General features: G+C 33.4%; 61 protein-coding genes and 1 other annotated feature (2 of these 62 cut by a window edge). Of the genes, 18 read left to right on the top strand and 43 right to left on the bottom strand.

Going from position 1 to position 57,671, the window contains the following annotated elements; genetic code table 11:
* The 5 genes from B7R67_RS01425 to B7R67_RS01445 form a co-directional block, all read right to left on the bottom strand.
* On the bottom strand, positions 1–1,223 hold the 5' portion of the coding sequence (locus B7R67_RS01425) for an amidohydrolase family protein (RefSeq protein ID WP_088066852.1). It extends 19 nt beyond the left edge of the window; only the first 1,223 of its 1,242 coding nucleotides appear in the window; it begins with the start codon at positions 1,221–1,223; the stop codon falls past the left edge of the window.
* Between the two features lie 24 nt (positions 1,224–1,247).
* Positions 1,248–2,495, bottom strand: coding sequence for an amidohydrolase family protein (locus B7R67_RS01430; protein WP_088066854.1), 1,248 nt, complete (start codon positions 2,493–2,495; stop codon positions 1,248–1,250).
* A 215-nt stretch (positions 2,496–2,710) separates the two neighbouring features.
* On the bottom strand, positions 2,711–4,276 hold the full coding sequence (locus B7R67_RS01435) for a glutathione ABC transporter substrate-binding protein (protein WP_088066856.1): 1,566 nt from the start codon (positions 4,274–4,276) through the stop codon (positions 2,711–2,713).
* Between the two features lie 137 nt (positions 4,277–4,413).
* On the bottom strand, positions 4,414–5,886 hold the full coding sequence (locus B7R67_RS01440) for a chlorohydrolase family protein (protein ID WP_088066858.1): 1,473 nt from the start codon (positions 5,884–5,886) through the stop codon (positions 4,414–4,416).
* A 70-nt stretch (positions 5,887–5,956) separates the two neighbouring features.
* Positions 5,957–7,513: a glutathione ABC transporter substrate-binding protein gene (locus B7R67_RS01445; RefSeq protein ID WP_088066860.1), complete on the bottom strand. Its 1,557-nt coding sequence runs from the start codon at positions 7,511–7,513 to the stop codon at positions 5,957–5,959.
* Positions 7,514–7,727: 214 nt separating this feature from the next.
* Between B7R67_RS01445 and nikC the strand changes: the two genes are divergently transcribed.
* The 8 genes from nikC to B7R67_RS01485 all read left to right on the top strand — a co-directional run bounded on the left by nikC (position 7,728) and on the right by B7R67_RS01485 (position 15,754).
* Positions 7,728–8,630 carry a nickel transporter permease gene (nikC, locus tag B7R67_RS01450; protein WP_088066872.1) on the top strand — a complete coding sequence of 301 codons (903 nt, stop codon included), beginning with the start codon at positions 7,728–7,730 and terminating at the stop codon, positions 8,628–8,630.
* Positions 8,631–8,642: 12 nt separating this feature from the next.
* Positions 8,643–9,563 carry a nickel ABC transporter permease gene (nikB, locus tag B7R67_RS01455; RefSeq protein ID WP_088066874.1) on the top strand — a complete coding sequence of 307 codons (921 nt, stop codon included), beginning with the start codon at positions 8,643–8,645 and terminating at the stop codon, positions 9,561–9,563.
* Positions 9,564–9,575: 12 nt separating this feature from the next.
* Positions 9,576–10,589 carry an ABC transporter ATP-binding protein gene (locus tag B7R67_RS01460; protein WP_088066876.1) on the top strand — a complete coding sequence of 338 codons (1,014 nt, stop codon included), beginning with the start codon at positions 9,576–9,578 and terminating at the stop codon, positions 10,587–10,589.
* Positions 10,589–11,575, top strand: a complete 987-nt coding sequence (locus B7R67_RS01465; protein WP_088066878.1) for an ABC transporter ATP-binding protein — start codon at positions 10,589–10,591, stop codon at positions 11,573–11,575. The genes B7R67_RS01460 and B7R67_RS01465 overlap by 1 nt, the downstream gene beginning before the upstream one ends.
* Before the next feature lie 341 nt (positions 11,576–11,916).
* Positions 11,917–12,684 carry a sensor histidine kinase gene (locus B7R67_RS01470; RefSeq protein ID WP_088066880.1) on the top strand — a complete coding sequence of 256 codons (768 nt, stop codon included), beginning with the start codon at positions 11,917–11,919 and terminating at the stop codon, positions 12,682–12,684.
* On the top strand, positions 12,681–13,379 hold the full coding sequence (locus B7R67_RS01475) for a response regulator transcription factor (RefSeq protein ID WP_088066882.1): 699 nt from the start codon (positions 12,681–12,683) through the stop codon (positions 13,377–13,379). Before B7R67_RS01470 ends, B7R67_RS01475 begins: the two co-directional genes overlap by 4 nt.
* 3 nt (positions 13,380–13,382) lie before the next feature.
* The gene (locus tag B7R67_RS01480) at positions 13,383–14,720 is read left to right on the top strand and encodes an SLC5/6 family protein (RefSeq protein WP_088066884.1); all 1,338 of its coding nucleotides are present in this window, start codon (positions 13,383–13,385) and stop codon (positions 14,718–14,720) included.
* A gap of 362 nt (positions 14,721–15,082) precedes the next feature.
* Positions 15,083–15,754: a Rossmann-fold NAD(P)-binding domain-containing protein gene (locus B7R67_RS01485; protein ID WP_088066885.1), complete on the top strand. Its 672-nt coding sequence runs from the start codon at positions 15,083–15,085 to the stop codon at positions 15,752–15,754.
* Between the two features lie 84 nt (positions 15,755–15,838).
* On the opposite strand, the gene B7R67_RS01490 is transcribed toward B7R67_RS01485, so the two are convergent.
* The 14 genes from B7R67_RS01490 to gpr form a co-directional block, all read right to left on the bottom strand.
* The gene (locus B7R67_RS01490; protein WP_088066887.1) at positions 15,839–16,033 is read right to left on the bottom strand and encodes a hypothetical protein; all 195 of its coding nucleotides are present in this window, start codon (positions 16,031–16,033) and stop codon (positions 15,839–15,841) included.
* Positions 16,034–16,185: 152 nt separating this feature from the next.
* Complete coding sequence (mtaB, locus tag B7R67_RS01495; RefSeq protein ID WP_088066889.1) at positions 16,186–17,520, bottom strand: tRNA (N(6)-L-threonylcarbamoyladenosine(37)-C(2))-methylthiotransferase MtaB; 1,335 nt, start codon at positions 17,518–17,520, stop codon at positions 16,186–16,188.
* A 4-nt stretch (positions 17,521–17,524) separates the two neighbouring features.
* Complete coding sequence (locus B7R67_RS01500) at positions 17,525–18,277, bottom strand: 16S rRNA (uracil(1498)-N(3))-methyltransferase (protein ID WP_088066891.1); 753 nt, start codon at positions 18,275–18,277, stop codon at positions 17,525–17,527.
* 1 nt (position 18,278) lies between these two features.
* Positions 18,279–19,229, bottom strand: a complete 951-nt coding sequence (prmA, locus tag B7R67_RS01505) for a 50S ribosomal protein L11 methyltransferase (protein ID WP_088066893.1) — start codon at positions 19,227–19,229, stop codon at positions 18,279–18,281.
* A gap of 147 nt (positions 19,230–19,376) precedes the next feature.
* Positions 19,377–20,507 carry a molecular chaperone DnaJ gene (gene dnaJ, locus B7R67_RS01510; protein ID WP_088066894.1) on the bottom strand — a complete coding sequence of 377 codons (1,131 nt, stop codon included), beginning with the start codon at positions 20,505–20,507 and terminating at the stop codon, positions 19,377–19,379.
* A gap of 186 nt (positions 20,508–20,693) precedes the next feature.
* Entirely contained in the window at positions 20,694–22,517 is a 1,824-nt protein-coding gene (gene dnaK, locus B7R67_RS01515) for a molecular chaperone DnaK (RefSeq protein WP_088066896.1), read from the bottom strand.
* Positions 22,518–22,576: 59 nt separating this feature from the next.
* The gene (gene grpE, locus B7R67_RS01520; RefSeq protein WP_088066898.1) at positions 22,577–23,152 is read right to left on the bottom strand and encodes a nucleotide exchange factor GrpE; all 576 of its coding nucleotides are present in this window, start codon (positions 23,150–23,152) and stop codon (positions 22,577–22,579) included.
* Between the two features lie 57 nt (positions 23,153–23,209).
* Positions 23,210–24,238 carry a heat-inducible transcriptional repressor HrcA gene (gene hrcA / locus B7R67_RS01525; RefSeq protein WP_088066900.1) on the bottom strand — a complete coding sequence of 343 codons (1,029 nt, stop codon included), beginning with the start codon at positions 24,236–24,238 and terminating at the stop codon, positions 23,210–23,212.
* 260 nt (positions 24,239–24,498) lie between these two features.
* Positions 24,499–25,635, bottom strand: coding sequence for a radical SAM family heme chaperone HemW (hemW, locus tag B7R67_RS01530; RefSeq protein WP_088066902.1), 1,137 nt, complete (start codon positions 25,633–25,635; stop codon positions 24,499–24,501).
* A 458-nt stretch (positions 25,636–26,093) separates the two neighbouring features.
* Positions 26,094–26,504 (bottom strand): hypothetical protein, encoded by a 411-nt coding sequence (locus B7R67_RS01535; RefSeq protein ID WP_088066903.1) that lies wholly within the window; start codon positions 26,502–26,504, stop codon positions 26,094–26,096.
* Positions 26,505–26,518: 14 nt separating this feature from the next.
* Entirely contained in the window at positions 26,519–27,034 is a 516-nt protein-coding gene (locus B7R67_RS01540) for a matrixin family metalloprotease (RefSeq protein ID WP_088066905.1), read from the bottom strand.
* A gap of 397 nt (positions 27,035–27,431) precedes the next feature.
* On the bottom strand, positions 27,432–29,252 hold the full coding sequence (gene lepA / locus B7R67_RS01545) for a translation elongation factor 4 (protein ID WP_088066907.1): 1,821 nt from the start codon (positions 29,250–29,252) through the stop codon (positions 27,432–27,434).
* 109 nt (positions 29,253–29,361) lie between these two features.
* Positions 29,362–29,712 (bottom strand): hypothetical protein, encoded by a 351-nt coding sequence (locus tag B7R67_RS01550; RefSeq protein WP_088066909.1) that lies wholly within the window; start codon positions 29,710–29,712, stop codon positions 29,362–29,364.
* Between the two features lie 25 nt (positions 29,713–29,737).
* The gene (gpr, locus tag B7R67_RS01555) at positions 29,738–30,838 is read right to left on the bottom strand and encodes a GPR endopeptidase (RefSeq protein WP_088066912.1); all 1,101 of its coding nucleotides are present in this window, start codon (positions 30,836–30,838) and stop codon (positions 29,738–29,740) included.
* A gap of 219 nt (positions 30,839–31,057) precedes the next feature.
* Between gpr and rpsT the strand changes: the two genes are divergently transcribed.
* Positions 31,058–31,324 (top strand): 30S ribosomal protein S20, encoded by a 267-nt coding sequence (rpsT, locus tag B7R67_RS01560; RefSeq protein WP_056472820.1) that lies wholly within the window; start codon positions 31,058–31,060, stop codon positions 31,322–31,324.
* A 165-nt stretch (positions 31,325–31,489) separates the two neighbouring features.
* Here the strand turns inward: rpsT and holA are convergent, their stop codons facing one another.
* Positions 31,490–32,494 carry a DNA polymerase III subunit delta gene (gene holA / locus B7R67_RS01565; RefSeq protein ID WP_158094998.1) on the bottom strand — a complete coding sequence of 335 codons (1,005 nt, stop codon included), beginning with the start codon at positions 32,492–32,494 and terminating at the stop codon, positions 31,490–31,492.
* A gap of 211 nt (positions 32,495–32,705) precedes the next feature.
* Between holA and B7R67_RS01570 the strand changes: the two genes are divergently transcribed.
* On the top strand, positions 32,706–32,840 hold the full coding sequence (locus tag B7R67_RS01570) for a YqzM family protein (protein ID WP_088066916.1): 135 nt from the start codon (positions 32,706–32,708) through the stop codon (positions 32,838–32,840).
* 61 nt (positions 32,841–32,901) lie between these two features.
* Here B7R67_RS01570 and B7R67_RS01575 read toward each other — a convergent pair whose 3' ends face one another.
* Together B7R67_RS01575 and B7R67_RS01580 are read right to left on the bottom strand one after the other, a co-directional pair.
* Entirely contained in the window at positions 32,902–35,223 is a 2,322-nt protein-coding gene (locus B7R67_RS01575) for a DNA internalization-related competence protein ComEC/Rec2 (protein ID WP_088066917.1), read from the bottom strand.
* A gap of 6 nt (positions 35,224–35,229) precedes the next feature.
* On the bottom strand, positions 35,230–35,832 hold the full coding sequence (locus tag B7R67_RS01580; protein WP_088066919.1) for a helix-hairpin-helix domain-containing protein: 603 nt from the start codon (positions 35,830–35,832) through the stop codon (positions 35,230–35,232).
* 89 nt (positions 35,833–35,921) lie between these two features.
* Here B7R67_RS01580 and comER point away from each other — a divergent pair, with 89 nt between their 5' ends.
* A complete protein-coding gene (gene comER, locus B7R67_RS01585; RefSeq protein ID WP_088066921.1) occupies positions 35,922–36,737 on the top strand; it encodes a late competence protein ComER in 816 nt (271 codons plus the stop codon).
* Between the two features lie 118 nt (positions 36,738–36,855).
* Here comER and B7R67_RS01590 read toward each other — a convergent pair whose 3' ends face one another.
* The 7 genes from B7R67_RS01590 to B7R67_RS01620 are packed head-to-tail and all read right to left on the bottom strand — an operon-like array spanning position 36,856 to position 41,347.
* Positions 36,856–37,599, bottom strand: coding sequence for a class I SAM-dependent DNA methyltransferase (locus B7R67_RS01590; RefSeq protein ID WP_088066923.1), 744 nt, complete (start codon positions 37,597–37,599; stop codon positions 36,856–36,858).
* Positions 37,596–37,952 carry a ribosome silencing factor gene (gene rsfS, locus B7R67_RS01595; protein ID WP_088066925.1) on the bottom strand — a complete coding sequence of 119 codons (357 nt, stop codon included), beginning with the start codon at positions 37,950–37,952 and terminating at the stop codon, positions 37,596–37,598. Before rsfS ends, B7R67_RS01590 begins: the two co-directional genes overlap by 4 nt.
* A gap of 4 nt (positions 37,953–37,956) precedes the next feature.
* Positions 37,957–38,532, bottom strand: coding sequence for a bis(5'-nucleosyl)-tetraphosphatase (symmetrical) YqeK (gene yqeK / locus B7R67_RS01600; protein WP_088066926.1), 576 nt, complete (start codon positions 38,530–38,532; stop codon positions 37,957–37,959).
* A 37-nt stretch (positions 38,533–38,569) separates the two neighbouring features.
* The gene (gene yhbY, locus B7R67_RS01605) at positions 38,570–38,860 is read right to left on the bottom strand and encodes a ribosome assembly RNA-binding protein YhbY (RefSeq protein WP_088066928.1); all 291 of its coding nucleotides are present in this window, start codon (positions 38,858–38,860) and stop codon (positions 38,570–38,572) included.
* On the bottom strand, positions 38,854–39,690 hold the full coding sequence (aroE, locus tag B7R67_RS01610) for a shikimate dehydrogenase (protein WP_088066930.1): 837 nt from the start codon (positions 39,688–39,690) through the stop codon (positions 38,854–38,856). Before aroE ends, yhbY begins: the two co-directional genes overlap by 7 nt.
* A gap of 29 nt (positions 39,691–39,719) precedes the next feature.
* Entirely contained in the window at positions 39,720–40,829 is a 1,110-nt protein-coding gene (yqeH, locus tag B7R67_RS01615) for a ribosome biogenesis GTPase YqeH (RefSeq protein ID WP_088066932.1), read from the bottom strand.
* Positions 40,826–41,347, bottom strand: a complete 522-nt coding sequence (locus B7R67_RS01620) for a YqeG family HAD IIIA-type phosphatase (RefSeq protein WP_088066934.1) — start codon at positions 41,345–41,347, stop codon at positions 40,826–40,828. Before B7R67_RS01620 ends, yqeH begins: the two co-directional genes overlap by 4 nt.
* Before the next feature lie 257 nt (positions 41,348–41,604).
* Between B7R67_RS01620 and sda the strand changes: the two genes are divergently transcribed.
* Positions 41,605–41,745: a sporulation histidine kinase inhibitor Sda gene (gene sda, locus B7R67_RS01625; RefSeq protein WP_088066936.1), complete on the top strand. Its 141-nt coding sequence runs from the start codon at positions 41,605–41,607 to the stop codon at positions 41,743–41,745.
* A 139-nt stretch (positions 41,746–41,884) separates the two neighbouring features.
* On the opposite strand, the gene B7R67_RS01630 is transcribed toward sda, so the two are convergent.
* Complete coding sequence (locus B7R67_RS01630; RefSeq protein ID WP_088066938.1) at positions 41,885–42,664, bottom strand: phosphatidylserine decarboxylase; 780 nt, start codon at positions 42,662–42,664, stop codon at positions 41,885–41,887.
* 223 nt (positions 42,665–42,887) lie between these two features.
* On the opposite strand from B7R67_RS01630, the gene B7R67_RS01635 reads away from it, so the two are divergent.
* From B7R67_RS01635 to crcB (B7R67_RS01650), 4 genes are all read left to right on the top strand, one after another.
* Entirely contained in the window at positions 42,888–43,508 is a 621-nt protein-coding gene (locus B7R67_RS01635) for a GTP pyrophosphokinase (protein WP_088066940.1), read from the top strand.
* 296 nt (positions 43,509–43,804) lie between these two features.
* Positions 43,805–44,566, top strand: coding sequence for a CPBP family intramembrane glutamic endopeptidase (locus B7R67_RS01640; protein ID WP_088066942.1), 762 nt, complete (start codon positions 43,805–43,807; stop codon positions 44,564–44,566).
* Between the two features lie 103 nt (positions 44,567–44,669).
* The gene (gene crcB, locus B7R67_RS01645; RefSeq protein ID WP_088066944.1) at positions 44,670–45,059 is read left to right on the top strand and encodes a fluoride efflux transporter CrcB; all 390 of its coding nucleotides are present in this window, start codon (positions 44,670–44,672) and stop codon (positions 45,057–45,059) included.
* Complete coding sequence (crcB, locus tag B7R67_RS01650) at positions 45,056–45,412, top strand: fluoride efflux transporter CrcB (RefSeq protein WP_088066946.1); 357 nt, start codon at positions 45,056–45,058, stop codon at positions 45,410–45,412. The genes crcB (B7R67_RS01645) and crcB (B7R67_RS01650) overlap by 4 nt, the downstream gene beginning before the upstream one ends.
* A gap of 75 nt (positions 45,413–45,487) precedes the next feature.
* On the opposite strand, the gene B7R67_RS01655 is transcribed toward crcB (B7R67_RS01650), so the two are convergent.
* Positions 45,488–45,940, bottom strand: coding sequence for an SRPBCC family protein (locus B7R67_RS01655; protein ID WP_088066948.1), 453 nt, complete (start codon positions 45,938–45,940; stop codon positions 45,488–45,490).
* Between the two features lie 192 nt (positions 45,941–46,132).
* Between B7R67_RS01655 and B7R67_RS01660 the strand changes: the two genes are divergently transcribed.
* The gene (locus tag B7R67_RS01660) at positions 46,133–46,663 is read left to right on the top strand and encodes a GNAT family N-acetyltransferase (RefSeq protein WP_088066949.1); all 531 of its coding nucleotides are present in this window, start codon (positions 46,133–46,135) and stop codon (positions 46,661–46,663) included.
* A gap of 94 nt (positions 46,664–46,757) precedes the next feature.
* Here B7R67_RS01660 and B7R67_RS01665 read toward each other — a convergent pair whose 3' ends face one another.
* The 3 genes from B7R67_RS01665 to B7R67_RS01675 all read right to left on the bottom strand — a co-directional run bounded on the left by B7R67_RS01665 (position 46,758) and on the right by B7R67_RS01675 (position 50,702).
* A complete protein-coding gene (locus B7R67_RS01665) occupies positions 46,758–47,990 on the bottom strand; it encodes an aminopeptidase (RefSeq protein ID WP_088066951.1) in 1,233 nt (410 codons plus the stop codon).
* A 506-nt stretch (positions 47,991–48,496) separates the two neighbouring features.
* Positions 48,497–49,597, bottom strand: a complete 1,101-nt coding sequence (locus B7R67_RS01670) for a prephenate dehydrogenase (RefSeq protein WP_088066953.1) — start codon at positions 49,595–49,597, stop codon at positions 48,497–48,499.
* 25 nt (positions 49,598–49,622) lie between these two features.
* Positions 49,623–50,702, bottom strand: coding sequence for a bifunctional 3-deoxy-7-phosphoheptulonate synthase/chorismate mutase (locus tag B7R67_RS01675; RefSeq protein WP_088066955.1), 1,080 nt, complete (start codon positions 50,700–50,702; stop codon positions 49,623–49,625).
* 177 nt (positions 50,703–50,879) lie between these two features.
* Positions 50,880–51,102 (bottom strand) — a binding site (T-box leader).
* Between the two features lie 260 nt (positions 51,103–51,362).
* Between B7R67_RS01675 and sigK the strand changes: the two genes are divergently transcribed.
* Complete coding sequence (gene sigK, locus B7R67_RS01680) at positions 51,363–52,082, top strand: RNA polymerase sporulation sigma factor SigK (RefSeq protein WP_088066957.1); 720 nt, start codon at positions 51,363–51,365, stop codon at positions 52,080–52,082.
* A 73-nt stretch (positions 52,083–52,155) separates the two neighbouring features.
* On the opposite strand, the gene B7R67_RS01685 is transcribed toward sigK, so the two are convergent.
* The 9 genes from B7R67_RS01685 to B7R67_RS01725 all read right to left on the bottom strand — a co-directional run.
* On the bottom strand, positions 52,156–52,389 hold the full coding sequence (locus tag B7R67_RS01685; protein ID WP_158094999.1) for a YrhC family protein: 234 nt from the start codon (positions 52,387–52,389) through the stop codon (positions 52,156–52,158).
* Between the two features lie 151 nt (positions 52,390–52,540).
* Entirely contained in the window at positions 52,541–53,194 is a 654-nt protein-coding gene (locus tag B7R67_RS01690; protein WP_088066961.1) for a TetR/AcrR family transcriptional regulator, read from the bottom strand.
* A 3-nt stretch (positions 53,195–53,197) separates the two neighbouring features.
* Positions 53,198–54,214 carry an ABC transporter permease gene (locus tag B7R67_RS01695; protein ID WP_088066963.1) on the bottom strand — a complete coding sequence of 339 codons (1,017 nt, stop codon included), beginning with the start codon at positions 54,212–54,214 and terminating at the stop codon, positions 53,198–53,200.
* Positions 54,211–54,930, bottom strand: coding sequence for an ABC transporter ATP-binding protein (locus B7R67_RS01700; RefSeq protein WP_088066965.1), 720 nt, complete (start codon positions 54,928–54,930; stop codon positions 54,211–54,213). Before B7R67_RS01700 ends, B7R67_RS01695 begins: the two co-directional genes overlap by 4 nt.
* Positions 54,931–55,184: 254 nt before the next feature.
* A complete protein-coding gene (locus B7R67_RS01705) occupies positions 55,185–55,577 on the bottom strand; it encodes an SRPBCC family protein (RefSeq protein WP_088066967.1) in 393 nt (130 codons plus the stop codon).
* A gap of 3 nt (positions 55,578–55,580) precedes the next feature.
* A complete protein-coding gene (locus B7R67_RS01710; protein WP_088066969.1) occupies positions 55,581–55,904 on the bottom strand; it encodes an ArsR/SmtB family transcription factor in 324 nt (107 codons plus the stop codon).
* A gap of 251 nt (positions 55,905–56,155) precedes the next feature.
* A complete protein-coding gene (mtnN, locus tag B7R67_RS01715) occupies positions 56,156–56,848 on the bottom strand; it encodes a 5'-methylthioadenosine/S-adenosylhomocysteine nucleosidase (protein ID WP_088066970.1) in 693 nt (230 codons plus the stop codon).
* 134 nt (positions 56,849–56,982) lie between these two features.
* The gene (locus tag B7R67_RS01720; protein WP_088066972.1) at positions 56,983–57,588 is read right to left on the bottom strand and encodes a YrrS family protein; all 606 of its coding nucleotides are present in this window, start codon (positions 57,586–57,588) and stop codon (positions 56,983–56,985) included.
* Between the two features lie 67 nt (positions 57,589–57,655).
* Positions 57,656–57,671, bottom strand: partial view of a peptidoglycan D,D-transpeptidase FtsI family protein gene (locus tag B7R67_RS01725; RefSeq protein WP_088066974.1) — the end only. The gene runs 1,745 nt beyond the window's last position; only the last 16 of its 1,761 coding nucleotides appear in the window; its start codon lies off the right edge, out of view — the gene reads right to left on this strand; it ends in the stop codon at positions 57,656–57,658.

Genomic DNA, 57,671 nt, shown 5'->3' on the forward strand with positions numbered 1-57,671 from the left:
TAATTCAGTCCACCGTATACGATCTTTCCTTTCGCAAGTACGGCAGCACGATTTGAGCGTCTCGCAACAGCTTCAGCAGAACATGATGCATCGACTAAAACCATATTTGCCTCATCACCAATATTTGGCCATAATCGATTACCTTTTTCATCAAGAGTTTTTATTCCACCTGTAATAAATTGCAATGTTTGAGATAAGCTGTACTCATCTTTCCAGTTATACTTTTCAGCTAATCGACCAGCTTTTTCTAACATATCTCCTGTTCCGTGTGGTGACCATGAGTCATAAAAACCATCGCAGCCCAAGGCAACATTTACACCTTTTGAATGAAGTAGATCAACTGGAGGCATTATTCTATTAATCGGAACAGTTGACATGACTGAAACACCTAATTTTGCTAGTTTGTTAGCCATGTCTTCCGATTCATTTCGAGATACATCACCAAGCGCAAACGCATGACTAATTGCTACTCGATTATTCCAATGGGCTTGTTCAATAAATGAAACTAGTTTTTGAATTGTATAAAATCCTAGATGACCTGGATCATGTATATGAATATCGATATCTGCATCAAATTGAACAGCTAGATCGACCATTTCAAATAAGGAATGCTCAATATTTTGGTCAATGCCACCAGGATCAAGTCCTCCGACAATCGTTGCTCCTTCTCTCATCGCTGCTTTCATTAAAGGCAAACTATTTGTTCGAAGTAGTCCATGTTGAGGAAAGGCAACAATTTCGTTTGTCATTTTATGTTTATACGTTTCAAGAGCTTTTTGAATTTCTTCTAAATTCTTTAAGCCGATATATGGATCAATATTTACATGTGTTCTTACATGAGTTGCTCCACCTTTTAACAATAGATGAAGCATTTGTTCAGCTCGATGTTGACCTGTTTTCGCAAGTTCAGTTAGTTCGAGTGCTTCCAAATTTAATCTCTCAACTAAATTTGCTGCAGGAGTACATGCTTTCCACGGAATGCCTAGGTAAGTCTTATCTAAGTGATTATGCATTTCTTTAAAAGCGGGAAGTGCTAATAAATTTCTCGCATCCTGAATCGGAAGATTTGTTTGCAACGGTAGATCAACCAATTGTATTTTTTCAATTTTCCCATCGCTAATTAGTAGATTGTATCGAATCGTTTCAGTGCTTTCAATTCTTCCATTTTCAAATACAAATCCGCTATCTAATTTTACATTTGTTAGCCAAAATGATTGATTCATATTATCACTCTCTTTTATTGAAGATTAGACTGTAGTAGATTCAAAATTAGATATTGAACCACTTACAACATTCCCTTTGAAGATAACAGCAGCTCGTTTTGCACGTCTCGCAACTGCTTCTGCTGTACAAGTTGCTTCTACAAGAACAATATTCGCTTCATCACCAACATTTGGCCACACTCTTTCACCTTCATTATTTAAAGGAGTTAAGCCACCCGTAATAAATCCAAGACTACTCGCTAATGATTTTTCTTCAATAAATCTAAATCGTTCTGCAAGTCGTCCAACTTTTTCAAGATTATCTCCAATTCCAAATGGAGACCAATGATCCGTAATGCTATCATTTCCTAATTCAACTTTTACACCTTTTTCTTGTAGTAAAGGGATTGGAATTGTTCTAAAAATAGGTACCGTAGAAGTAATTGATATTCCTAATTCAGCAAATCTCTCAGCAATTGAAGTAGCTTCTGGAACAGACAAGTCTGCTAAACCGCTCGCATGACTAACCGTGACTCTTCCTTGCCATCCAGCTTTTTCAGTTAATGTTGCTAATCTTTGCATCGTAAAAAGACCAAGATGATCTGGATCATGTAAATGAACGTCAACATCTGAATTTGACTCAACAGCTAGATCCATAATCGTTTCAAGAGATCTTTCAATATTTTCATCAATCGAAGCAGGATCAACTCCACCAACAAGATTAGCCCCATATTTCATCGCTTCTCTTACTAATTCAATCGAATTACTTCTTAATAGTCCATGCTGCGGAAAAGCAACGATTTCATGTGTTAATTTATCTTTATATCCTTCTAAGGCTTGTAATGTTGCTTCTAAATTCTTTAGTCCAATTACTGGATCAATATTACAATGCGTACGTATATGAGTTGCACCGTGGCTTAGCAATAAATCAAGCATTTTTTCTGCTCTTTCTTTAGCAGTTGGTAATAGTTTTGGCAATAAAATTTGCTCTTCTTCAATGCGTGTTTTCACACCATTTGTTGCTGGCATACAAGCTTTCCATGGCCCACCGTAATAAGTTTTATCTATATGAATATGCATTTCTCTAAATGAAGGGACCATTAGAAGACCTTGCACATCATATTGAGGTAATTGATCAGTAATTAAATTGCTAATTAATTGAATTGATGTAATTTTTCCGGCTTCAATTTTTACATTGTATTTCCCAGTTGCTGTTCCGTTAATTACATCGTTGTCGTTATAAGTAAAACCATTTTCTAGACTTACATTCGTTAACCAATATGATTTTGACATTATTCTCACCCTTCCATTCCACTTTAAATTATCTCTATTTCATTATAAATCTGTTTAAAAAGATAAGATTTTAGTATATTTACATATTTTTAAACTATTTTTACTACTTGATCTAAGAGCAGGAAAAAGGAAAGGCAGGATCAAGGAGAAAGAAAAAGCTCTTAAAGACTTTAGAAATTCCTTAAGCCCTGCCCTTCCTGCTCTTCCTGCCTTTGTTATTTTATTGTAATATCATTAATTTCTAAATAACCTGAGGGACTGATGGAGAAACCTTTTACATCTTTGGAAATAGCAGCGACATTTTCGATTACTCTTACAGGGATATAAGGGGCGTCATTCATTTCGATTTCTTGTGCTTTTGCATAAATATCTTTACGGGTTGTTTCGTCTTTTTCTTTTCGTCCAGCATTAATTAGGTCATCTACTTTTGGATTGCTATAGAAGAATGTATTTCCTGCAGCTCCTCTTGAATCGGAATGGAATAAATTATATTGATTGTAGTCTGCGTCTCCGGTTGCATTTCTCCAGCTAATAATAAACATTTGGGATTGACCTTTATTTACTTTTTCAACAAACGATCCGTATTCCATCACTTGTACTTTTAAATTAATGCCGATGCCTTTTAATTGTGATTGAATAACTTCTGCTAAGTTTACTCTTTCTTTACTATCCATTGTAAGAATTGTCGCTTCAAAACCATTTGGATAACCTGCTTCTGTTAATAGCTTCTTTGCTTCTTTTAAATTGTACTCGTAGGCTTTTAATTGATCATCGTATCCAAACACTTTTGATCCCATTGCTGAATTTGCTTTTTTACCGACATTATTGAAGACTCCTTTAATAATTGAATCCATTTCAACTGCATGAGCAATTGCCTTTCTTACACGTACATCATTGAACGGCTTTTTTGTTACATTGAATCCTAAATATTCTGTTCCATATCCTTCACTTCGGTATACTTCCATCGCTGAAGATGATTCAACTTGGTTCATTACAGCGATCGGAAGTGGTTCTGCAATTTGAGCTTCTCCTGTTTCAATCATTGAGATTCTAGTGGAATCTTCTGGAACTACTTTAAACACAACCTTGTCTACTTTTGGCTTTTTGCCCCAGTAATTTTCATTTTTAACTAATACAATTTCCTGTCCTGGTGACCATGATTTAAACTTAAATGGACCTGTTCCATTTGGTTCTTGAATAATATTCTTCCCGTATTTATCAATTGTTTTAGGACTTATGATTCCACCTTCATGATTTGCTAAAATTGAAAGTAGTGGAGAAAATGGCTCACTTAAAATGAATTGGACAGTGTATTCATCGACAACCTTGACTTCTTTAACCATTTTGAGTACAACTGCTCGTGGGGATGCAACTTTTGGATCTAATAAACGATCAAATGTCTTTTTTACTGCTTCTGCATTAAATGGACTGCCATCATGAAACTTTACACCATGCCTTAGTTTAAATTCCCATGTTGTATCATTTATTTGATTCCATGATTCAGCTAACATTGGTTGTATTTCATTATTTTCATCACGCTGGACAAGCCCTTCATAAACTTTATGATGAGTTACGCTCGCTGCATTAATCGTAGACATAAATTGCTGGTCTAGATTTTCAGCATCTGATAATCGGGCGATCACTAATGTACTCCCTGCTTTCGATTGATTTGTTTGACCATTTGCATTTGTTCCTACATTTTGATTAGACGAGCAACCCGTAATTGTAACAGCAGTTAACAGTAAAAGAAAAAATTTTCCAACCCCACGTTTTAATTTCAAAGAAATGACCTCCTACTATTGGTTTGTCTTACAAATATTTATCTAATTATATAAAATATTCTGAATATTATTTTTGAAAATCTTTACTAGTTTTTTCAGTTTCTTTACTTGTTGATCAATCGAACTAAAATTATGGATTAATCAAGGGAATCAACTAGTTTAAAAGAAGGTGGGAATAACTCATTTTCAGAAAGCTGCTCGTAATCTCTTATCAAATATCCTTTTTTCATCTTATTAAAATACATTTGACCTTTTTGTTTCATTTCTTCTAGATCAAGATTAGGTATGACTTGATCTTTCATTACAATTCTCCCATTAATAATCGATAATTTTATATCCCTGCCAGAGCCACTAACAAACATTGTACGGATTGGATCATCTATGACTCCCATATGATATCCACTCAAGTCAATCGCAATTATATCCGCCTTTGCTCCAACAGAAATACGGCCAAGATCCTCACGATTAAGAAATGCCGCTGCACCAAGAGTAATAGAATGAAAGAAATCAGCATATGTAGATCCTTCAACTTCTTTTTCCGCAATCCGTGAAAGCATACTACCAGTTCGAACATTTTGAAATAGATCTGGTGGAAAAGTATCAGTACCTAATGCAATATTGATACCCTCTTTCTTATATTTTGCATACGTCTCAAGCATCGATCCATGCCTTCCTATAATAAGTGGACAATGAATAACTGTTGTATTTGTTTCTTTCATAAGTGACAAATCATTGTCTAAATCATAGTTTGCTTCACTATACCCTGATATAAAATGAGCATGAGGAATTCCTGTTTTTGAGCCTAAAAATCCAAGATTATAAAGATATCTAATTGGTGTAACACCATGCTCTTTTAGCATCGTGTGAAATTCGAAACTTCCTTGTGCTGCATGGAGTTTTATTGGCACGTCTAATTTTTCGCTGTAAAATTTTGTTTTTGTTAAAATGTCAGGAGTTTGAGTTTCAATTCGTTCTGGAGCAAGCATTCCTTTTACTAAACCGTCAAAAGCACCATCTAATGTCTCAATAAACTTTACTGCTCTTTCTAAGCCTTTTTCCCCCGCTTGTTCATCCCAATGTATTTTAATCTTTCCATCAGGCTCGACGACTCTTATTCCACATTGATAGCTTGGTCCAAGATAAATTCTTAATCCTAGACTTGCAGCATGATTAGCTGCAGCTTCTAACTCCTCGTAAGTTTCTGCCCATTTTTTATAAAAAACAGATGTAATTGGCATTGCAGTCGTAATGCCATTTAAAATAAGCTGAGAATAAGCGTACAAAGACTTAAATGCTTCTTCTTCTTTTGTCATTAATTCATGATGGCCATTTTTAACATGCTGCTCAGACCAGAGTAGATTTTTTTGTCTGTTTGAATTCGCTTCTAAATGTAAAATGTCGTGATCGATATCACCTAAAGCATTTAAATCTATAAAACCTGGACTTAGAATCGCATTACCTACATCAATGACTTCATCAACTTCATCTAAATAATTCTTTCCAACAAATATAATTGTATCTTTTTCATACACAATTTCCGCATTTTCCAAAATGACATGTTCTTTTCCATCAAATCCAATGACATATCTTCCTTTGAGCTTTGTTTTCACTTTTTCTCCTCCTTTTCACTAAAAACTGAAACAGCATAAATCGAATTATGCTGTTTCTTTTTGGTATTACTTATTTAACTGTTACATTATCTAGCATTAAATAACTTGCTGGGTTTAACCATAATCCTTTAACTGATGAACCATACACTGCTAAATGCTCATAGTTTCGAATTGGAACATATGGGACTTCTTCATTTTCAATTTTTTGTGCTTGAGAATATAATTCTTTTCTCTTTTCACTATCTGCTTCTTTGCGTGCTGTTTCGATTAATTTATCAACTTCAGGGTTACTATAGAATGAGCTATTTCCAGCAGCACCTTGGGATTTACTATCAAACAAGTTAAATTGGTTGTAGTCTCCATCACCAGTAGCATTTCCCCAACCACCAATTGAAACTTGGTGTTGACCTTTCGCAATTGTATCAATATAAGCTCCGTATTCTAACACCTGAATTTTCACATTAATACCAATGCCTTTTAATTGAGATTGTATAACTTCAGCCATATTAATTCTTTCTTTACGATCACTAGTTGTTAACGTAAATTCAAATCCATTTTTAATTCCCGCTTCTTTTAAAAGCTTTTTAGATTCATTAATATCGTAATCAAATCCTTTAATCGTTGGATCATATCCAAACACTTTTGGACTCATTGTCGAATTTGCTCTTGTTCCAACATTGTTATAAACACCTTTTATGATTGAATCTACCTCAATTGCATGGGCAATCGCTTTACGGACACGCACATCATCAAAAGGTTTTTTCTTTACATTAAAGCTTAAATATTCTACAGCTAGTCCATCTGTACGGTATAAATCCATCGTATCTGAAGCTTCAATTCGATCAATTTCAGTAACTGGCACTTGATCCGTTACTTGTGCTTCACCAGTTTCAATCATTGCAAGTCTTGTTGCATCTTCTGGAACAACTTTAAACACTACGCCATCTATTTTTGGCTTATTTCCCCAATACTCTTTATTTTTTTCGATTTGTATTTCTTCGCCTGACTTCCAAGATTTAAATACAAATGGACCAGTTCCAACTGGATTTTGACCAATTTTATCACTATTTTCTTTGATCGATTTCGGACTAATAATACTTCCTTCATTACTCATTAAAATCGATAACAGAGGAGCATATGGATATTTCAAAATAAATTGAACTGTATGATCATCAATTACTTTCACTTCTTTTATCATTTCAAATTTACCAGCTTGTGGTGATGCTGTTTTTGGATCTAATACTCGATCGAAATTTGTTTTAACTGCGTCAGCATTAAATGGTGATCCATCATGGAATTTAACTCCTTCACGTAGTTTAAACTCCCAAGTTACATTATCTAATTGTTTCCATTCTTTTGCTAAAAGCGGTTGTGGCTCCATATTTTTATCCGGTTCAACCAATGTTTCATAAACCTTTTCATAAACTACATTTGCAGATGGTATGTCAGTAATGAAATGTGGATCTAGTGTAGTCGCATCAGAAAGTCGAGCGACGACCAAAGTCCCCCCTGGTTTTGCTTTTGTTCCTGTTGGATTACTGCTTGTTTGGTCTGATGTACAGCCTGCTAAAACAGTTGAGATTGTTAATAAAGATGCAAATAGTACACCTGCTGTCTTTTTCTTCATAGTTTTCTTCCTCCTCTTTGTATTGCCTAAGGCTTCTCTACTTATCAAATTTTTTATGAGTACGTCAGGCTTAAACAAATTATAAAAAAAAATAAAATTTTATATTTTCAGAATCTTTACTCGTTTTTTAACTATCTTTACTGCTTTTTCGCATGATATTTACTTCAATACTAAATTTGCATAAATTTAAACAAAGAAAAGGGGGAAAGCAGCAATGAAACCAGAGATTGTATTGAATAACACGAAAGTCAAACTTAAACAAAATGAATCTCAAAAACTAAAAAGGTGGAAGGCATTCTATAAGAAGTTTAAAAAAAATAAATTAGCCCTAGTTGGAGGCTATATTGTACTTTTTTATATTCTAATAGCGATCTTTGCTCCACTAATTTCACCAAAAGATCCTTTTGCAATTGATTTAATGAACAAACTTCAACCTCCATCGGCAGAGCATTGGATGGGAACAGATGATAAAGGAAGAGATATATTAAGTAGAATCATATATGGTAGTCGCCTTTCAATTTCAGTTGGTTTTGTATCTGTTTTCTTCGGAGCAATTATCGGGATCATTCTAGGATTGTTGGCAGGATTTTACGGAAAATTGGTTGATACGATTATTATGCGAATTGTTGACGTTTTACTTGCATTCCCTGGTATCTTACTTGCACTTGCGATTATTAGTGCTTTAGGTCCAAGTTTAATAAATGTAATGGTTGCCGTTGGTGTCTTTTCAATTCCAATGTTTGCTCGAATTGTTCGAGGTTCTACTTTATCAGTCAGAAAACTTGAGTATATTGATGCAATTCGTGCATTAGGCGCTACCGATACTACGATCATTTTTAAACACATTTTTCCGAATATTCTTTCTCCTGTTATTGTACAGGCTACATTAAGACTTGCTACTGCTATTCTTTCAGCTGCAGGTCTATCATACTTAGGACTTGGTGCACAACCACCTTCACCAGAATGGGGAGCTATGTTAAGCAGTGGACGCGATTATCTATTTAGTGCACCACATATTGCCTTATTTCCGGGTATTGCCATTTCAACACTTGTTTTAGGATTTAATATTTTCGGAGATGGACTAAGAGATGCCCTTGATCCAAGAATGAAAAAATAAGGAGGAAAGAAAATGTTTCTATTTATTGTTAGAAGAATTATACAAACAATTCCAGTTTTACTTGGCGTAAGTTTAGTCGTTTTTCTTATTATGCAAATGGTACCTGGAGATCCAGCAACTCTACTTGCAGGTGAGGGTGCAACAAAACAAACAATCGAAATGATACGTCATCAACTAGGTCTTGATCGACCGATCGTTATTCAATATTTTGATTATGTTTTAAATGTATTACATGGTGATTTCGGTGAATCACTACGAAATAATCGTCCTGTATTAGATGAAATTATGATTCGCTTACCAATTACGTTAGAACTTGCGCTGGCAAGTATTTTTATTACGGTCGTACTTGGAATGTTAGCAGGGATCATCTCGGCTACTAAACAATACTCTGTAGCAGATATTACGATTATGATTATCGCATTATTAGGAATCTCTTTACCTAGCTTTTGGTTTGGTTTAATGCTGATTTACTTCTTTTCAGTTAATCTACATCTATTTCCAGTTGCTGGTTGGGGAACGGTTAAACATATGGTTCTTCCAGCATTAACTTTAGGTGCAGGCGGTGCAGCAATTGTAGCCAGAATGACGAGATCTAGTATGCTTGAGGTTATCCGACAAGACTATATTCGTACAGCAAGAGCAAAAGGGTTAAAAGAACACGTAATCATTTATAAACATGGTTTAAAAAATGCTCTAATTCCTGTTATTACTGTTGTTGGTTTACAATTCGGTGCATTACTTGGTGGTACCGTGTTAACTGAGTCAGTTTTTGCAATCAATGGACTTGGCAGATTAATAGTTGATGCAATTCGAACGAGAGATTTACCTATGGTTCAAGGTGGCGTCTTAATCGCATCTGTCATCTTTGTATTTATGAATCTAGCTGTTGATGTCCTCTATCGATACTTTAATAAACGAATTGACTTGAATTAAGGAGGTACGATTATGGAAAAAATTCTCGAGGTTAAAAATTTACAAACCTATTTTTATACAGATGAAGGTATTAGTAAAGCTGTTAATGGTATTAGCTTTACTTTAAATAAAGGTGAAACACTTGGTATAGTTGGAGAATCTGGGAGTGGTAAAAGTATTACTTCCTTATCACTTTTAAGATTAATCCCCTCTCCTCCAGGGAAAATTGCTGGTGGTAGTATTCTTTTTAAAGGGGAAGATTTATTAGCAAAAACCGAAAAAGAAATGCGTTCTATACGTGGTAATGAAATTTCTATGATATTTCAGGAGCCGATGACCTCTTTAAATCCTGTTTATTCTGCTGGCGAACAAATTGCAGAGGTTATTCGTCTTCATCAAAAATTAAATAAAAAAGAAGCTTGGAATAAAGCTGTTGAGATGCTACGACTTGTTGGAATCCCTTCTCCTGAAAAACGTGCAAAGCAGGAACCTCATGAGCTAAGTGGTGGTATGCGACAAAGGGTTATGATTGCAATGGCTCTTGCTTGTCATCCAGAAGTACTAATTGCTGATGAACCGACAACTGCACTTGATGTAACAATTCAGGCACAAATTCTTGAGCTGATTAAATCATTACAAAAAGAATTTGGTACGGCAGTAATCTTAATTACTCATGATTTAGGTATTGTTTATGAAACTTGTGATCGTGTTGCTGTAATGTACGCAGGAAAAGTTGTTGAATATACGTTAGCAAAAGAGCTATTTACAAACCCTAAACATCCATACACGATTGGACTATTGAATTCTCTTCCACGTCTTGATATGGATCAAGACGAGTTAACAACCATTCCTGGAACTGTTCCAAGTCCATATAATATGCCTGCTGGCTGTAGTTTCGCTCCACGTTGTGCACATGCAAAGGCAATTTGTCATCAGTCAACACCAGCGCTTCAAACGATTGACGGAAATACAGAGGTAAGCTGTTGGATGTATACTCCACAATGGGAGACAGACTATACGCTTCAAGAGAAAGTAGGGATTGAATAATGGGATTACAACTTGCAGATAAAAAAGTATTACTAAATGTAGATCAACTAAAACAATACTTTCCAATAAAAGGTGGCATATTTGGAAGAACAGTTAATCACGTTAAAGCTGTGGACGATATTAGCTTTCAGATTTATGAAGGAGAAACATTAAGCATCGTAGGAGAATCTGGTTGTGGAAAGTCTACAACTGGTCGCGCTATTCTTAGATTAGACGAGCCTACGAGTGGAAGCATACACTTTTTAGAAAAAGACCTATTAAGTTTAGGTAAAAAAGAAATGCGTAAAATAAGAAAGGATCTGCAAGTTATCTTTCAAGATCCATTTGCCTCACTTAATCCAAGACAAACAATTGGCCAAATTCTTGGTGAGGCACTTGCTATTCAAAATGTTGTTCCGAAAGAAAATCGAAAAGAAAGAATTGAAGAATTACTAGGTCACGTAGGACTAAGACCTGAGGCAATGGACAGATACCCTCATGAATTTAGTGGTGGCCAACGCCAACGTGTTGGAATTGCCCGTGCTCTTGCAGTTGATCCAAAATTAATTATTTGTGATGAAGCTGTCTCAGCACTTGATGTTTCGATTCAAGCACAAGTATTAAACTTACTAAAATCTTTACAGAAAAAATTCTCACTTACTTTTCTATTTATCTCTCATGATTTAGGGGTAGTAAGACATATCTCAGATCGAGTAATGGTAATGTATCTAGGAAAAATTGTGGAAATTGCCGATAAGAAATCCATATTTGAAAATCCACAACATCCTTATACTCGTGCATTACTATCTGCAATCCCAGTTCCAAATCCAGTTCATCAAAGAGAAAGAATATTACTTACGGGAGACGTTCCTTCCCCTATTGACCCACCAAATGGCTGTCGTTTCCATACAAGATGCCCATTTGCGATTGATATTTGTAAAACAAGAGCACCCGAATTAAAAATTTCTGAACAAAATCATCAAGTCGCTTGTCACATTGTTGTATAATTAGTATTCTTAAGGGCAGGAAGAGTTGTCCCAAAGAAAGCCAATATCAGTAGTGGAATCAAAGTACTTCTATATTAGAGACTAGATTCCTTTCCACACTTTTTATAAATGAATTATTAAATAATCTAAATTAGGCAATTAGTTGAGATAGTTGATTGGAACGGAAGGTGCTCGACTCCTGTGGGAGATGCGGGAAGGCTAAAGACCCCACAGTCTAGCCGAGGAGGCTCAGCTCACGCCCCACGGAAAGCGAGCTCCTGTAGTGGAAATCAACGCACTTCATTCTATGATATATAATGTTTCCGAACAAAATTTAAAAATAAATCTATTTGAGGTTCTTCATGCTTAGTTACGAGGGATTTACATTACTAATTATGCTATTTATTTTAGCTCCTATTATGGGAGCTATTGCTTTATTATTTTTATTTATTTTTGAAAAGAGAATTGACTTACTTGAAAATAAAAATAGAGAAATTCGTTTAGAACATGCTCTACAAGAAGCTCAATACAACAAATTAAATCAACAAATTCAGCCTCATTTTTTATTTAACACACTAAATGTCATATTAAGTTTGGCTCGATTAAATCGTACTTCTGAATTAATACGGGCTTTAGAAACATTCTCTCAATTTTTAAAATTTAAGTATAAATCAACTGAACCATTAATACCGCTAGCCCAAGAAATACAATATACTCAATATTATTTAGACATTCAAAGTCTACGTTTTGGCGATCGACTTCAAATTCAGTTAGAATATCCAAAAGAGTTATTAAATGCCCTAGTTCCCCCATTTCTTTTACAAACTTTAGTGGAAAATTCATTTAAACACGGTTTAGAAAAAAAAGTAGGCGAGGCTCTATTAAATATTCGATTTAATCAAGTAGCAGATGTAGTCTATCTAGAAGTCATTGATAACGGTTTAATGAGTGAGATTAATTCATTTTCAAGCAATGAAGGACACGGGCTAGACAATATAAAAAAGAGACTACGGCTATATTTTAGTGACAAAGCACAAATATTAATTACATCTAATGAATCTGGAACAAATGTAAAAGTCATTTGGCCGCTCGTTTATGATTCAAGAATCGAGGAGGGTGCTAAAAAATGAATGTATTATTAGTCGATGATGAACCTTTGGAGCTAGAACAAATGGAATATATGATTAAAAATATTTTTCCATTGTGGAAATTTTATAAAGCTGCGGATGCTTGCCAAGCTTTAATGATTAACCAAAATCATAAAATAAACATAGCATTTCTAGATATTAATCTTCCTGGACGTTCTGGCCTTGAATTTGGAGAAGAACTTAGAGCACAAAATACAGACGTTGATATCATAATGGTTACGGCATATCAAAGCTTTGATTATGCTCAACAATCAATCCGAATTGGAGTACTAGACTATTTAACGAAACCAGTCATCGAAAGTGAACTACAAAAAGTTTTATCTAAATATAGTAAAAATGATACATCTAATCAGTATTCTAGTTTGATTCATCAAACACTTTTATATATTCATGAACATTTCGCTGAAAAATTATCTTTATCTGACGTTGCTCGTGAAGTACATACAAATCACACGTATTTAAGTAGAAAATTTCACGAGGAAGTTGGTGTTTCGTTTTCAGAATATTTAATAGATTTTAGGATAAAGGCTGCAAAACGCTTTTTAACAAATAACCCGAACTGGAACATCTCTGATGTTGCAGAAAACTCTGGTTTTAATAGTCAGCATTATTTTAGTACATTATTCCGTAAAATTGAGGGTATTACTCCAAAAGAGTATCGTGAGAAAGGAAAATAAACAGTGAATTCATGTTCATTTAGAGATTACGTACAAGGACCTGTCCAAATTGGAATGGGAATGGGAATCATTTCCCTCTTGGCACGTTGGGTAACAGGAACTACAATATTATCTTCACCTGAATCTATGATTAAATATGGGGTATTTGGTGGAATTGGATATGCCTTTTTAGGAGCATTTGCTTTATTTGTTTTTAGTTTTATTGGGAAAAAGGTTCGCCAAGAGTTCCCAAGTGGCTTATCCATTGGGGATTATTTGAAAATGAAGCTACATCCTCTCGGTTATTGGATTTTAATTGGAATTCTAATTCTAACGAGTTTACATATTTTATATATCCAATCAATGGCTGCATCGACATTATTTCAATTTCTATTTGATCTACCTCTATACTTAGAGATTTTTATTTTTATTTGTTTTTGTGTTCTTTTTGCTGGTTTCGGTGGTTTAAAGATGATACATAGGTTAGCAGGCTTTCAAGTCATTACGATGTTTGCAGCTGCAATTTTAATTCCGTTGTATTTCTTCGTAAAAGAGGGTGTTCAACCAGTATATGACGGTATACGACTTTATCATCCGTATATGCTCGTCATTGATCATTATGATCTATGGAACTTTCTATTCTCAGGTTTACTCGTAGGTTTCGGTCAGTTTTTCTTTGATCTCACATCTTGGCACCGATTATTTATGATTGAAATGAAGAAAGTTCCATTAACCTTCTCGTTATCTGGATTAATATGGTGTATCTTTCCCCTTTCATTCTCATGTCTTTTTATCATTGTCATTTTTACTGGTGGGTTTACAGATATTCAATCAATTTTAGCAGGATTAGCAAATAAGATTACTACACCATTCTTTTTCATTCTTTTTGTTTTATGTGCATTTAATGCAATTACATCAACATTTGGTGCTGTTCTTCACTCGCTAAGTTGCTTTATTATCGTTAATGTGATTGAGCCTTTTAAAACGATGAAAAGTGATCATCAAAAAATTAGAATTGCCTATCTTCTATCAATCTGTATAGGAGGTATTATTTATATCGCTACAATCTTAAACTCCAAGACATTTATTGAGCTTTTATTTTATTCAGGAAACGTTTATTCAGCACTTTTGTTTCCAATCTTGACTATCGTATTTACTAAAGGTAAAGTTGCTAATTATGTCCCTATTAGTATTTTAATTAGTATTATTCTTACGTATCTTATTCAGCCTTATGTAGGAGAATTTCTAAGCATATTATATAGTGCACTTATCTCTTTAATAATTATTGTTACTTGTTCAACAATTACATTTTTTCATTCAAAAAAATCTTTACACAAGAAAATTGAAAACAACTCACAATGAATATCAAAAATGCAAGAGCTTATCGGTTAAAAGGGATAGCTCTTTTTATTTTTTGGCTTTGTAAAAAAAGAATGCTTGTAAAATAACAACAATTAACATTAACAGAGCCTATTTTTTAAAATTTATGAGACTGTATAAACATAAAAAAGATAAAACTGAGTTTTGAAAGAACTCAGCTGTATCTACAATTTTGTATTTCTTAATTTCCACATTTTTTCCGCCTACTATGAAATTGCTTATCACACTCTAAATTGACAATAAATGAATAATCTTTTACTATTCCCCTTATGAGACGAAAACATTTAATATAGCCATAAAGCTGAGTTGGGACACTAAAGAGATAATGCTTAACGGAGGTATATATGAAGATTTTACTTTTTGGGGCTACAGGAATGGTTGGCCAGAGTGTTTTATTCGAATGTTTAAAAGATCCTTCCGTTCAATCGGTTTATTCTGTAGGTCGTAGTGTAACCGGTATTAAAGATGAAAAATTACATGAAATTAAACATACTAATTTATTTAATTTAACTGAAATTGAAAATAAATTAACAGGTTTTGATGCATGCTTCTTTTGTCTTGGTGTTTCATCGTTTAGAATGACGGAGGAGGATTATCGTAAGATTACATACGAACTAACATTATCTATCGCAAATACTTTATGTAAATTAAATCCCCAAATGACGTTTATATATGTAACTGGATCTGGTACTGATCGTACAGAAAGTGGTCGTACCATGTGGGCAAGGGTAAAAGGTAAAACAGAGAATGACCTATTAAAACTACCTTTTAAAGCAGCCTATATGTTCAGTCCAGGGGGAATCATTCCACAAAAAAATGTTAAATCAAAAACTAAACTTTATCAATTCGTTTATGACATAACCAAGCCTTTTTATCCACTCTTAAAAAAAGCTTTTCCAAATTCAATTACATCCTCTGAACAAATCGGTCGAGCAATGATTAATATTGCAAGAGATGGATACACATCACCTATAATCGAAGCGAGAGATATAAATAAGGCAGGAAAAGGAGAATAACTAAAAAGAGGGATTAGTGGGAATAAAAGGTCGTTTGTTCTTTCTACTCCCTTCTTTCCCCTTTTCCCCCTCTTTTGCCTGTCCTTAAGTATTTAAATATGGTGCGCCCCTTCTTGTATTAGCAGCACTTGATGCGTCATCACTTGTATCTAAGTAAGGGCTACCACCATCGTCGTAATTTACTTTATTTGAATCATGTTCACTTGTATCTAAATATGAATTAGTAGCAACATGAACATGATTATCATCTGAATTCCTTGCTTGATTGTCTTTTGGCATAATAAATTCACCTCCATATTTATATTGTGTATGGTTATTAGGATTAAATACTTAACTTTTTGCCATTCACAGGTTTATAAAATGCCTTACAAATATAAAAAAGGATAGATAATCCAGTTTCAAACTAGATTATCTATCCTTTTATTTAATCATTAGTTAACAGCTACATCTTCTAATACACGTACAAATTCGCCTTTATTGACTGGGTATCCAGCTTCAGCGATTTTGACTTTGACAATTTTACCAATCATGTCTTCAGTTCCTTTGAACACGACTTTTAAGTAATTGTCTGTATAGCCAATTAAAAGTCCTTCTGAACCATCTTCAGTATATTTTTCTTCTGGAATTACTTCTAATACATCTCCATCGAACATAGAAGCATATTCTTTTGCTAGTTGGTCTGATAGCTCAATTAAACGATGCACACGTTGATTTTTAATTTCTTCATCTACTTGGTCTTCCATGCGTGCTGCAGGTGTACCTGTACGTTTTGAATATGGGAAAACATGTAGTTCAGAGAACTTGTTGTCTCTAATAAAGTTATAAGTTTCCATAAATTCTTCTTCAGTTTCGCCAGGGAAACCAACGATAACGTCAGATGTTATTGAACAGTTTGGTAAGACTTCACGTAGTTTTTCAATTCTTTCAGCAAATTGTGCCATTGTGTATTTACGACGCATACGCTTTAACACCGTATCAGATCCTGATTGTAGTGGTACGTGTAAGTGACGAACAACAATATTTGAATGACGAAGAACTTCTATTACTTCATCTGTAATTTGGCTTGCTTCAATTGATGAAATACGAACGCGTTTTAAGCCTTCAACTTTTTCTAAATCTTTTAATAACATTGCTAAGTTGTAATCTTTCATGTCTTGACCATATCCACCTGTGTGAATACCTGTTAAAACAATTTCCTTATAGCCAGATTCAACTAATTGAGTAGCTTGTTTTACAACTTCTTTTGGATCACGAGAGCGCATTAAACCACGTGCCCAAGGAATAATACAAAATGTACAGAAGTTGTTACAACCTTCTTGGATTTTTAATGATGCACGTGTACGGTCAGTAAAAGCTGGTACATCTAATTCTTCATAAACACGCGCTTTCATGATATTTCCTACACCATTAATTGGTTGGCGTTCAATACGATATTGCTCGATGTAATCAAGCATTTTCGTACGATCCTGCGTACCAACTACAATATCGACTCCAGGAATTGCCATAATTTCTGCAGGAGATGTTTGAGCATAGCAACCTGTAACACAAATTACTGCATCTGGATTTTTACGTACTGCACGACGGATTACTTGTCGGCTTTTTTTATCACCTGTATTTGTAACTGTACAAGTATTGATTACATAAACATCAGCTTTTGTTTCATATTCTGTTCGTTCATAGCCTGCTGCTTTAAATAATTGCCAGATTGCTTCTGTTTCGTAATGGTTAACTTTACAACCTAATGTATGGAAAGCTACTTGTGGCATTTCTTCACCTCATTAATTCAAAATGAAAGGAGGCAGCAGCTAAAACATAAAATGGTGCTGTTTCTGTTCTTAGAATTCTTGGTCCAAGTCCACATAGCCTAGCACCTTTTTCTTGTAGCTGATCAACTTCTTTATCAGACAAACCGCCTTCAGGTCCGAAAACAACTAATAATCGTGCACCTTCTTTTAATGACTGGAATGTTTGAACAAGCGCTGCTGATTCTCCTGTTTTTGCACTTTCTTCATATGCTACAATACACGCATCAAATTGCGGTATTGAATTAAGTAATTGTTGAAAAGACGCAGGTTGTTCCACTGTAGGAACGATAAATCGGTAAGATTGTTCAGCTGCTTCTTTTGCAATTTTTTGCCATCTATCAACTTTTTTACCAGCTTTTTTATCATCAAGTTTTACAATTGATCTAGCGGCAGTAAAAGGTAAAAATCCTGTTGCGCCTAGTTCCGTACCTTTTTGAATGATTATCTCTAATTTATCGCCTTTCGGTAAACCACTAGCGATTGTAATTGATATAGGCAGTTCATTTGTATTCTCAACATATTCTACAACAGCTGCTGATATTTGTTCACTAGAAATATTTGTAAGTACACAGCGAACAGTTGATGATCCAGGGACTGTACAAATAATTTCTTGATCTTGCTTCATTCGCATTACGTTTGCGATGTGATGCGCATCATCACCAGTAATTGTGACAATATCATTTTGAAGCTGAGTATCTTGTATAAAATATCTTTGCATATTACATACCTTTGGCTGGTTTTTTTGCAATAATTGCAACCCAGTCTTCTAAATGAAGTACTTCTGCAATTTCAAACCCAACACGTTTAAGCTCGTCTTCAATGTCCTGTTGTTTTGCCCCAATAATTCCTGAAGAAATGAATGTTCCTTCTGGTTCTAAAACATTATAAACATCATCAACAAAACGAAGAATAATTTCAGCAAGTAAATTAGCAACAACAACTTGGAATGGACCTTCAATTCCTTGTAATAAGTTACCTTGTCCAACTTTTACAACGTCATCAACTTTATTTAATCGTACATTTTCTCTTGCACTTTGAACTGCTACATCATCTAAGTCATAAGCTTCTATTTTCGTAGAACCTAGTTTTGCTGCTGCAATGCTTAGTACACCAGAACCTGTACCTACATCAATTACGCGGTCAGTTGCTTTTACAACTTTCTCAAGTGCACGAATACACATAACAGTTGTTGGATGAGTTCCAGTACCAAAAGCCATACCAGGATCTAATTCAATAATTAATTCATCAGATTTTTTTGGCTCGTACTCTTCCCAAGATGGGACAATCGTAAATCTGTCTGAAATTGAGATTGGATGATAATACTTTTTCCAAGCAGTAGCCCAATCTTCTTCGTTTACTTCATGTACAGTAAATGTATTTTTACCTAAATCAATGTCATAAGAAATCAAGTTATTAATTGCTTCTTTAATTCCGTCGATTGTATCGTTTAAAAAACTATTCACAGGAAGGTATGCTTTTATGATAACACCTTCCTCTGGATAATCTTTTGGATTAAGTTGGTAGATTTCACCGTAAACCTGTGCTCGCTCCTTCGTCAAATCAAACACATCCTCAATGACAACACCACTTGCACCAGCTTCGTGTAAAATATTAGAAATCGGTTCAACCGCATCTTGTGTACTGTGAATACTTAATTCTGACCATTTCATAAACTACCAACTCCAATCATACTCTCTTCTATAGTCGGCAATACCCCCTAAATCATATCGAGATTTAGAGGGTGCCATTTTAATAAGTTCTTCTATTTAGTGTTTCCACTTTTTACCTTAACTAACGTACTGAATTAACATTAACCCTTATTGTTCGCTAAAGTTTTTAACCGCACGTTTTAACTTTGTAAAGAATGAATCATGTTTATCGTCTTTTTGTTCTTTACCAATATTATAGAACTCTTCAAGCAATTCTTTTTGACGACTTGAAAGCTTTGTTGGTGTAATAACTTTTACGATAATATGTTGATCACCTTGACCATATCCACGTACATCTTTTATTCCTTTACCTTTTAAACGCATTCTAGTACCAGTTTGTGTACCAGCAGGAATTTTTGTTTTTACTTTTCCATGAAGTGTTGGAACTTCAATTTCATCACCTAATGCAGCTTGAGCAAAAGTTAATGGAAGCTCGCAGTAAATGTCATTTCCATCACGTTCAAAGAACTCATGGTCGCGAACATGGAAGGCAATGTATAAGTCTCCGGCAGGACCACCATTTTTACCTGGCTCTCCTTGACCTGAAAGACGAATTTGTTGGCCATTATCGATACCAGCCGGTACTTTTACCATAATTTTTTTACGAGTTTTCACTCGGCCAGCCCCATGACATGTATTACATTTATCTTTAATAACTTGGCCTGTTCCTTGACAGTGTGAACATGTCGTACGATTAACAATACGTCCAAATGGAGTATTTTGCTCAACGCTCATTTGACCTGAACCTTGACAATGTTTACATGTTTCTTTAGACGTACCAGGTTTCGCACCTGAACCACTACAAGTATTACATATTTCTTCGGTTGGAATTTCAATTTCTCTTTCCATTCCAAATGCAGCTTCTTCAAACTGGATCGTCATTGTATATTGTAAATCATCTCCAGCTCTTGGTGCGTTAGGGTCACGTCGACGTCCACCGCCGCCACCAAAAAACTGACTGAAAATATCTTCAAATCCGAAGCCTCCGCCACCAAAGCCGCCACCGCCGAAGCCTTGGTTTGGATCTGTGTGACCAAACTGATCATAATGAGCTCGTTTTTGGTCATCCGTTAAAGTTTCGTATGCTTCTTGTACCTCTTTAAATTTTTCAGGTGCATCTGCATCTTTATTAACGTCAGGATGATATGCTTTTGCTAGTTTACGAAACGATTTTTTTATTTCATCTTTTGATGCGCCCTTACTTACACCAAGCACATCATAGTAATCACGTTTACTCATAGTGTTTCAATCCGCTCCTTTCACATAAAGAATATTTTAACATATCCTGTGCTTTTCTAAAAGAAAAAGTCAAAGCCAAGGCTACCCTGACTTTGACTTCCTCATGTTTTATATATATATTTTCTAGTTGCAAGGCTTTAGCCACTCGTGATGTCGGGGCTAATTAAACGCCTTACTCTTTTGTAATTATTTATCTTCTTTAACTTCAGTAAACTCAGCGTCTACTACATCGTCTTGTTTTGCTCCGCCTTCTGCGCCACCAGCCGCTTGTTGTGCTGCAGCAGCTTGCTCATAAAGCTTCACTGTTAAAGCTTGAACGATTTCAGATAGAGCATCTTTCTTCGTACGGATGTCATCTAAATTACCAGCTTCTAAAGCAGCTTTTAATGCCTCTTTCGCTTCGTTAGCTTTTGTAACTTCAGCTTCTTCAACTTTTCCTTCAAGATCTTTTAAAGTTTTCTCTACTTGGAATACTAATTGGTCAGCTTCGTTTTTAAGATCAACTTCCTCTTTACGTTTTGCATCAGCATCAGCGTTTAATTCCGCTTCTTTTACCATGCGTTCTACTTCTTCATCACTTAGACCTGAAGAAGATTGAATTACGATATTTTGCTCTTTTTGAGTTCCTAGATCTTTCGCACGTACTGTTACAATACCGTTTTTATCGATATCGAATGTTACTTCGATTTGTGGAATTCCACGTGGTGCTGGTGGGATATCCGCTAATTGGAAACGACCTAATGTTTTATTATCAGCAGCCATTGGGCGCTCACCTTGTAGTACGTGAATGTCTACAGCAGGTTGGTTGTCAGCAGCTGTTGAGAATACTTGTGATTTACTAGTTGGAATTGTTGTGTTACGGTCAATTAATTTTGTGAACACGCCACCCATTGTTTCAATACCAAGTGAAAGTGGAGTTACGTCTAATAATACAACGTCTTTTACATCACCAGTTAATACACCACCTTGAATTGCAGCACCTAATGCTACTACTTCATCAGGGTTAACACCTTTATGTGGCTCTTTTCCTGTTTCTTTTTTGATAGCTTCTTGAACTGCAGGAATACGAGTAGACCCACCAACTAAGATTACTTTATCAATTTGGCTAGCTGATAATCCAGCATCTTTCATTGCTTGACGAGTTGGGCCTAAAGTTCTTTCTACTAAGTTATGAGAAAGCTCTTCGAATTTTGCACGAGTTAAGTTTAACTCTAAGTGTAATGGACCAGCTGCACCCATGCTAATGAAAGGTAATGAAATTTGAGTTGAAGTAATACCTGATAAGTCTTTTTTCGCTTTTTCAGCAGCATCTTTTAAACGTTGTAATGCCATTTTATCTTGGCTTAAATCAACACCGTTTTCTTTTTTGAATTCAGCAACTAAATGATCGATGATAACTTGGTCAAAGTCGTCTCCACCTAGACGGTTATCACCTGCAGTAGCTTTAACTTCAAAGATTCCATCTCCTAATTCTAGGATTGAAACGTCGAATGTACCGCCACCTAAGTCATAAACTAAGATTGTTTGGTCTTCATCCATTTTATCTAAACCGTATGCTAATGCAGCAGCAGTTGGCTCATTAATGATACGCTCTACTTCTAAACCAGCGATTTTACCAGCATCTTTAGTAGCTTGACGCTCAGCATCATTGAAGTATGCAGGTACTGTAATAACTGCTTTTGTTACTGTTTCACCTAAATATGCTTCAGCAGATGCTTTTAAGTTTTGAAGGATGATTGCAGAGATTTCTTGTGGAGAATAATCTTTGCCTTCAACGTTTACTTTATAGTTCGTACCCATTTCACGTTTAATAGACATGATTGTGTTAGGGTTTGTAATTGCTTGACGTTTTGCTACTTCACCAACTTGGCGCTCGCCATTTTTGAACGCAACAACTGACGGAGTTGTACGTCCTCCTTCTGGATTTGGAATTACTTTTGGCTCTCCGCCTTCTAATACTGCCACACAAGAGTTAGTTGTACCTAAGTCAATACCAATAATTTTACTCATTGTTTTTGTTCCTCCTAAAATTTACAAATGTTATATTTTAGTTTTTTAAATAAATTTTTTTACTCGTTTACTTTTACCATTGATGGACGAATTACTCTGTCCTTAAGCTTGTAACCTTTTTGGAATTCCTGAAGAATTTCATTTGATGGTTTCGAAGCATCACTTTCTTGCATAACAGCTTGATGGAAATTTGGATCAAATTGTTCACCAAGAGCTGGAATTTCTTCTACTCCCTCTTTTTTCACAGCTTCAATTAACAAACGATATACCATTTCCATACCTTGTTTTAATGAAGCAGTTTGTTCATCAGTTGCTTCAACCTGTAATGCACGTTCGAAATTATCTAGAACTGGTAATAAATCAGTTACTAAATTTTGAGCACGATAAGTCATTAAAGATTGCTGGTCTAAAAGTGCACGACGTTTATAATTTTCGAAGTCAGCATGAAGACGTAAGTATTTATTTTCCTTCTCTTCAACTTCTGCACGAAGTTTTTGAAGCTCGTCTTCTGTAGAATCCACTTCTTCTGTTTGTTCTTCTGTAAAGATTGAAGGTTCTTCAACAGTAGTTTCTTCATTCACTACTTCATCAGTTACAGCTTCTTCATTTAAAAGATTTTCTTGACGTTCTGTCATGTCACCTTCACCTCCTATTTTTTTATATGTAATCCATTGTTTCATTTCACAATGGATTTATTCAACATCCTTAGATGAAAATAATAAATTCAATTGTCCTGTTATTAGATGCATTAATGAAATAACTCGAGAATACTCCATTCGAGTTGGTCCTAATACTGCAATTGTACCAATTTGATTCTCACCTAATGAATAGGTTGCACTAATGATACTTACATTTTCTAATCCAGACTTTTCGTTTTCTTTCCCAATTTTGACACTTAACCCCATCTGTTCAATCGGAAGAATACTTTTCAGTTCATCCTGCTTTTCAATCATGTTTAACAAAATTCTCATTGTTTCAACATCATGAAACTCTGGTTGAGCTAAAATATTTGTTTTCCCACTAAGAAACAGCTTTTGTTCAATCGGAACGTCAATTGAACTACCAACCATCTTAATGACACTCTCATAATTCGAAATATGTGAACGTAATATTAACGCTACTTCTTTATAAAGCTTGTCGTTTATTTGATGAATTGGCACATTCACTAGTCGCTCATTTAGTATATTTACCATTTTTTCAATATCACTCATTGACACACCGGGTGGTATTGTAACTGTTCTATTTTTAACAATACCTGTGTCTGTCACAATAATTGATACTGCTGTATTAGGTCCGATTGGAATAAGCTGAATACTTTTTAGCTTATTTTCAGAAACCTTTGGACCAAGTGCAATTGTTGTGTAATTCGTTAAATCTGACAATATGTCCGCAGAGTTTTTCACTAGCTTTTCAATCTCGAAAATACGCTCAGCAAATACACTTTTTACTGAACGAACATCATCGTCATTAACAAGTTGTGGTGATAATAAATGGTCAACATAAAAACGATACCCTTTTTCAGAAGGGATCCGACCAGCAGAGCTGTGAGGTTTTTCTATATATCCAAGTTCCTCTAAATCAGCCATCTCATTTCTTATTGTTGCAGAACTAAATGAAATACCTTCTTTTTTAGATAAACTCCTAGAACCAACAGGCTGTGCCATCCGAATAAAGTCATCGATAATAATTTGAAGTATCAATAACTGTCTTTCTGTCAACATGTTTATCACCTCTATTAGCACTCTTATCGAGTGAGTGCTAAATATATTATTAACTTAACAAATCCTTTTTACTATGTCAAGAGAAGAGCAGGAGAGATTAAATGCAGGGGTTAGGAAGTGCAGGATCAAGGATTAAGGCAGGATTTAGGAAATACAGGATTAAGGATAAGGAAAAGATTTTTATCTAACCTGATCTTCAGTTCTTCCTGTTTTCCCTGCTCTTCCTGCCTTTCCTGCCCTTAAGCCTTCCTGCTCTTAACTTAAATTAAAAATGATTGAAATACTTCATTACCTAGTAGTTTTCCTTTGTGAGTTAATCGAAGGTATTCTCCATTCATTTCTACTAACCCATCTTTGATTAGTTTCTCTATTACGTTCGGAAATACTTCATTAAAGTTTGAACCATATTTTTCTTCAAACTTTCGTTCTGATACTCCCTGCATTTTACGTAGACCTAGAAACATTTCTTCTTCCATTTTTTCTTCTTTCGTAACTGTGTGTTCATGAATGATTGGGACACCAGTTTCATCAATTAATTTGAAATATTTCTTTAATGGTCCAGCATTTGAATAGCGAATGCCATTAATATAGCCGTGCGCACCAGCACCAAAGCCAAAATATTCTTCATTATTCCAATAAACAAGATTATGTTTACTTTCAAGTCCATTTTTCTCAAAATTACTAATTTCATATTGATGAAAGCCTTTTTCTTTTAAATATTTCATTAAAAAGTCATACATTGCTGCTTCATCTTCTTCAGGTGCAGGCTTGAACTTTCCCCTATTCATTTCTATGTAGAAAACTGTTTTTGGTTCAATAATTAATGAATAAGCTGAAATGTGCTGAATTGGTAACTTGATCGCTTTATCTAATGAATCAACGAATTGTTCCATCGTTTGACCAGGTAATGCATACATTAAATCAAGATTTATATTATCTATCCCTACTGCTTTTGCAGTCTGAATCGCTTCTTCTATTTCATTTGGTGAATGTGTTCGTCCAATTTTTTTTAGTAATCCTTCATCAAATGTTTGTGCTCCGAAACTAATTCGATTTACTCCACCATCTTTTAAAATTTGTAGCTTTTCTTTTGAAATCTCGTTTGGATTGCTTTCAAAAGTCATTTCGATTCCTTTATTTCCTTTAATGATCTGTTTATTGATCATATCAACTAATCGTTGTGTTTGAGGTAATGTAAGTGCAGTTGGCGTTCCACCGCCTACGAAAACTGTCTTTAAATTTGTAATTGGATTTCTTTTTAAACTCTCAACGATTTCTTTTTCAAGATACTCTAAATATTGATCAACCGGCTGACGGTCCATCATAAATTTATTAAAGTCGCAGTAGTAACAAATCTGCTGACAAAATGGTATATGAATATAAACGGAAGATGCCATACCTTCTCCTCTTTTCTGTGTAACGAAAAGCCCCTGGATCTGATACCTTTTTAGGTGTAGATTCAGGGACTTTTGCTGATTTCAACTTATAAATTGTATATCTTCTTATTATTTTTGTCTAATTAATCGTTTTATTTTGTTAGCTCTTAGTTATCATTATTAATTATTTTTTAGATTTTATACAACTTGTTATATATAAAAATTAGCTAATTAATTTAGAAAATAGCGTGCTCTATAATTGTGAAATCATTCACAAGTATATTCATAAAAAAATTCTTACTTTCATCCTACTTAGCACTTCAATTATTTTGCTCAACAATCTCTTCTAATTTATCTACTTTAGTTATATTATTGAAAAAATTATTTTTTATTTCTTCTTTTCCATTTAATTCAAAAATTGATTGCTCTGGATTTAGAAACGTATAAGCTCCATCTTTTTGAGGATAAACACTTGGTTTTTAAAAAAGAACATATGACTTATTTTTTTCAACAGTTGAGTCAGTTAAAACAAGGACGTTATCCGTTTTAGCATCTGCAGTTCTTACCTTTATTTCATTACCTGATTTGACTAAACCATCTGATTTGTAAACCTTATTAACTTTAAACACTTTGTCAGTGTAATAATATTTATATTCTTCTTCATTTACATCCTGTTTCGTTTTATGCAATCTTACATTGCTGTCATCAATTAGTTTTCCCTTTAAGACTACAGCAGCTTCTTTTGTTAAATTTTCAATATTTCTGTAATCTATATCCATAGATTTATTGATCAAAACATTTTTTGGTTTATTGTAATAATAATACGCTATTGAACTGAAAGTGAATGTTAGACTTAGTCCAATCGCAACTAATAAGCTTTTATTTAACACACAAAATTCCTCCATTATTTGCCATAAATATATACTGCTGCTTCTATATCTTCTGCTTGTAAATTTTGTCTCGCTTTACCTTTATCTAAGGTTCCATTCATTACAACTGAATTATGAGAAGAATCGTCATTTAACATAAACCAATGACCAAACTCGTGTAGTACGACTGTATAATAATCATATTTAGTAGAGGGAATACTAGATCCTCCAATTTGCCAATCACTTCTAGAGTCAATAATCATATTTACTTTTGATATTTGTTTGGTCCCAGATACTGGAGATACAGTTGTTCTTCCAAGCGAATCAATATTCTCTTCCCAAATATTATTTCCTGAAAAACCACTGTAATTTAAGTTTATTCCAGAGACATTGTTCCATTTTGAAGCAGCACTCTTAATTAATGCCGGATCATTTACATCAAGACCGCCCCCCATTTTAAAATCATAAGAAATATTTTTTGATGGCCATTTGTATGAACTTACTAAATGATTCCATCCTGCTGATACTTTTTGAATTGTAAAAACATTCAAAAGTAAACTAAAACAAGTGAAAGGGTCTTAGATGACGGAATTATATTATTCATAATCCCCCTCCTTTTTATTATTTTATAATACAATTCTATATTAAACCGAAAATTCCATATTTTTCTATTTAATAGTGACAGACAATCAAAACTTTTATTGGAACCTCCAAAATACAGAAATACTCAATATTTAATTACCGTTTTCAGGCTACAGCAAAAAAGCAGCTAACAAGAAATAACTGTATACTGCATTCAACATTAGATAAATAAAAAAACTGCACCCCAATGTTAGTTTTAATCTAACAATAGTGTACAGTTCTGATTTAGTGTTTATTTAGAATTCATATATACTTTTTTATAAATTTTGCTTAGCTGAATAATTGTTGTGTAATATTTTGTTAAATTTAATCATCCATACGTAAAACAGCCATGAATGCTTCTTGTGGAACTTCAACAGAACCGACAGCTTTCATTCGCTTTTTACCTTCTTTTTGCTTATCTAATAGCTTACGTTTACGTGAGATATCCCCACCGTAACATTTTGCTAGTACGTTTTTACCCATTGATTTAATTGTTGAACGAGCAACGATTTTTTGTCCGATTGCAGCTTGAACTGGTACTTCGAACTGTTGTCTTGGGATAAGTTCTTTTAGCTTTTCAACAATAATTTTACCGCGATCGTAAGCAGCATCTCTATGAACAATAAATGATAGAGCATCTACTTGTTCACCGTTTAGTAAGATATCCATTTTCACAAGCTTAGAAGCTTTGTATCCAATTAATTCATAGTCAAATGAAGCATAACCTTTTGTACTTGATTTTAATTGGTCAAAGAAATCATAAACAATTTCAGATAATGGAATTTCGTACGTTAATGTAACACGATTAGCATCTAGATATTGCATATCGATGAAGTTACCGCGTTTCTTTTGGCAAAGCTCCATAATCGCTCCAACAAAGTCATTTGGAACCATGATTTTCGCTTTTACATATGGCTCTTCCACTCGATCAATTGATTGAGGGTCTGGCATATGCGCTGGATTATCTACTGTAATCATTTCGCCTTTTGTTGTGTAAACACTGTAAATAACACTTGGTGCAGTAGTAATTAAATCAATTTTGAATTCACGTTCAATACGCTCTTGAATGATTTCCATGTGTAATAATCCTAAGAAACCACAACGGAAACCGAAACCTAAAGCTTGTGAAGTTTCTGCTTCAAATTGAAGAGCAGCATCATTTAATTGAAGTTTTTCAAGTGCATCACGTAAATCATTATATTTAGAAGTATCAATTGGATATAGACCACAGAATACCATTGGATTTAATTTACGGTAACCTGGTAATGGCTCTGTTGCTGGGTTACTTGCAAGAGTGATTGTATCACCTACGCGAGTATCTCCAACATTCTTAATAGAAGCTGTTAAGAAACCTACATCACCTACAGTTAATTCATCTCTTTGTGTAGTACGTGGAGTAAATACCCCCGCTTCAACTACTTCAAATTCTTTACCTGTAGCCATCATTCTAATTTTTTGCCCTACTTTTACTGTACCTTCTACGATTCGAATATAAGCTACAACCCCACGATATGGATCGAATAATGAATCAAAAATAAGTGCTTTTAATGGTGCATCTGGATCACCAGTAGGAGCTGGAACTTTTTCAACGATTTGTTCTAGAATTTCTTCAATTCCGATACCTGCTTTAGCAGATGCTAAAACTGCTTCTGAAGCATCTAGACCGATTACATCTTCAACTTCTTGTCTTACTCGCTCAGGCTCTGCACTTGGTAAATCAATTTTATTAATAACTGGTAAAATTTCTAAATCATTATCTAAAGCTAAATATACGTTCGCCAATGTTTGAGCTTCGATACCTTGTGCAGCGTCAACTACAAGAATTGCGCCTTCACAAGCTGCTAAACTACGTGAAACTTCATACGTGAAGTCGACATGTCCAGGTGTATCGATTAAATGAAGAATGTATTCTTCTCCATTTTTTGCTTTATATTGTAATTGCACAGCATTTAATTTAATGGTAATTCCACGTTCACGCTCTAAATCCATTGAGTCTAATAGCTGAGACTTCATCTCACGCTGAGTTAATGCATTTGTTTTCTCAAGAATTCTATCTGCTAATGTAGATTTTCCATGGTCAATGTGTGCGATGATTGAAAAGTTTCTAATTCTCTTTTGTCTTTCTGACCTTGACTCTTTATTCATTTCATCACTCCTAAATTTCTCGACAGCATAGATAGTTTTGATTATAACAAAAAAATAGGGGAATATTCAATCTCTATTAGCAGTATATGTCGAATGAAGTTTAGAAGGTCTATCTAAAGCCATCAATAATAGAAGGAATTTTTTCAAATATCTTAACGCCTTTTTCAGTTACATATGTAACAAAACTAGAAAGTCCCTTACCTACAACTGTAAAGTAATTAAATGCTCCCAATCTTTCTAAATGGTCTTCGCGAACAGCAAGGCCTTCTTTCGTGTAATCTTTTCCGAATAAAACAGGACCTGCTTTTCCATCTTCCTTTGCGATTTTAACAACATCTTCAACATGATAATAATCAGTCGATGTAACTTTACTGATTCCGTCCTTTGCAATTTGCATACACGTAAATATTGCTATCGTAAAAATAATGATTAATGTAAAATACCGAACCATATATTTCATTTGTTTCTCCTCACCTTATGAAATATTAATGTGTATATGAACCAATATTATCTTGATTTATTTTAGAATGAAGAGCAGCATTCATTCCACCTGCAATAATATTAGCCATATCTTCAATAAAAGTATCAACTTCTTTCGGTGTCACCATTAAATTATGACCAAGTGGGGCCAATACTTCATGAATTAATTTCCGTTTTTCATCTTCTTCAAGTGTACCGACAATACCCATAAATGCCATTCGTTCCTTTTCACTTGGCATATCTTCCTCGGTGTATTTTTTCTTCTCTCCAAATGCCATACCTGAAGGGATTAGCGCTTTAGCAGGCTTGTCTCCTTCTTTAATTTCTCGGCCAAAATGTTTTAAAATAAAATCGATTGTATCGCTTGTAATAGCTACCGCATCAACAACAGTTGGGACACCAACAGCGATTACTGGAATGCCAAGAGTATCTTTACTCAATTCCTTCCGTTTATTTCCTATTCCAGATCCTGGATGGATTCCATTATCTGTAATTTGTATTGTCGTATTAACACGTTCAATTGATCTTGCAGCAAGTGCATCGATTGCGATGACAAAATCAGGCTTTACTTTATCAATCACACCTGAAATAATATCGCTCGTTTCAATCCCTGTAATCCCCATAACACCTGGAGATAGTGCGCAAACAGGTCGATACCCATCTTGAACACTTTCAGGCTGTAATTCGAAAAGGTGTTTTGTAACTACTAAGTTTTCCACTACCATAGGACCAAGTGCATCTGGTGTTACATTCCAGTTTCCTAGACCTACGACTAAACATGTTTGATCTTCTGTAATACCTAAATTCTTTAAAAAAGCTGAAAACTCATTTGCAAATACTTTTTCAACCTTTTCTTGAAGTTCAGTATCTTGTTCCCTAATCCCTTGAACTTGTAAGGTTAAATAATTACCAGGTTTTTTACCAATTCTTTCAGATGCAGACTCCTTAATATGAACGTGAGATATACTAACACCTTCAACCTCGCGCTCTTTAACGATTACTCCGGTAATTTCTTCCTTCGTTTGTTCACGTTCTTCGAGCATTTCTTTTGCTTCTACTGCTAAATCTGTTCGAACACTATATTGACTTAAATCTAACTCGCTCATATCTCTAGCCTCCACAATACTCATCAAAATTTAACAATTCTCTTCTTAATTAGTTTAGCTAGATGTTACCATTTCTAAACGAGTTGTTTATTTTTCTTTCGAAAAGGCGAAAATAGCTTATGAATTCTATTGCAAAATGGTACTTGTTTTGATAAAATAAGTTTTGTTCTATTTGTATTCGAGGGCAAATTTCTCGACTGCATTCGGGAGGTGAAAGGTATGCCAAATATTAAATCAGCTATTAAACGTGTAAAAACAGCTGAGGCTCATCGTGCTCACAACGCATCTCTTAAATCAGAAATGCGTACTGCTGTGAAAACTGTTGAAGCTTTAGTTACTAATAACGAAACTGAAAAAGCGCAAGAAGCTTTATTAACTGCTTCTAAAAAATTAGACAAAGCTGTTAACAGCAATCTAATCCACAAAAACGCTGCTTCACGTCAAAAGTCTCGTTTAGCTAAAAAAGTTAACGCGATGAACGCGTAATGAATTAAATGGTGTCTCATTGGAGGCACCATTTTTTCGTTCAAAAAAACGGACTTAAACCGCCCCAATCTCACACCTATTTACTTCGGTCGTCTTTCGGACTTTATATTTTTTTACAAAAAAATAAACGGCTATTCTAATTGAACAACCGTTTATTTAGGCAAATTATTTATTTAATTGGAGAATAAGCATTTCTAGGATCATGACTTTATCTCCTTGTCCTGTCTTCATTTTATAGTCTACTTCAGCAATTAAACGAATTGCTTCTTTCAACTCACTTGCTTTAAAATTGTTCGCTTGCTTTTGACCGTAAAATACTCTTCCAGGTGATACACCAACAGAAGAAGCGATTTGATTATTTGAATACCCACTATTTGATAATTGTTTAATACCGTACAATAATCTAAATTGACTTGCTAATAGTGCTACAATTTTTATCGGTTCCTCACCGACAAATAATAATTCATGAAGGATTTTAAGTGCATCTGTTGTTTGTCTTACGGCTGTTTTTTCGATAAGTGAAAAAACATTTTGCTCAATTGTTTTAGCTACCATAAATTCTACAAGCTCACCATCAACTTGTCCTTCATCTCCAATAAACAATTGTAGCTTCTCACATTCGAGTTTTAATATTGATAAATTATTACCTACAAGTAATTTTAATTTTTCAATTGCATCATCAGTGATCGTTATACTTCCCTTAAACTGTTCTTTAATCCATCCATCTAAATTACTTACCTCAACTGGATGACATTCTACAAGTTCTACTTGTTTTTTTAATGCTTTTGTTACTTTCTTCCGTTCGTCCAATTTTTCAAAAGGTGCAACAAAAACAACCGTAGTAAATGGTGAAGGATTTTCTATATAGTCAAATAAAGGTTCAATGTCTTGAACAATCTTTTCTTTTTGAGCTGTTAAAAAAGCACATGATTTAATAATAATGACTTTATTTCCACCAAAAAAAGATGGAGTTTGTGCGTCTTCTAGCGCATCACTTAAATAAGCCTCTTTTAAATCATATGTTTGAAAGTTAAAATCATCAATTTCCTCTTGTAAAGCTGCTTTCACGATCATGTTTTCCGCTTCTTGAAGTAAAAAATCTTCAGTACCTACCAATAAATACATTGGTGATACGTTCTTTTTCAATTTTTTATGTAAATCATTAATCATGTTTTGCTCCCTTACACTAATTTTCTTAGTATAGTATAACATGTCCTACATTAGAAGGAAGAGATTAGTAAATACTAATCTCTAATTTATATTAACGTTTTAAATAAAGACCCGGTTTCTTCATTTAAAACGGTATAACTAAAACAAACAGACTATGGATTTTTTAGTTATATTGATTTATACTAAAATTGTGAATTAGGAGGGGTTATTTGTGAATACATTTGAAAAAAATGTTCAAAGCAAACGTAATGATGCAACAGATTCAGGCGTTGGCTTTGCAGTTTCATTTGGTTTCTTCACTATTCTGTTTATCATTGCAACTGTTGTAGAGCTTGTTGCGCGATAATACATAGGATCAAATGATGGGATGGGACTGCTTAGGCAGTCTTTTTTATTTTCTTTTTGATTTAGTCTTTTGATTTACGGTATGCTCTGAACGAATAAAAGGTACCTTGTCTACCTTTAAATTCGTATGTAATTGCACCGTACTGATCTGTACGCAAACTATTTACATTGTATTTTTCCAAGCGATTTAACACTTCTTGTTTTGGGTGGCCATATCGATTATCTTCTCCTACTGAAATGATACCAATTACAGGTGAAACGGATTGAATAAACTTTTCTGAAGTTGATGTATCGCTACCATGATGACCTATTTTTAAAATATCTGCTTTTAAATTTTGGTATTTAGAAATAAGTTGCAATTCACCGCTTTCATCTAAATCTCCTGTAAACAACCACTTCTTGCCACCAATCTTTGCCCTTAATACGATTGAACCATGGTTTTCTTCACCTATATAGCCCTTAATCGGAGAAATAACTTCAAAAGAACTTTTTCCTACTTTCCAACTTATCCCTTCATTTATTTTTTTGATTTTGATCTTCTTATTGAGCGCAATATTAATCCGTTCTTGTTCTGTTCGTGAATACGCCTTCTTGTTACCGATTAGTAATTCTTTTACTTTAAATGATTCTAAAACCTCTTTTCCTCCTCCAATATGATCAAAATCACCATGGGTAAAGATTAATTTATCTATTTTACGTATTCCTTCGCCTTTTAAAATTGGTAGTAAAATATCATTGCCTGTTGAAAAAGGTTTTTTACGCTTCATCCATTTCTCTTCGCCTCTACTTACTTTACCACCCGTATCAATGACATAGTTCCCCTTATTAAACGGCAATTTAATGAGAATACAATCGCCCTGACCTACATCTATAAACATTACTTTTCCGACTGGATTAATAGAAGGATACAGAATATGCCCGGTTGAAAGTATAAAAAATCCAATCAAGCTCATAACCAAATATTTCTTTTCCTTTTCACTTTCCATAAAATATAGGATTAAAAAAATATTTACGACATAAAGAAATAAGATTTCTCTTGATGTATGCATAAAAATAATCTTGATAAAAGGAAGATGCATGCATCGATTTAAAATTTCATCTGATAGGCTAATCAATAATGTTAAAAGTCGCGTAAAAAAGTCACTTATACTCGGTAGTATAAAACTTAGACTAAAACATATCATGCATAGCGGCATAATGACAAAACTGATAAATGGAATAAAAAGTAGGTTTAATACTATACTGTAAGGGGACAATTCATGAAAATTGAAGAGTAAAATAGGGATTGAGACCAACTGAGTAATACTTGAAGAAAAGGTAGCTTTTGCATACCATGATTGATATTGTAAAATTCGTGTTGACGTTAGTACAAGTACAAAACTTGTAAGAAATGAAAATTGAAAGCCAATATCCTCAATATAGCTTGGTTTGGCTAATAGCATAATAATACTAGACAGAAAAAGCAGTGAAGTAATGTCTACTTTCTTCTTCGCTAATTTAAATAAACAGACTAAAACCCCAATAATAACAGCTCTAACAACTGAAGCTGATGCGCCTGCTATAATTCCATAGCATACAATGCAAATAATCGTAATAAGTAAACTTGTTTCCTTAGTAACCCCACCTCGAATTAATAAGTAATAGATGATCAAACTCAATATACTAATGTGAGAACCACTAATTGCAAGTAAGTGAACGATGCCGACTATTTGATATTGTGATTCAGTCTTTGCATCCATCTTTGATCTTTCTCCAAATAATAGAGCGTTAATATATCCTTGTGTTTTAGCATTAAAATTGGATTCTACATACTTCGTTAAAGCTTGTCTACTATACATTAAGGATTGAAAAATTGTTCTCTTCCCTTTATTACAATTCATTAAACTATTTGGTTCTGAGGTAAAAATCCATTGAATTCCTTGATTTAACATATAGTTTCGATAATTAAATAAATAAGGGTTTGAATTTGGTTTCGGCTTTGAAATTTCACCTTTCATTTCACAAATATCACCTATTTGTCGGTTTTGGAAGATTTGTAATTGATTTTTGGAATTTGCAAAACTATTTAGTAAGATTTTTTGCTTTTGATGTTTAATACTAAATGAAATTTTATTTCCATCTATGATCGGAGAAGTTAAAATTTCACCACGTAAGTTATAAGAAGGTTTTTCTTTTGGCGTTTTTAGTACTTTATTCTGATAAAAACATAGACTCGCCATCATGAAAATCATAATCAAGCATGTAATTAGATGAATCCATTTCTTCTTAAATACTAAATAAATTAGAAGTATGAGTAATACGAATAAAAAGAAGAAATTAAACTCTTTAAAAAAGATAACTGTTACTATTTGTACAATTGCGATATAGCCTAATAAAATGTTCATACATTTTTATCGAATAATTATGTATGGAGTCATATGTTCAACAGACTTCTTACCAATTCCATTAACTGATTCTAATTGGTCGACTGATGTAAAAGGCCCGTTCTTTTCAATATAATCCAATATATTCTTTGCCTTTGATGGACCGATTCCTGGTATTTTCTCTAATTCTTCTTGCGTGGCATGATTAATGTCAATTGCATCGTCTTTGTTACTATTCGTATGATTCGGATTTAATGAAATATTGGAGATTTCTTCGCCAACTCTTGGTACATAAATTACCATTTCATCAGATAATTTTTCTGCTAAATTAACTTTATTAATATCAGCTTCTTTATGAAAACCACCTGCTAGCCTAATTGCATCAAATACTCGATCCCCTGTTTTACAATGAAAAACTCCTGGATTTTTAATTGCTCCTTTTACGTCAACCATAAAATCTTTCGAGTTAGGTTGAGTAACGGTTTCTTTCTTTTCCTCGACTAATTTCGTTTCTGTTGGATTAGCTAAAACAACTTCATTTTTTCGTTTAGTTTGATAAAAATTGAATACTATTAAAATAACGATTAATAATGCTAACCAAGCAAGTTTATTTTGTAATAATTTTTTCATTACTTATCCTCCTATGAACTTATATCATTATTTTCTCCCTTACTTCATATAGTGTAGGAGAGAATGTATGCAAAGGATGGGATGTACTCATGAACGTAGGCATCATAGGTACAGGAAATATGGGCACCATTTTGCTTAATGGGTTTATAAAGTCAAATGCCGTGAAACCCTCCGAATTAACAGTTACTAACCGTTCAATTTATAAAGCTTTTGAGCTAAAAAATATATATCCTGAATTAAATGTTGCAGAGACAGCAATAGATGTTATTAAAGCTTCGGAAATTGTAATTGTGTGTGTAAAACCGTTAGAAATTCAGCCATTACTCTCATCATTACAATCACACTTTACAAAAAAACACTGTGTTATTTCGATCACTAGCCCAATTAATGTAGAACAAATAGAAGCAATCTTACCATGCCAAGTAGCACGTGTTATTCCAAGCATTACTAATCAAGCATTGAGCGGCGTTACATTAGTTAATTTCGGAAAAAGGTGTACAGCAAAAAATAAGGAACAAATAATAGAACTTTTTTCAAACATATCAAAGCCAGTGATGATCACGGATGATATCACAAGAGTCTCATCTGATATCGCAAGTTGTGGCCCTGCATTTTTTAGTTACTTACTCCAAAAATTTATTGATGCTGCTGTTTGTCAAACAACAATTTCAAAAGAACAAGCTACCATTTTAGCTGAAGAAATGATTATTGGATTTGGAAAATTAATTGAACAAAAACATTTCACACTTGAAACTTTGCAAGAAAAGGTATGTGTAAAAGGTGGAATTACAGGAGAAGGAATTAAAGTTCTTGAAGCACGAGTAGGTGATTTATTCGAAGAAATCTTTGAAAAAACTCACGATAAATTTGATAAAGAGATTGAGCGTGTAAAAGAACAATTTTAGTCCTCTTGATTGAATTATAGCTCTTATTGAATTTTCCATCAAAAACACTAAATTAAATTTTGACTGGTTAATAAAGTAAAAAACCCCTTAAGAAAAGGAATTTTCTTTAAAGGGGTTTTTATTTTTTCATTGCTGTAAAAAAGATACGCTCAGAATTGTCTTCTAAAGCTTCATCAAAGTCGCCTATGATTTCCTTTACTTCAAATCCGGCTTGATTTAATAACGTTTTATAGATATCCACTGGAAAAGTTCTTTGATTATGATACTCTTCAAATCGTTCATATAAATCACTATTTTCCTCTTTCATGAAGAAAACTAAATCATGCTCGACACTAAGAGGTTCCTCTCCTTGAGTACATGACCAGACTAAGCTTAACTCTTCATCATCAATAAAGAAGGTCTCTTCACCAAAAATTTCTTCAATTTTATATGGAGAGTGTACATCAAATAAAAATAAGCCATTATCTTTTAGACTTTCATGAACTTTTTTAAACGTTTGCTCAACTTGATCTTCTGTTTCTAAATAATTTAGCGAGTCACAGAAAATCGTTACGCAATCTAAATCAGTAAATCCTTCTAATTCCATCATATTTTGTTGATAAAATGGGATCTGAACTTTTTCATGCTCAGCTTTTGCCATAGCAACACTAAGCATTTCCTCTGATAAGTCGACTCCGCTAACAGAATAGTTCATCTTTGCTAATAAAATTGGCAAAGTCCCTGTACCACAACCTATATCTAAAATAGTTGGCTGATTCAGTTCATATTTTTCAAACACAGTTTTTAAAAAATGAACCCAATTATCATATGGGACATCATTCATTAATTGATCATACAAATACGCGAAGCGATTGTATGTCATGAAAGCAGCTCTCCGTATACATCAAGAGAAGGTGCGTCACCCCAAAGTTTTTCTAAGTTGTAATAACTTCTTTCGTCACGATGGAAAATATGCACAACAACATCTCCGATATCAACTAAAACCCAACGAGCTTCGTCAAAACCTTCTAATCGTTTTACATCTTTTCCAACTTGATGTGCTTGGTCTTTAACCTCTCTAGCAATTGCTTGTACTTGCTTATCTGAATTACCATGGCAAATAATGAAATAATCTGCAATTGCAGAGATTCCTTTCATATCTAGCACAACTAAATCTTCCGCTTTTTTATCATCAGCAGCTTTAACAGCTAGCATCATTAAATCTTTTTCATTCATTAATTTATTCCCCCTGGTTTTTAACTTGTTTTAAAATTGAGTTATATGTTTTAACCGTTAATGGGTAGACTGTTTGTTCTTTTTCAATTAGAAAATTAATTGTATTTTTCAAAGCATATAATAATGCTTTATCCAAATTTTTGTTAGCTAATTCACGAGCTTCCTCTACACCTGGAAAACTGCGATTTGGTTCAATATAATCAGCTACATAAATTATTTTATCTAATAAATTCATTTCTTTATGACCACTAGTATGATATGTGATTGCTTGTAAAATTTCTTTATCGTCAATTCCATATTCATGTTCTGTAAGAAATGCACCAACAGGAGCATGCCAAAGTTCTTTGTTATACTTTAAAAGCTTTAATGAAAGCTCATTTTCTTCCATAATTGCTTTAAGTTCTTTAATCGGCATGCATTTAGCGACATCATGGAAAATTGCAGCGATCTCTGCTTTTTTAACGTCCGCACCATACTTATGAGCAAGTCTAACTGCAGTTTCCATTACACCAATAGTATGTGTAAAACGTTGATTCGTTAGTTTTTCTTTTACAATTGAAAGTGCTTGTTGTTTGTCCATTAACCCGCTTCTCCTCTAATTAACGGTTTTTTACATATTAAGGTAGTACGATTGTTTTATTTTCTGTTGATTCTTTATATAAAACGATTGTATGTCCAATAACTTGTACTAATTCAGCTTCTGTACCTTCAACTAGTTGATCTGCTACATCGTAACGATCATCATCGCAGTTTTGAAGTATACTTACTTTTAAAAGCTCTCGTACCTCAAGCGCTTCTGAAATTTGCTTAATCATATTTTCATTAACTCCACCTTTACCTACCTGAAAAATAGGATTCAAGTGATGAGCTTTCGAACGTAAAAATCTTTTTTGTTTACCTGTTAACATTTTGTTCCTCCAAGTTTTCTTTCTAATAATGTATATGCATCAATTGTATTTGGAAAAATTCCAGTCCATTCTTGAAATGCTAATGCCCCTTGATAGATAAACATTGGCAATCCATTTTGGATAATTGCATTTCTTTGTTCAGCATCTTTTAAGAATGCTGTTTTAAATGGACTATAAATCAGATCCGACACAACCGTATTTGATGATAAATTTGCAAGTGACAACGGAATACTATTTTCATTTGGTTTCATTCCAACCGATGTAGTTTGAATAATAAGCGAAAATTGACCTAATTTTTCTTCGGCATCCGAAATAGACATAATGTTAACTTCATTCATGAATTTTCCATCTACTAGTTCATGAGCTTTTTCCAATGTTCGGTTTGTAACAGTAATCTGTTTAACCCCTAAATGCAGTAGGCTATATAAAATTGCTCTTGCAGCTCCACCAGCACCAATGATTAAAATCTTTTCTTGTTCAATCGGTTTTTTCAAAACGAATGATAAGCCTCTACAATATCCAATTCCATCAGTATTTTTACCATAAAGTAGACCATTTTTATTAATGACTGTATTTACTGCTCCAATTGCTTTTGCTAAAGGATCAATTTCATCTAAATACTGCATTATTTCTACTTTCAATGGCGCTGTAACATTAAATCCTTTTACAGATGAACGAAATTCTGTCATAACCGATTCTAATTCTGATACCCCAACTTCTTTTGCAGAATAGTGACCCGAAATATTATTTTTAAGAAACCATTCGTTATGCATCGTTGGTGACATCGAATGACCAATCGGTTGACCGATTACATAGTATTGGTCTTCCATCTCTCCCGCCCCCAAATTAGTCTTATTCTTTATATAATCGAATTACGAAGTGTTATTGCTACCCCTTTTGGTACATATGCAACAATTTTTGCCCCAGGTTCATTAACAGTAATCCATCCTAATCCAGAATAAACAATATCAGTTTTTGCATCTTTGATCATAAATTCGTGCTTAACTAATTTTGGTAACTCTTGAATTTGTTCCCCATAAGGTGGCACTAAAATTTCACCAGCTTGTCTTGCATAAAGCTCGTCCGCGTTTTCTTGTTTTGTACGATGAATTAATAAATCATTTGAAAAATGACATGTAAACGAACGTCTTCCACCTTCTAAGTAGTCAAAACGAGCTAAACCACCAAAGAACAATGTTTGTCCTTCATTTAATTGATAAACCATAGGTTTTATTTCTTTTTTCGGTGTAATTATTTTTAATCCTTTTTTATCAACAAAATGCGCCATTTGATGATGATTAATAATTCCTGGTGTATCAATCAGATCACTTGTATCATCAAGTGGGATTTGAATTAAATCAAGAGTTGTACCTGGGAAATGTGATGTTGTAATAATATTATTTTTTTCTTCACTGTAGCGTTTAATCATTGCATTTATAAATGTTGATTTCCCAACATTTGTACAACCTACTACATATACATCCTTTCCTTCGCGCAGCTTCTCAATACTCTCTGCTAACTCATCTATTCCAGTACCTTTTACAGCACTGATTAAATGAACACCTGCCGGATGTAGTCCCCAACGCTTTGCAGTTCCACTCATCCATTGCGTAAGCTTATTTTTCTTAACTGACTTTGGAATTAAATCTGCTTTATTTCCAACTAATAAAATTTTATTCTTTCCAACAAATCGGTTTAATCCATTTAACCAACTACCAGAAAAGTCAAAAACATCAACTACTTTAATAACAAGACAGTCCTTGCTTCCAATCCCATTTAAAATTCGGATAAAGTCAGAATCAGTTAGCTCAACATCTTGAATCTCATTATAGTTTTTTAAACGGAAACAACGTTGGCAAATAATCTCTTCTTTTTCTAATGAAGATGGAGGTGCATATCCAAGCTTTTCTTTATCCTCTGTTTGAATTTCAACTCCACAACCAATACATCTTATTTCAGTATTACTCACTTTTTATCCTCCCATTGTAGCAATCCTTGTTTCCTTAATGATGAAAGTATTCTACGCTCTACCATTCGATTAAATCTAGTCCAAATGCCGTCAGTACTTGCAACTGGAACAACTAATATCGTATGGATCCCTTGACGATTTCCACCAAAAACATCAGTAAGTAATTGATCGCCTATCATTACAACTTCATTTGGTTTTAAATTCATTTGTTTATATGCTTTTTTATACGAAATAGCAAGTGGTTTACGCGCTCGATGGATAAAAGGAATCCCTAAAGGATCACAAAACTTTCCAACACGTTCAGCGTTGTTATTCGAGACAACTGTAATTTTAATTCCCGCGTCATCCATATCTTTGAACCATTTTGTTAATTCAGGAGTAGCTAATGGGCGATCCCATTCAACTAATGTATTATCTAAATCAGTAATGATTCCTTTAATACCTAAGCCTTTTAAATGCTCAGGGGTAATTGCATAAACATTATTAACAGTTTCACTCGGTAAAAATTTATTAAACATGATTACACCTCAATTATATTCTTAAAATCGTTCGACAAATAACTACAATTATGATAGTTGTGGATAAACCTATTCACATTATCCTTTTGCCCTGACTCTGCGTTTTCAGAAAATATAAACAAATTACTCACAACTTATCCACTGTTTTCTGTGGATAAACGAACGATTGTTCTATATAAAAAAATTTGATACATTAAGTTTACGAAGAAATTCAAAACTTTTCTCACTCGGAGGTGAATGCCCAACCGGGCAATATTATGTACAAATTAAATGATGATTTGTTACTTGAGTCCTATAAAAAAGCACTTGGTTTGCAGCTTGATCCGGCCTTCATTTATTTGATAGAAAAAGAAATTAAACGAAGAGGATTAGATTATTATATAAAAAAAACATCTTAATCATTTTTATTATTTTCAATCTTAGCAAATAATACAAGTGAAATTAAAATACAAGCACTCTTTACAATAACAGAAAAAGAACCATCTTACTAGACGATGGCTCCCATTTCGTGAAAAAAGTGCAAACTTTAATTCTTTTTTAGTGTAATTTGCCAAGTTTTTGACCGACTCTGATTGGTTGTCCTGATTGAAGTTTCTCATCAGGAGTAAAGCTATTTGCTTCAAAAAGTAAAACAACTGTAGAACCGAATGAAAAATATCCTACTTCTTCGCCTTTTTTTATCAGTTTCTGTTTGGCAGTAACTACTATTGTATTTACAAACATCGCTCCAACTTTAATCATCGCAATATGCTTATTATTTTCAGTATTTAATACTTCTGAAATGATACGAAAATTTTTGGAAAGTGGATCCTTTCCATAAGTTAAACCTGCTTTATTGACCGGATAAGATTTCGCACCTAGCTCAAATTGTGAAATAATTTCTCCTTCAATAGGACTATGAATACGATGATAATGGCTTGGACTTAAATATAAAACCATATAATAACCCTCATCATATTTATCTGCCATTTCCTTTGAACCTAACATTTCGATGATGCTATACGTTTTACCTTTTACAACAAATTTAATATCCTTTTCAATTTTCCCACATGACTCTAATACACCATCCACTGGACAAGCTATTTCACTTTCACCAGCATCAATTGGTCTTGCATTTTTCTTTAATTCTCGTGTAAACAATGCATGTAAAGTAGGAAACGAAGTATTTTCACTCTCTTCCATATTCAAATTAAACGCTTTAATATAAGGTTTAATTAATACTTTACTCAATCGCGAAGTCGAAAACCTACGCAAGAACCCTGAAGTTAAACGATTATTTGTTAACTCAATAAATAAACGATAAAAACTCTGTTTCATCTATGTACTCCTAACTAAAAATATATATATAAATTTATAACATATTATTCCATAACAAACAAAACCCTTATTCTGTTCCTATCTTTTTAGGCTCTTATTATTGATTACAAAACAGATCTTTGGTCCTGAACTTAACCTTTAACCTAAAAACTGTCCTAAACTTCACACTGAATTCACATTTAACTGTTAGAATACTGATGTAATATACATTAGGAGGTTGCCTATGTTGAAGGAACAAAGCTTAGGTGAATGGACTAACACACTTTTAATCTATAAATTTGCGTTAGATGAAATCAATACTAAAATTAAAATATTAAATGAAGAATTTACATTAACTCATAATCATAATCCGATAGAACATGTGAAATCACGTCTAAAAAAACCTGATAGTATTATGGAAAAGCTAGAGCGTAAAGGTTTAGAATTAACGCAACAAAATATTGAAAACTATATTAATGATATAGCTGGTGTCCGAATTAGCTGTTCATTTATTAGTGATATTTATATGATCTTTGAACTATTAAAACAGCAAGATGATATTCATATAATAGAAGTAAAAGATTATATTAAAAATCCTAAACCAAATGGATATAAAAGTTTTCATATGATAATTGAAATTCCTATTTTCCTTGCTTCTGAAACAAAAAAAGTAAAAGTTGAAATTCAAATTAGAACTGTTGCAATGGATTTTTGGGCAAGCCTTGAGCATAAGATTTTTTATAAATACGATAAAAAAGTTCCTAAAGAAATACTAGATAGCTTAAACGAAGCATCTGCCACAGTCAATTCTTTAGACTATAAAATGGAAATGATTAGAGACAAAGTTCTAGAACTAGAACAATAGTAATGAAGTAAGAGAAAAAATGTAAGTTTATAAATGAAATGCGTTTCCTTTTGCTAGTTGATCTAACAAGTGGACATGCATTTCATTTTTTAAATCAATATCTAAAAAACTAAAATCACCATCTATTCTGCTTATATACTATCTAGATATTTCTACCACTTAAAATATTTTTATTTTTTCAGTCTTTAACAATTCTGGTTCTTTCAACTTTAATTTTAAGATAAAATAGGATATGTTAGTATAAAAGTAAACAGAAATGGACTAGTTTAAGAAATAGGAAAAATTGGAGGAGCCGAATGGAAAATGAACTAAACTATAATACTCTCATTCCAGAAAATATTCCGAATGAAAGAAAGTCCGCTTTAAAAACACTTGGCTACTATTTTTTAATATTTATTGTCGGTTTGAACTTATTGCTCTTGATCGCTGCTATTTGGGGAATGGTTTTTGTAACAATAGCTGATATTAATATAAGTGAACACCAATTTAATCAACTTTTAAATACAGTATCGGTTTATGCTGATCCTCTATTTGGTGTCCTCAGTTTATGGTGGCTATTTTATTATACGAAGAAAAAAGGGTTATTAACATTAAGAAGGATCAACATAAATGTTTTTGATATTGTGATCATATTAGCTGGATATGCAGTTCTTATTGCTTCTTCTCAACTTCTAGATATCGTTTTTAAACACTTTCACTATTCAATTGCAACTCCTGATAATCAAAAAGTAGTTGAAGACTTGTTACGTACGAATCCAATTATTATGATTATTTCTGCTGTTATACTTGCTCCAATTAAAGAAGAGTGGATTACAAGAAAATTAATTATTGGTTCTATTTTCAAAAATTCTCCAATACTCGGATTAATTGTTAGCTCATTTGGATTTGGTTTATTGCATATGATCGCTGGTTTTTCTATTTATGCATTGCTTTCATATTCTTTAGCAGGTTTAATTTTTGGTATTATTTATATAAGGACAAAAAAAATCGAAGTAACAATACTTGCACATTTTTTAAATAATTTAGTTTCAATTCTCGCTTTTTATTTTGTAAAGTAAGAGGCATTTCAGTTAATAACATAATTAAGGCATCTTTATTTAAACAAATAAACGCTCCCTAAAGAGCGTTTTTATATTGGATATAATAATATTGAGGTGAAATATGAATTATTTCTATTTATTAGTAGGAGGATTTTTCGGTGCAATACTCCGTTACATAATCGGCCAATCAATCCATCCACTTTCCAACGGATTTCCAATTCAGACATTATTGATTAATATTTTTGGATGCTTCTTTTTAGGTTTCTTTTTACCTTTAGCTAAGGTTCGTTTAAAACCAGAGTACACGTTATTAATTGGAACAGGTTTTACCGGTGCTTTCACTACATTCTCAACCTTTGCACTCGAAAATGTAGTTTTGATTGATGAAAAGAAATTGTTACTGAGCTTCCTATATATTCTATCAAGTTTAATAATTGGGATTAGCTTGGCATATCTTGGGTATAAGGCTGCCGAGAAGATCAATAAAGTAAAAGGAGAAACATCTTCATGATTATTATTGGAATCGGCGGAGGCATTGGAGCAATTTCACGCTACGCACTAGGTACTTATATTAATAAAAAAAACACTACACTTTTTCCTTTTGGACATTTTTTTATCAACACAATTGGTTCGTTTATTCTAGGATTAACAAGCTTTTTATATCTTGAGAAAGTCATTTCTACTACAATATGGTTGTTTATTGGAGTAGGAATATTAGGTGGTTTTACGACCTTCTCTACATTTGGTTATGAAGTGTTTCAACTATTACTCTCAAAAAAATATAAAACTGCCTTAACCTATATCGTTTTATCTACTTTAATAAGTATCGGTGGTGCATATATCGGTTTCCATATTTTCAGATAAACTGAAGTATGGCATATGGCAACACAGAAAACTAAACACCTCTGATTCAATCAGAGGTGTTTAGTTTTCTCTTTATTACCACCCAAAATCTAAAGTTTTACCTGTTTCTGCGTATGTCTTAACATTACTTAAAATCATCGGCCAAGTTGATTTTGTATTTTCATATGATGGATGATTTTCTGGCCATTGATCATTCACAAGAGTTATCTTTGTACATTCTCCAACTGTTTCAAGTGTCATTGTTATTCTTGTTTCTAGTTCAACATGATTTTCTCGATATACTGGACCAGGATGTTCAGTGTAACTCATCATTTTATGCGGCTCAAAAGCTAAAATTTCGCCATAAACATGAACAGTTTGATCTCCATCTTCACCAGGTCCAATGTATTGATATGGAGCTCCTACTTCAAACGATGAATCCAAAATACATCCAAAAAAAATTGCTTTAGTGCTTTCTGGAGACACAAATATATTCCACACTTCTTCTGGCTTTGCTGAGATATAAATCTCATACTTCAAATCTTCCATTTTATTCTCACCCTCCATTTGTAGATCGATAAGATGAAATTGATTCTTGTTGCCATTCCCATTATATACCAAAAGCAAAAGATTCTATCACATCATTTTTTTTCATGAAAATATAGATTAAAATTAAAACGAACAGTATTAATTGGCTCTGTACTTTAAAAAGATTCAACATAAAATGTGAGGAGTAGAACGATGAATTTAACGTATGAAGTGATTGACGAAGATCAAATTGAAATGTGTAGAGATTTATGCAATGAGTTAATGACGTTTCAAAAATCAAAAGCACATATTAAACCCGAATTATTTGATAGTATGAATTTTGATACTAGAATGATTCCCTCAATAAAAAATGCACTACATAATTATATTTTTGTCGTAAGAGATGAAGATAAAATTGTGGGATATGTGTATTCAAATATATCTCCTAAAGAAGCTTATTCGAATGATTTTGCTACCTTTTTTGATCTTTCCTCAGTCCATAAGAAGTATGTAGGGTGTCTATCACAATTTTATATAAGAGATGGATATAGAAAATATGGAGTTGGGTCTAAGCTCTTTAATCTGTCTATGAAATGGCTGAAACAGTTTGAAGACGTTGAAGATTATTTTATTTTTGTTTCGAATGGAAATGAAGATGCGCTTAATTTTTATAAACAGAAAGGTTTTGCTGTTAGTCATACAATTTTAGATGAATTTATAACTGTTTTAAGAAGCAGGAGTTAATTACCTCTTTATTCCTCCATCCAAATAAAAAAAGGGCTGTCTCTTTGTCTAAATGACTTTCGAGACATCCCCTACTATTACTTTTTAACTTCTATTAAAATGCCCAGTTACCATTTCGCATAATTGGTTCAACTGTACCATCTTCTTTAATACCATCAATGTTTAATTTTGATGATCCAATCATGAAATCAACATGAGTTAAGCTTTGGTTAATACCTAATTTAGCTTGCTCATCTGCTGGAAGTTTTTCTCCGTCTTTCATATTGTTTGGATATGCTTTACCTAACGCTAAGTGACAAGAAGCATTTTCATCATATAAAGTGTTGAAGAAAATTAATCCTGTATTTGAGATTGGTGAATCATGTGGTACTAATGCAACTTCACCTAAACGGCGAGCTCCTTCATCAGTATCTAATAAATGTTGTAACGTATCATAACCTTTTTCAGCTGTGAAATCGACAACTTTACCATCTTTAAATGTTAAAGAGAAATTCTCGATTAAATTCCCACCATAATTTAATGGTAAAGTAGCTTTAACAGTACCATTTACACCATGGCTATTAGGCATAGAGAAAACTTCTTCAGTCGGAATATTTGGATTGAACCATTTTCCGTCCTCACTATTTGCTCCGCCACCTTTCCATACGTGATTATCTACTAAATCAAGCATTAGATCAGTACCAGGTGCAGTGTAGTGCAATGTTTTGTAACGTTTATCATTTAATTGAACAACTTTTTCCTGCAAGAAATCATTATGGTTAACCCAAGCTTCAACTGGATTTTCATTATCAACTCGGCAAATTTTAAATACTGAATCCCAAAGTAAGTCCATTGCTTTATCGATTGGTTCATTTGGAAATACTTTTTCAGCCCACTCTTTACATGGAATCGCAACGATTGACCAACGAATTCGATCAGCCATCATGTATTCACGATACTTATGTAATGCTGAATTTGCAGTCTTATTGAAAGTAGCAATTCTCTTTGGATCGATTCCTTTTAATAATTCAGGGTTTGGTGAGATAACTGAAAGTACAGCACCACCATTTTCAGCTAATTCTTCCATAGCTGTTACTCTCCAAGCTGGAAATTCTCCAAAAACTTCATCAGGAGCTAGTTCATATTTAGTACGAGTAATAACATCATCGTTCCAATCGATGTTTACATTTTTCGCTCCAGCTTCATATGCGTATTTTACAACTTTACGAACGAACTCTGCAGCTCCGATTGGGGCATTTATCTGTAATGTTTGACCTGGTACGATATTAACTCCACTTTTTACAGCAAGTTCAGCATATTTTTCTAATAATTGTTCAAACTGAGACATTGAAATCCCTCCATTATTAACGATTTAAAAACACTAACCTATTAAATTATAATATAAAGTTCAGAAAATTGGTACATATAAAAGACTGACTATTCATTTTTATTAGAAATTCAATTTTATCTATTATAGTGATTGGGGTAGTTCAAAGTAAAAAAAGCACTTTCGAAGTGCTTTTTCTGTTGAAAAATAATCTTAAAAATGAATTCAAATCTTAAAAGACGATGTTTTTATGAATTTGTCTTTCAATCTGAATAATAATTTGTTCTAAGTAAAAGAAATTTCAATTGTTTTTTAATGAATACTTTTTTTGAAGAATAAGTTGATTGGAACGAAAGGATGCTCGACTCCTATGGGAAATGCGGAAAGGCTGAGACCCCGCAGGCTTGCCGGGAGGCTCAGGTTTCGCCCCATGGAAAGCGAGCATCCTGTAGTGGAAATTAACATCACCAATTTCCTTTAAGATATTTGGTCATAATTTGAGTGTTGAACAATTTCTCTTGTATTTGTTAAGAAACAATATACGTCTCATAACCATTTACATTTAAAAACTTCTCTGCTTTCTCACGATCTTTTTCTGTTTGAAGACTGATTCGAAGTACACCTGGTAAGCCTTCACGTGATTCAATAATTCTTAAATTCGTAATACTGACATGATGAATTGATAAGATTGTTGTGATATTAGCAAGCTCACCAACTTGGTCTAGTACATCGACATATAAATCGAAATAACTTGGAATAGCGCCTTTCGCTTTCGTTGGCATATTATCTCGAAAATCTTTTGATTCCTTAAAATAATGATAAATTTCTTCATTATCCTGCTTCTCAACAAGATCATACATTTCTTTCATATCATCAATCCAATTTGCAATTAATGATAGCAAAGTATCTTTATTTTGCATTACAATGTCTGTCCACATTTTCGGACTACTTGATGCAATCCTAGTAATATCCCTGAATCCTCCCGCTGCTAGAGCTGTCGCTAACGGTTCGTCTTTTGAATAAGACTTAACTTGTTTTACTAAACTTGCAGCTATTAAATGAGGAAAGTGACTGACAACGCCTGTAATTTGATCATGGGTAGCTTCATCAATTACAACGAAATGAGAACCAGTTCCGCTAAGCCAATTTTTCAATTCGTCAATTTGAAAATCTTTTGTGTTTTCACTTGGTGTCAAAATATAATAGGCATTTTCAAATAAATGGACTTTCGCACTCTCAATTCCAGTTTTATGGGATCCCGCCATTGGATGACCTCCAATGAAGCAGTATCCTTTACTAGAAAGAATCCTTGAGTGTTTCATAATTTCACTTTTCGTGCTACCAACATCTGTTATTACGACATCATCTAGTAAGTTAAACTCACTTAACATATGTAGATATTTTATAGACTCTTCTACAGGACAAGATAAAATGATTAGATGAGCCTTCTCGGCACAGTCTTTAAGCTGTACCGAGATTTCATCTAAAACTTGAATCCTTTTTCCAATTTCAAGCTGTGATTCGTTTATATCATATCCAATAATATTTACATCATGAACTTTTTTTATTGCTAATGCAATTGAGCCTCCAATTAAACCCGTGCCAATTAAGAGGACATTCTTTTTCAAGGCATTCACCGCCTATCTCTCATTTTTATGATTGAAGTTTTGCACGGAAATCTTTTAACTCAAACATGAACTCTTCGAATTGAGGTATATTCATTTGTTGAGCTGAATCAGATAATGCAACAGCAGGATCTGGATGTACTTCAGCCATTACTGCATCTGCTCCAATTGCTAAGGCTGCTTTTGCTGCTGGAAGTAATAGATCTTTACGTCCTGTTGAGTGTGTAACATCTACAACAACTGGTAAATGCGTTTCTTTCTTCAGAATCGGTACAGCAGAGATATCTAATGTGTTACGTGTTGCTTTCTCATAAGTACGAATTCCTCTTTCACATAAAATAATTTGGTCGTTCCCTTGAGAAATAATGTATTCTGCGGCATTAATAAATTCTTCGATTGTTGCTGAAAGACCACGTTTTAATAATACTGGTTTGTTTACTTGACCTACTGTCTTAAGTAAATCAAAATTTTGCATATTACGTGCTCCGATTTGAATAACATCTACATATTCTAAAGATCTTTCAACATCATTTGGATTTAGTATTTCACTAATTACTGCTAAATCAAATTCATCAGCAACATCTCTTAAAATTTGAAGCCCTTCGTATCCAAGACCTTGGAAATCGTATGGTGATGTTCTAGGTTTAAATGCACCACCGCGCATCATTGTTAAACCTTGTTGTTTCATTACTTGTGCTACAGCTCGAACTTGCTCGTAGCTTTCAACGGCACATGGTCCCATAATAAATGACTGAGAACCATCTCCAAGCAAATCATTTTTCACTCGAACAATTGTATTTTCAGGCTTTTTCTTTCTAGAAACTAAAAGTGCCTTTCTGTGGTCATCTTCTTGTAACTCTAAGCTTGCTTGGAAAATTGTCTTAAAAATATGTTGTAAAGTTGATGTTTCAAAAGGTCCTTCATTCACGTTAGCAATCATATCTAAAACTTCACGTTCACGAACTGGATCGAAACGCTTAATACCATGTTTAATTTTTTGTTTACCAATTTCTTGTACTACTTTCCCACGCTCATTTAACAGCTCAACAATCTTTAAATTAATCTCATCAACCTTGTCACGTAATTGCACTAATTCATTTGTACTCATTTCTTTTTCCTCCCTAATTTTGTTTTACTTACAATATTGCCAATACCACATCTAGAATTTAGAAGTAAGTATGTAAAAAATGAACGAAAGAAAACTCGTGGCTGAAAGAGCTTTTTAGCAAATTCAGAGGTCTAAGACAATTACTTTTTAAATACAAAAAATCCCTACTGAATAAACAGTAGGGACGAAATATTTCGCGGTACCACCCTAGTTGTGAACAAAAAATGTTCACCACCTTCATTTCGATAACGGCCAAATTTTAACCGTTTCTATTTTCATTAACAAAATAGAAATTGCTCCAAGAATGTAATTCAGCATAGCTTATGTACTGACTCGCAGCGTCCGTCAGCTCTCTAAAACAGGGAAGGTATGCCTACTGTGCCCTTTTCATCGCAATCGATATTAAATTGTCAAAAGATTCATTAAAAAAGTTATTAATGAGGATTATAAAGCACCTTTAAATAGGCTGTCAATGCATTTTTTTTCTAGAATATGTGATGATTTTAAAAAAGATACATCATCATTAGATTGGTAGCGCTTACTATTTTCAACATTTTTTTTACACAACCTACATTTTTTTTATGGTACAGACACACAGAAATTGTTTGGAACATAAACATATAAATAACAACTTACCTTACCTTCCTTAGGAGTGATTATATGCCTGGTTTATTTACCGCTTTAAGTCTTTTCTTAAAAGAAGTGTTTGTGTTTGTTTCGTACGTTAAAAATAATGCATTCCCTCAACCTCTTTCACAAGCTGAAGAAACGCTCTATTTAAATCGAATGGCAAATGGAGATGGAGAAGCACGAAACTTATTAATTGAGCACAACTTGCGTCTCGTTGCTCATATTGTTAAAAAATTTGAAAATACCGGTGAAGATGCAGAAGATTTAATTTCAATTGGTACAATTGGATTAATTAAAGCAATTGAAAGCTTCGTTCAAGGGAAAGGAACGAAATTAGCCACTTATGCCGCAAGATGTATTGAAAATGAAATACTAATGCATTTACGAGCTTTAAAGAAAACAAAAAAAGATGTCTCCCTTCATGATCCCATTGGGCAGGACAAAGAAGGGAATGAAATTTCACTTTTGGATATCTTAAAAACAGAAACTGAAGACGTAGTTGATCAAATTCAACTTAATATGGAGTTAGAAAAAATAAAACAATATATCAAAATTCTAGACGATCGTGAAAAAGATGTTATCATTCAACGATTTGGAATTGATATGGATAAAGAGCTAACGCAACGAGAAATTGCTAAGAAATTAGGAATCTCAAGAAGCTATGTTTCAAGAATCGAAAAAAGAGCTTTAATGAAAATGTATCACGAATTTTTAAGAGCTGAAAAAGATAAGAAAAAAGATAAAAAATAACCACTGAACTTGAATTTAATCTCCAATTGTTAGTTGAATCTAACAATTGGAGGAAATTCAATATCCAGTGGTTTTATGCTTGTTCTTCGTTTTGAAGTTTATGTTTAAAATAATTAGATGTCAGAAAAAACCCTAGTGACACAATTAGCATACCAAAAACAATACTTTCTACAGTCAAAATTTTATTTTGGGTCAAACCGTCCTTAGGAAGGAGAGTCCCGATATAGAAAAAAGTAGCTAATGCAGTTGTTATTGCTCCAAATGTTTTATAATCATTTACTTTCGCTTGCAGCTTTTTTAAATTCAAATTATCGCACCTTCCTCTCATGATGTCCTAATAACTTTAACATACTTTATTCATGAAAAGTGAAGGTAATTTAAGGCAGGAAATGCAGAGATTAGGAAGAGCAAGAAAAACAAAAAAAGCAGGATTTTATTTCCTGCTCTTAGCCTAGTACTTATTCCCCAGATTCTAGTCCTGCCTTTATATATTCGATCGTTCGTTTAGTTTCCTGATCTTCGTTCCAAAATGGTGTATTTTCTAAAACAACTGAAGATATCACTAGACCAATTACTGTTGAAATAATAAGTCTCAGCACTGTTGGAATTGGGAGTTCTTTTATTTGTCCTTTATCTATAAACGATTGTAAAACAGTAGCAACTTTAGGGTACATTTTATCTTTGAAAAGTCTTTTTAGTTCTTCTTGCATCTCTTCTTGGAATGGTATTTCTTGTATGATTATTTTAACAACTTCTTTATTCTTCTTTGCGAAGTCCATGCGATTTTTAATAAGAGCATATAGAAAATCCTCAAATGTTTCGTGTTCTAAATGAAATACAGCTTTTGAAAAACGATCCATTTCAAACGGTGCAATTGTTTTTACTAAAGTTGGCTTAATAATGCTTTTTAATAAATCTTTTTTTGTTTTAAAGTAACGAAAAATAGTACCTTCAGCGACATTCGCTTTTTTTGCAATTTCATTAGTTGATGTACTAAAAAATCCTTTTTCTGCAAAAATTTCAATCGCTGCTTCTAAAATTTTTATTTCTTTTTCATTCATTTCCTGTAATTTTTCTTCTGAAAAAAACTCTTCTAAATTAATTGGTAACACTCCTTAAATTGAACGCTGCTTCTTTAGAGCAAATATATTTAAAGTTATAAAACATAGTGAAAATCCAAGTAGAATCAGTAATTGTAATCCAACGTCCATAAGTGATTGGCCTTTTATCATAATACCTCTTAGAGCCTCAGCACCATATGTTAGTGGTAAAATCCCTCCAATAATTTTAAACCAATTCGGTAAAAATGTTGTTGAGAATATACCTGAAAAAAGTATTTGTGGTACAGCAATAACTGGAATAAATTGAACAACTTGAAATTCGTTATTTGCATATGCAGATAATAACATGCCAAGTGTTAGAGCTGTAAGTGATAAAAGAATATTAACAACACAAACCTCCCAAGCACTTCCTACATTATACATATCTAACACACTAATTGAAAAGACGGTAATAATGATTGATTGGATTAAGGCAAAGAATCCAAAACCTAAAATATAGCCAAATACGATTTCCCATCTTTTGACTGGTGTAACGAGTAATCTTTCTAATGTAGTTGTTAAACGTTCGCGTACGAATGATATGCCAGATAAGATGAATACAAATAAAAAAGAGAAAAATCCAATAAAAATCGGTCCTATTGAATCAAAGGATTCCATATTTTTACTACCGTAAATTGGGTCCATTACGATTTTAATATTAGCTGGGGTGATTGCCTTCGTTGCATCTTGAATTGCATTTACTACTGCTGTCGTTCTTGCTTTATCAGTACCTTCAAACTGTATGACTATTTCTCCTGATTTAAATAAGACAGCACCATCGAGTTCCTTGTTTTTCAACTTGTTTTTAACTTCTGATGGTTTTACATTTTCTATTTTTGCATAATCCTTAATAGCATGCTCAAAAGCCGGTGGTGTGTCAATTAATGCCAACTTTGGTTTCGTATCGTCTTGTTTTAAAATATAAGAAAATAAGAACAGTAATACAACAGGTGCAACGAAAATCATTGCTAGAGATCGTCTATCTTTTAAAAATTGTTTTATGATTCGTTTAGAAATTGCAAAGACTCTCATGAACTCACCTCATTATCAAAATATAGGTCTTCTATCTTGCCAGTTTGTGAACGAGAAATTAGATTTTCTGTTGTGTCCAAGGCAATTAATTCTCCCTCTCGAATCAAACCTATTCGCTCACATTTTTCAGCTTCCTCCATGATATGAGTAGTAATAATAATCGTTGTCCCTTGTTTTTTCATATCAGTAAATTGATTCCAAATTTGTTTTCTAAGAACAGGATCAATACCAACTGTCGGTTCATCAAGAATCAATAAAGTCGGTTTATGAAGAATTGCAATTGCTAAAGAAAGTCTTTTTTTCATTCCTCCTGAATATTGATTAACATGTTTACTTAATGCATCTTCTAAACCAACAATTTCAGCTACCTCTTGAATTCGATCCTTTAGTTCTTTTCCTTTTAAGTTATATAAGGCACCAAAGAAACTTAAATTATCTGCACCTGTCAAATCGGTATATAATGCATCGGACTGACCCATATATCCAATTGAGGATAGGACCGTGAAATTAGGCATTTCTTTTTCGTAGACTAATACTTCACCTTTTGAACTTTTATCAATACCAGCGATTAATTTAATTAAAGTCGTTTTCCCCGAACCTGAAGGGCCTAATATACCAAATATCTCCCCTTCACTGATATTCATAGAAATATTATTGAGTACTGATTTTTTCCCGAAATAACGATCAACATTTTGGATTTGAACAACATTGCTCATAGTAATCCTCCGTTTCAATTATACTTACTTCAATTAACTCTAACAATGAGTGAGTACTCACTTTATATATTTATAGTATGACAATCGTAAGAAAAGGTCAATAAAAAAGTGAGTACTCACTCAATATATATTTATATAAAAAAGATAGATTCCATCTCTAATTAATTTTAGAATACGAAATAAAAAAAGCAAACGGCTCAAATCCGTTTGCTCTTTCTCTTATATCTTTCAAAAACATGTCTAGAGATTAGTTCTTATATGTCACCTAATAATTTTTTTAGATCGTCACCCATTCTTACCCAACCGAATTTCGCACCATTAAATGCTTGATCTTCTTTTTCGAATCCTGAGTGATCAAGGTGTAAGAATGTAGTTCCATTCTCATGCTTCAAAGTCCATGTAACTGTGGTGTTAATCCCACCACCTACCCAAGTGTAAGATAACTTATTCGGTTCTTCCACTTCAAGAACTTCGCAATCAAGGATTAAATTATACTGCTCTAAACGAAATTGGAATTTGTGTCCGACAACAGGTTTAATATCATTAGGCATTACCCATTTTGCAAGTGTTTCAGCATCAGTCAAAGCATGCCAAACTTTCTCAATCGGTTTATTAAAACTAAAATCTTGTGATACGGTTAAATTCATTATTTATTCCTCCTCTAATAGATTGTTTAAAAGATATATTCTTTCATTCCAGAATTTCTTGTAAAATGATACCCAATCCTCAATTTCCCTAAGCGGGGCAGCATTCAGTCGAAAACGTGTTTCTCTGCCAACTTTTCTGCTGATTACGAGACCTGCATCTTTTAGGATTGCCAAATGTTTTGAAACGGCCGTTCGCCCCATTTCAAAATGTACGGTCAACTCATTGAGCGGCAATTCTTCCACGTCCGCCAACAATTGAAGTAATTTACGTCTTGTCGGATCAGCAATGGCTTCATAAACATCTCTTTCTTGATTTTTCTCGTTCAAAATCACCCTCTCCTTTTAAATTGGAACACCATTTGGTGGTTAATAACATCATATGCAATACGACACCATTTGGTGTCTTAATTATATGACACCAAATGGTGTCCAGTCAAATTATATTTTTATCATTTTTTCATTTGTTTTATTCATCTAAATATTATCTAAAATAGATAATTTCATATGAATGATTCGAAAAATAAAAATAGCACACCAATTAATTTTTAATAAGTGTGCTAATGCTTATTTTATTTTTATTATAATGCTTTAATCATTTCTTCAACCATTAGAGTTGAATTCACCGCTGCTGTATGAATGAATTGGTCAAATGATATATTTGATTCTTTTCCAGCGATATCTGATAATGCACGTGTTACAACAAAAGGTACTTTGAACGCATAACAAACTTGAGCGATTGCTGCTGCTTCCATTTCTACAGCATAAAGATCACCGAATTTTTCTCTTACGAATGCAACTCTAGCAGGATCATTCATAAATGAATCACCAGTTACGATTAAGCCTTCAACAACTTGAATACCATTTATTTTTTCTGCGCATTTTTTGGCGATTGAATTTAATTTCTCATCAGAAGGAAACGCTGCTGGCATTCCTGGAACTTGACCATATTCATAATTAAATGCTGTTACATCAACATCGTGATGACGCACTTCCGTTGAGATGACTACATCCCCAACATTTAAATCTGTATGTAGGCCACCTGCCGAACCTGTGTTAATAACAACATCTGGTTGATATTTTTCTAAAAGAATTGCTGTAGCCATAGCAGCATTAACTTTACCAATTCCTGATTTTAATAAAATTACTTCTTTACCTTCATATGTACCAATATTATATTCTGAACCTGCTACTTCTTCTTTTTTCAGATTATCTAATTTATCACGTAATACATGAACTTCTTCTTCCATTGCTCCAATAATAGCGATTTTCATTCTATAGTTCCCTACTTTCTATCAAACTTTAATCATTTTAACATAAAGGACAGGATCAGGGAAAGGCAGGGGATAGGCATTAAATACTTTAAAACCTGTTTCCTGCCATTCCTGCCTTGCCTCTCTTCCTGCCCTTAATATTTCAATTCTTTTACTTGTTGGACTAAAATAGGAAGCCAGCCTTCTTTATCTACCCAGTGTAAAAAAACAACATATTTGTAGCTTAAATCAGTTGTAGCAACATATACTTTTACACTTTGATTATCATAGCTTTGACCAAGATGCCATACCGTGAAATCTTTTTTTGTTAATGAAATAGCATTTGAGACGGCTTCTTCCATTTCAAAAAAGTCTTGAGATTGAAAGTTAAACTGTACGATATGTGGTTCACTTTGCCTGGTTACATTCGGTTTCCATTCTTTCACTGTTGATTCAATAATATTTTCATCGTTTATTGAGTCTTTAATAATCTCATTTACTTTTTCACGATAATTTACTTGATAGGCATTCGGTACATCTGTCATTTGTTTTGGACCTTCAGCCTCGATCGTGTGCTCAGGTTTTGCAGCGTTTGCAACTTTTGGCTCCATTTTATGTTGGTTAATGATTGGCATAGTAATTTTTATACATAAATAGATGATTCCAAAAAGGAGTGGAATAAATAGTAATCGGAAAAAATAATTTCCTCTTTGCATACGTCTTAATTTACGGACCCTTCCATTTGTCTCGATTGATGCCATTGACAAAATCCCCCAAAAACAACTAATTTTCCCTATTTTATCATAGAGTTAATTAATTCAAAATAGGCTATTTTGTGTGTGTC

Origin of the sequence: Gottfriedia luciferensis (assembly GCF_002156865.1) — a bacterium.
GTDB classification, from domain to species: Bacteria; Bacillota; Bacilli; order Bacillales; family Bacillaceae_G; genus Gottfriedia; species Gottfriedia luciferensis.

What these genes read in the sequence shown, in the direction of transcription:
- B7R67_RS01490 (WP_088066887.1), bottom strand. Translation starts at nt 16,033, where the DNA reads ATGCCAAAAGACAATCAAGCAAGGAATTCAGATGATAATCATGTTCAT.
- nikB (WP_088066874.1), top strand. Translation starts at nt 8,643, where the DNA reads ATGTTTCTATTTATTGTTAGAAGAATTATACAAACAATTCCAGTTTTA.
- B7R67_RS01700 (WP_088066965.1), bottom strand. Translation starts at nt 54,930, where the DNA reads ATGAGCAATGTTGTTCAAATCCAAAATGTTGATCGTTATTTCGGGAAA.
- B7R67_RS01590 (WP_088066923.1), bottom strand. Translation starts at nt 37,599, where the DNA reads ATGACATACAATCGCTTCGCGTATTTGTATGATCAATTAATGAATGAT.
- prmA (WP_088066893.1), bottom strand. Translation starts at nt 19,229, where the DNA reads ATGAAATGGTCAGAATTAAGTATTCACAGTACACAAGATGCGGTTGAA.
- lepA (WP_088066907.1), bottom strand. Translation starts at nt 29,252, where the DNA reads ATGAATAAAGAGTCAAGGTCAGAAAGACAAAAGAGAATTAGAAACTTT.
- B7R67_RS01720 (WP_088066972.1), bottom strand. Translation starts at nt 57,588, where the DNA reads ATGGCATCAATCGAGACAAATGGAAGGGTCCGTAAATTAAGACGTATG.
- B7R67_RS01695 (WP_088066963.1), bottom strand. Translation starts at nt 54,214, where the DNA reads ATGAGAGTCTTTGCAATTTCTAAACGAATCATAAAACAATTTTTAAAA.
- B7R67_RS01500 (WP_088066891.1), bottom strand. Translation starts at nt 18,277, where the DNA reads ATGCAAAGATATTTTATACAAGATACTCAGCTTCAAAATGATATTGTC.
- holA (WP_158094998.1), bottom strand. Translation starts at nt 32,494, where the DNA reads ATGATTAATGATTTACATAAAAAATTGAAAAAGAACGTATCACCAATG.
- B7R67_RS01485 (WP_088066885.1), top strand. Translation starts at nt 15,083, where the DNA reads ATGAAGATTTTACTTTTTGGGGCTACAGGAATGGTTGGCCAGAGTGTT.
- B7R67_RS01630 (WP_088066938.1), bottom strand. Translation starts at nt 42,664, where the DNA reads ATGAAACAGAGTTTTTATCGTTTATTTATTGAGTTAACAAATAATCGT.
- hemW (WP_088066902.1), bottom strand. Translation starts at nt 25,635, where the DNA reads ATGGCATCTTCCGTTTATATTCATATACCATTTTGTCAGCAGATTTGT.
- B7R67_RS01430 (WP_088066854.1), bottom strand. Translation starts at nt 2,495, where the DNA reads ATGTCAAAATCATATTGGTTAACGAATGTAAGTCTAGAAAATGGTTTT.
- B7R67_RS01580 (WP_088066919.1), bottom strand. Translation starts at nt 35,832, where the DNA reads ATGAAAAAATTATTACAAAATAAACTTGCTTGGTTAGCATTATTAATC.
- rpsT (WP_056472820.1), top strand. Translation starts at nt 31,058, where the DNA reads ATGCCAAATATTAAATCAGCTATTAAACGTGTAAAAACAGCTGAGGCT.
- B7R67_RS01675 (WP_088066955.1), bottom strand. Translation starts at nt 50,702, where the DNA reads ATGAGTACAAATGAATTAGTGCAATTACGTGACAAGGTTGATGAGATT.
- yqeK (WP_088066926.1), bottom strand. Translation starts at nt 38,532, where the DNA reads ATGGACAAACAACAAGCACTTTCAATTGTAAAAGAAAAACTAACGAAT.
- B7R67_RS01445 (WP_088066860.1), bottom strand. Translation starts at nt 7,513, where the DNA reads ATGAAGAAAAAGACAGCAGGTGTACTATTTGCATCTTTATTAACAATC.
- crcB (WP_088066946.1), top strand. Translation starts at nt 45,056, where the DNA reads ATGATTATTATTGGAATCGGCGGAGGCATTGGAGCAATTTCACGCTAC.
- sigK (WP_088066957.1), top strand. Translation starts at nt 51,363, where the DNA reads ATGCCTGGTTTATTTACCGCTTTAAGTCTTTTCTTAAAAGAAGTGTTT.
- B7R67_RS01640 (WP_088066942.1), top strand. Translation starts at nt 43,805, where the DNA reads ATGGAAAATGAACTAAACTATAATACTCTCATTCCAGAAAATATTCCG.
- dnaK (WP_088066896.1), bottom strand. Translation starts at nt 22,517, where the DNA reads ATGAGTAAAATTATTGGTATTGACTTAGGTACAACTAACTCTTGTGTG.
- hrcA (WP_088066900.1), bottom strand. Translation starts at nt 24,238, where the DNA reads ATGTTGACAGAAAGACAGTTATTGATACTTCAAATTATTATCGATGAC.
- dnaJ (WP_088066894.1), bottom strand. Translation starts at nt 20,507, where the DNA reads ATGAGTAAACGTGATTACTATGATGTGCTTGGTGTAAGTAAGGGCGCA.
- B7R67_RS01465 (WP_088066878.1), top strand. Translation starts at nt 10,589, where the DNA reads ATGGGATTACAACTTGCAGATAAAAAAGTATTACTAAATGTAGATCAA.
- B7R67_RS01655 (WP_088066948.1), bottom strand. Translation starts at nt 45,940, where the DNA reads ATGGAAGATTTGAAGTATGAGATTTATATCTCAGCAAAGCCAGAAGAA.
- B7R67_RS01635 (WP_088066940.1), top strand. Translation starts at nt 42,888, where the DNA reads ATGTTGAAGGAACAAAGCTTAGGTGAATGGACTAACACACTTTTAATC.
- comER (WP_088066921.1), top strand. Translation starts at nt 35,922, where the DNA reads ATGAACGTAGGCATCATAGGTACAGGAAATATGGGCACCATTTTGCTT.
- B7R67_RS01660 (WP_088066949.1), top strand. Translation starts at nt 46,133, where the DNA reads ATGAATTTAACGTATGAAGTGATTGACGAAGATCAAATTGAAATGTGT.
- nikC (WP_088066872.1), top strand. Translation starts at nt 7,728, where the DNA reads ATGAAACCAGAGATTGTATTGAATAACACGAAAGTCAAACTTAAACAA.
- B7R67_RS01620 (WP_088066934.1), bottom strand. Translation starts at nt 41,347, where the DNA reads ATGTTTAATAAATTTTTACCGAGTGAAACTGTTAATAATGTTTATGCA.
- mtnN (WP_088066970.1), bottom strand. Translation starts at nt 56,848, where the DNA reads ATGAAAATCGCTATTATTGGAGCAATGGAAGAAGAAGTTCATGTATTA.
- B7R67_RS01575 (WP_088066917.1), bottom strand. Translation starts at nt 35,223, where the DNA reads ATGAACATTTTATTAGGCTATATCGCAATTGTACAAATAGTAACAGTT.
- sda (WP_088066936.1), top strand. Translation starts at nt 41,605, where the DNA reads ATGTACAAATTAAATGATGATTTGTTACTTGAGTCCTATAAAAAAGCA.
- grpE (WP_088066898.1), bottom strand. Translation starts at nt 23,152, where the DNA reads ATGACAGAACGTCAAGAAAATCTTTTAAATGAAGAAGCTGTAACTGAT.
- crcB (WP_088066944.1), top strand. Translation starts at nt 44,670, where the DNA reads ATGAATTATTTCTATTTATTAGTAGGAGGATTTTTCGGTGCAATACTC.
- aroE (WP_088066930.1), bottom strand. Translation starts at nt 39,690, where the DNA reads ATGGAAGACCAATACTATGTAATCGGTCAACCGATTGGTCATTCGATG.
- gpr (WP_088066912.1), bottom strand. Translation starts at nt 30,838, where the DNA reads ATGAGCGAGTTAGATTTAAGTCAATATAGTGTTCGAACAGATTTAGCA.
- B7R67_RS01665 (WP_088066951.1), bottom strand. Translation starts at nt 47,990, where the DNA reads ATGTCTCAGTTTGAACAATTATTAGAAAAATATGCTGAACTTGCTGTA.
- B7R67_RS01705 (WP_088066967.1), bottom strand. Translation starts at nt 55,577, where the DNA reads ATGAATTTAACCGTATCACAAGATTTTAGTTTTAATAAACCGATTGAG.
- B7R67_RS01550 (WP_088066909.1), bottom strand. Translation starts at nt 29,712, where the DNA reads ATGAAATATATGGTTCGGTATTTTACATTAATCATTATTTTTACGATA.
- B7R67_RS01475 (WP_088066882.1), top strand. Translation starts at nt 12,681, where the DNA reads ATGAATGTATTATTAGTCGATGATGAACCTTTGGAGCTAGAACAAATG.
- B7R67_RS01460 (WP_088066876.1), top strand. Translation starts at nt 9,576, where the DNA reads ATGGAAAAAATTCTCGAGGTTAAAAATTTACAAACCTATTTTTATACA.
- rsfS (WP_088066925.1), bottom strand. Translation starts at nt 37,952, where the DNA reads ATGAATGAAAAAGATTTAATGATGCTAGCTGTTAAAGCTGCTGATGAT.
- yhbY (WP_088066928.1), bottom strand. Translation starts at nt 38,860, where the DNA reads ATGTTAACAGGTAAACAAAAAAGATTTTTACGTTCGAAAGCTCATCAC.
- B7R67_RS01470 (WP_088066880.1), top strand. Translation starts at nt 11,917, where the DNA reads ATGCTTAGTTACGAGGGATTTACATTACTAATTATGCTATTTATTTTA.
- mtaB (WP_088066889.1), bottom strand. Translation starts at nt 17,520, where the DNA reads ATGCCACAAGTAGCTTTCCATACATTAGGTTGTAAAGTTAACCATTAC.